Below are 55,836 nucleotides of genomic sequence, written 5' to 3'. Positions count from 1 at the left end.
AGAGCTGAGCAGCCTGGGACTGCTTGCCCTTGAAGGCACCCGCCAGCTTGGAGAGCAGAACCTCGCGGGACTCGAGGTCCGCAAGCTTCTTGATCTCGTCGGCGGACAGCGCCTTGCCGTCAAGGACACCGCCCTTGATGACGAGGTTCGGGTTGTCCTTGGCGAAGTCACGAAGACCCTTCGCCGACTCCACCGGGTCACCGGTGACGAAGGCAACTGCCGTCGGACCGTTGAACAGGTCGTCGAGCGTGTCGATCCCGGCCTCGTTGGCCGCAATCTTGGTCAGCGTGTTCTTCACCACGGCGTACTGGGCGTTCTCACCGAGCGAACGACGCAGCGTCTTGAGCTGCGCCACGGTGAGACCCCGGTACTCGGTCAGCACGGCGGCGTTCGAGCTGCGGAACTGCTCCGCGAGCTCGGCTACCGCGGCAGCCTTGTCGGGCCTTGCCATGAGCGTCGGCCTCCTTCCGGGTGTTGACGACCGCTCGGAAGGGGCTGGAACAGACGAAACGCCCCGGCGCAGGCGCACGGGGCGAGAACTCGACCGAACCACATCCGTGAAGAATCACGGTCCGGGAGTACTTCCACGGTCACCTACGCGGGTCGTCCGCATATCAGCGGATCCTTCGGCCACCGCACCCTCTACGAGCGCGCGGCAACGACCAGCGGTCTTTGGCTTCTTCAGGAGCGTACGGGAACGGGTCGCCGTCAGGCAAATCCGCCCGGAAGGGGGATCAGTGGCCCGCCTTCTTCATCTCCTCGGCCAGGTCGAAGGTGTCCGAGGCGGGCGGGGCCTTGACGGTGACCGGCTTGCCGAAGTCGAGGAAGGTGATGGTGAGGTCGAGCGGACCCTGCCGGCCGAAGCCCTGGAGCCGCACCTGCTTGGTGCGGCCGGCCTCGTCGATCCAGACGTCCATCTCCAGTTCGTCGACGCCGAGCTTCTCGTACTGCGCGAGGGACTGCTCGCGCCGCTGGCGGACGCTCTTGGCCTCGTCCCGGTAGGAGGCCCGGATCTCGTCGACGGTGGCCGTGCCCGCGTAGTGCGTCGTGGTGACGCCGTCGACGGTCTCGGCGCCGGTCGTCCGCAGGTCCTCGGCGGCGGTGAGGAAGGTGCTCTCGTGGGCCGGGTTGCGGCGGACCTTGTCGGCCATCGGGGCGGTGTCGACCTTGACGCCGCTCGGGGTGTCGGAGCTGCCGGGCGGCCCGAACCTCATCCAGTGCTTGCCGTCCTCGGTGGCCTCGTCGCTGCCGACGTACACCACTCCGTCGACGAGGCGGACCTCGCCCACGCCCTTGTCGGGTCCGCCGAGGATGGTCGTCCGCAGGCTCATGGCCGGTGGCTTCATGGCCATCGCGGCCTCGGCCCTGAGCCGGCCCTCCTCCGGCATCCGGCCGGTCATCCGGTAGCGCAGGGAGTCGATCCGCTCCGTCCTCGCCGCGGCCCGCGCGACGGCCGTGGCCGCGGCCTTCCGGCCGCCCCCGTCCGTCGTCCCCTCCGACGCCGCAGCACAGCCCGTGACGAGCAGGGCGGACAGCCCGAGGACACCCACGGAAAACCTCATGCACATTCCCCCACGCGGCACACAGTGAACACCTGGTCGATTCACAGCGAGGGTGTGAAGGTATCCCAGAGGTGCCGGCCGGGTCCTGTGATTTCCCGACGGCCCGCTCTCAGGACGTGGAACCGGTCCCCTGCCGCTGGAGCAGCTCGGAGATGTCGGCGGTGTCGGACGACGGGGGTGCCTCGGTGTCGGCCGGGGTGCCGTAATCGCTGTAGTAGGCGGTCTGGCTGTACTCGCCGTTCGTCGACTGACCCTTCTCCACCTTCTTGACCAGCAGGTCGTCGTCATCGACCCAGATGTCGACGGTCTCCGTGGTGACGCCGGCCTGCTCCAGCTGCTTCTTCAGGTCGGCGAGCTGGCTCTCGCCGAGACTGGAGTTGCGGGTGGCGAGGTCGGCGACGTCGACGGTGCCCGAGTAGTGCGTGGTCCGCTCGCCGCGCACCTTCTCCTCGCCGACCCGGCGCACGTCCCCGGAGGCCAGCAGGAGCTTCACCGACTGGTTCGGGGTGGAGTTCTCCATCTGGTCCTTGAGATACGCCCCGGAACCGCCGCCGAGGGTCTTCAGCGCCTCGTACGGGTACTTGATCCAGTGCTTGCCGCCGGCCTGCTCGGCGAAGGCGTCGCCCATGCGCGCGTAGTACGCGTCGGGCAGATAGCGGGCCTCCATCGAGGTGGTGCCCATCTGCCGCATGGTGTCGGCCATGGTGCCGCCGGTGTAGGTGATGGTGAGGGTCCCGGTGAGGCCGGAGCCCCAGCCGAGGGAGCCGTCGGCCGTCATCGCCATCAGCGAGCCCATGGTGGTCGTCGACTCGACCTTGGCGGAGTCGGCGCCGCCGGTGGACTTCTCGGCGGTGCGCAGGGCGGCTATCGGGCTGACGCGGGTGCCGCCGCCCCCGTCGACGGAGGAGGAGGACTCCTCGTCCCCACCGGCCCGCCCCGGGCCCTCGGAAGTACAGGCGGCCACCCCGGTCAACAGGGTCACCGCGACGATCGAGAGGCCCGCCCGGCGCGCGCTCATGCCCTTCATACCCACTCCCCCCAGCTGGTCCCCGTGTTCGCACGGTAACGCACGGCACCGACAGCCGTACGGGGAAAGGGACGAGCCCCGCACCTCGGAAGGTTGCGGGGCTCGTCGCCGACTGGGGCGAACCGTCAGGTTCAGACCGCGGCCGGGTCCTCCTCGACGAGGAGGTTCCGGGTGCGGTTCGGGTCGACCAGGATGCCGGGGCCGATCGTGGTGCTGATCGCGGCCTTCTTGATGTAACGACCCTTGGCGGCGGACGGCTTCAGACGGAGGATCTCCTCCAGGGCCGCGCCGTAGTTCTCCACCAGCTGCGTGTCGTCGAACGACGCCTTGCCGATGATGAAGTGCAGGTTCGAGTGCTTGTCGACGCGGAACTCGATCTTGCCGCCCTTGATCTCCGTGACGGCCTTGGCCACGTCGGGGGTGACGGTGCCGGTCTTCGGGTTCGGCATCAGACCACGCGGACCGAGCACGCGGCCGAGGCGGCCGACCTTGCCCATGAGGTCCGGGGTGGCGACGACGGCGTCGAAGTCCAGACGGCCCTTCGCGACCTCGTCGATCAGTTCGTCGGAGCCGACGATGTCGGCGCCCGCGGCCTCCGCGGCCGCAGCACGGTCACCGGTCGCGAAGACCAGGACCCGGGCGGTCTTGCCGGTGCCGTGCGGCAGGTTCACGGTGCCACGGACCATCTGGTCGGCCTTGCGCGGGTCGACACCCAGACGGAAGGCGACCTCGACGGTGCCGTCGAACTTGGACGTGGAGGTCTCCTTGGCGAGACGGACGGCCTCGAGCGGGGCGTACAGCTTCTCCCGGTCGATCTTGGCGTCCGCAGCGCGGAGAGACTTGCTGCGCTTGCTCACTACTGCTCCTGGGGGTTCTGAGGAGTCGTGGTACGGGCCGAGCAGGCCCTGCCACGTGCGGCCGGAGCCGCGACTACGAAGGTGCTACGGGGCTGGGGCTCAGCCCTCGACCGTGATGCCCATGGAACGGGCGGTGCCGGCGATGATCTTCGACGCGGCGTCCAGGTCGTTGGCGTTCAGGTCGGGAAGCTTGGTCGTGGCGATCTCACGGACCTGCGCCTGGGTGATCTTGGCGACCTTGGTCTTGTGCGGCTCGCCCGAGCCCTTCTCGACACCCGCGGCCTTGAGGATCATCTTCGCGGCCGGCGGCGTCTTGGTGATGAAGGTGAAGGAGCGGTCCTCGTAGACCGTGATCTCCACCGGGATCACCCAGCCACGCTGCGACTCGGTCGCGGCGTTGTAGGCCTTGCAGAACTCCATGATGTTGACGCCGTGCTGGCCGAGCGCGGGGCCGACCGGCGGCGCGGGGTTGGCCGCACCGGCGTTGATCTGGAGCTTGATGAGCCCCGTGACCTTCTTCTTCTTGGGAGGCATTGCTCTCTCCGGGTCCTAGTGAGAGTTTTCAGCCGTCCGGTCCGGATGATCCGGATGGAGGCATACCGCACAACGATAACGGGTATCCTTGCGCGGCCAAAAACCGAGCAGGTCAGGCACCGCGCGAGCGGCCGCCTGACCTGGTCGGAGGCATGTGTTCCAGAAGGTGTCAGTTCTTCTGGATCTGGTCGAAGCTCAGCTCGACCGGGGTCTCGCGACCGAAGATCTCGACGAGGCCCTTGACCTTCTTCGAGTCGGCGTTGATCTCGTTGATCGTGGCCTGGAGCGTGGCGAACGGGCCGTCGGTGACGGTGACCGAGTCGCCGACCTCGAAGTCCAGGACCTGGACCTCGACCTTGCGCTGCGGGACCGGCTTGCCCTCGGCCTCGGCGGCCTCGCGGGCGGCCTTCTCCTCGGCCTCGGGGGCGAGCATCTTGACGATCTCGTCCAGGGTCAGCGGGTACGGGTCGTAGGCGTTGCCCACGAAGCCGGTGACGCCGGGGGTGTTGCGGACGACGCCCCAGGACTCGTTCGTCAGGTCCATGCGCACCAGGACGTAGCCCGGGAGCTTGTTCTGGCGGATGGTCTTGCGCTCGCCGTTCTTGATCTGAGCGACCTCTTCCTGCGGCACCTCGGCCTGGAAGATGAAGTCCTCGACGTTCAGCGAGACGGCGCGCTGCTCCAGGTTGGTCTTCACGCGGTTCTCGTAGCCGGCGTACGTGTGGATGACGTACCACTCGCCGGGCAGGGTGCGCAGTTCCTCGCGCAGGGCGGTGACGGGGTCGACGGGCTCGGCCGGCTCCGCTTCCTCGGCCTCTTCCGCGACGGCTTCGCCGTCCTCGGAGTCCTCGTCGGCGACGGCGTCCTCATCGTCCTCGGCGGCGACGGAGTCGTCGGACTCCTCCTCGAGGGCGGGGTCCTCCACTGCGGTGTCGGAGTCTTCGGCGTTCTCGACGCCCTCGGCGTCCTCGGCCTCGACGTGCAGCGCGGCTTCCTCCGCGGGCTCGCCCGCCTCGGCATCGGCAGCCTCGAACTCGTCCAGGTCCTCGTCAGCGCCCTCGACGATGTCGAGCTCGTCGTCAGCCGACTCATCCGGCTCGATGGCGTCGTTCAGGTTCTGGTCAGACACGGTGGCTGCTTCTTCCTGGATACATAGGGGTGGAACACGCGAAAGGGGCGCCGATCACCCGGCGCCCTTCGCTCTCGGCTCAGCCGAATACGTACTTCGCGGCGTGGTCGAGTCCGTAGTCAATCACGGTCACCAGGCCAATCATGATGACCACGAAGACGATGACGACCATGGTGTACGTCGTCAGCTGGCCCCGCGTCGGCCAGACGACCTTGCGAAGCTCCGCGACGATCTGGCGGTAGAAGAGTGCGAGCCGCTTCAGCGGGCCCTTCTTGGCGCGCTTGCCGCCCTTGCGGGACTTCTTCTGCGCCTCAGGCACCTCGTCCTGGGCATCAGGCGTGTCGATGGAGCCCACGGCATCCGCCATTCGTCCTCACCTGTTCCCGGGTCGTGGCCGTGCCGCGCCCGGTCTGAGCCGCACGGCGGTGCATTTCTGTACGTACATGCGCACACTTCCTGGCGAAGGAGTGTGTAGCAGGGCCGGAGGGACTTGAACCCCCAACCGCTGGTTTTGGAGACCAGTGCTCTACCAATTGAGCTACGACCCTTTGTGTGTTCCCCAACGTACCGCATCCGGCCGGATGCTCGGTGTGCACCGGTTGTGGCACGGCTGTTGAAGGCCAACGACGTAGGAGTGTACGTGTTCCGCGGCGCCTCGTCGAACGGAAAGTGCCCGTGAGGGCCTCGCGGCGGAAGATAGACGGGAAAACGCCGGAAGATCACCAGGCCACCGGCGGAATCAGCACGCGCGTTCCCTGTGGGGCCCGTCCTTGTTCAGTCCGTGAAACCCGTGTGCCGGGCGGGTTTCCTGTCTGAAAACATGGGGCCATGAGCGCTGCAACCCCTCCCACCGAGCGCCGGGTCTCCGCCCGGGTCGGTGCGATCTCCGAGTCCGCCACCCTCGCCGTGGACGCCAAGGCCAAGGCCCTGAAGGCCGCCGGGCGGCCGGTGATCGGCTTCGGCGCCGGTGAACCGGACTTCCCGACCCCGGACTACATCGTCCAGGCCGCGATCGAGGCCTGTTCGAACCCGAAGTACCACCGCTACACGCCGGCCGGCGGTCTGCCCGAGCTGAAGGCCGCGATCGCCGCGAAGACCCTGCGCGACTCCGGCTACGAGGTCGACGCGTCGCAGATCCTCGTCACCAACGGCGGCAAGCAGGCCATCTACGAGGCCTTCGCCGCGATCCTCGACCCGGGCGACGAGGTCATCGTCCCGGCGCCCTACTGGACGACGTACCCCGAGTCGATCCGGCTGGCCGGCGGTGTCCCGGTGGAGGTCGTCGCGGACGAGACGACCGGCTACCGGGTCAGCGTCGAGCAGCTGGAGGCGGCGCGCACGGAGCGGACGAAGGTCGTCCTCTTCGTCTCGCCGTCCAACCCGACCGGCGCCGTCTACAGCGAGGCCGAGGCCGAGGCGATCGGCCACTGGGCCGTGGAGCACGGCCTGTGGGTGCTGACCGACGAGATCTACGAGCACCTCGTCTACGGGGACGCGAAGTTCGTCTCGCTGCCGGCGATCCTGCCCGAGCTGCGCGACAGGTGCATCGTGGTCAACGGCGTCGCCAAGACGTACGCGATGACCGGCTGGCGGGTGGGCTGGATCGTCGGTCCGAAGGACGTGGTGAAGGCGGCCACGAACCTCCAGTCGCACGCCACCTCGAACGTCTCGAACGTGGCCCAGGTGGCCGCGCTGGCCGCCGTCTCCGGTGATCTGGAGGCGGTCGCGAAGATGCGGGAGGCCTTCGACCGCCGCCGCAAGACGATCGTGCGCATGCTCAACGAGATCGACGGCGTGCTCTGCCCGGAGCCCGAGGGCGCCTTCTACGCCTATCCGTCGGTGAAGGCCCTGCTCGGCAAGGAGATCCGCGGGAAGCGCGCGCAGGACTCCGTCGAGCTGGCGGCGCTCATCCTGGAGGAGGCGGAGGTCGCGGTCGTCCCGGGCGAGGCCTTCGGCACGCCGGGCTACCTGCGGCTGTCGTACGCGCTCGGTGACGAGGACCTCGTCGAGGGCGTGAGCCGGATCCAGAAGCTGCTGGCGGAGGCCAGGGACTGATCCCCCACCTCCGTGCCCGCGGGCCGTCTCCTCCGGGAGGCGGCCCGTTGCTGTGTGCGAGCAAGACCACGTTCGGGGAAACGGCTACCCGGACGGCCTCGGCGTACGGCAGGATTTCGGGATGGAGCGTGTACGTGATGTCTCTGAGCTGCCGAAAGCCCATCTGCACCTGCACTTCACCGGGTCCATGCGGCCCGGCACCGTGCTGGAACTCGCCGACAAGTACGGCGTGCATCTGCCGGAGACGCTGAGCGAGGCCCTGACCAGTGGGGAGCCACCCCAGCTGCGGGCGACCGACGAGCGTGGCTGGTTCCGCTTCCAGCGGCTGTACGACGCGGCGCGCTCGTGCGTGAGAGAGCCCGAGGACATCCAGCGGCTGGTGCGGGAGGCCGCCGAGGAGGATGTGAGGGACGGGTCGGGCTGGCTGGAGATCCAGGTGGACCCGACGTCGTACGCGCCGCGGCTGGGTGGGCTGATCCCGACGCTGGAGATCATTCTGGACGCCGTGGAGTCGGCGTCGCGGGAGACCGGGCTCGGGATGCGGGTGCTGGTGGCGGCGAACCGGATGAGGCATCCGCTGGACGCCCGCACGCTGGCCAGGCTGGCCGTGCGCTACGCCGACCGGGGCGTGGTGGGCTTCGGGCTGTCGAACGACGAACGCCGCGGCATGGCGCGGGACTTCGACCGCGCCTTCGCCATCGCCCGGGAGGGCGGTCTGCTGTCGGCCCCGCACGGCGGCGAGCTGGCCGGGCCCTCGTCGGTCCGGGACTGCCTGGACGACCTGCACGCCACGCGGATCGGGCACGGGGTGCGGGCGGCGGACGACCCGCGGCTGCTGAAGCGGCTCGCCGAGCGGGGTGTCACCTGCGAGGTCTGCCCCGCCTCGAACGTCGCCCTCGGCGTGTACGAGAAGCCCGAGGACGTGCCACTGCGCACCTTCTACGAGGCCGGCGTGCCGATGGCTCTGGGCGCCGACGACCCTCTGCTGTTCGGCTCCCGACTCGCCGACCAGTACGAGCTGGCCCGCCGGTTCCACGCCTTCACCGACGAGGAACTGGCCGAGCTGGCCCGCCAGTCGATCCGGGCTTCGGCGGCCCCGAAGGACGTACAGGAGAAGCTGCTGACGGGGGTGGCCGACTGGCTGGCCTCGTGACCTGCGGCCGAGGCAGGGGGCGCCCGCGGTCGCCGGGGCCACGGATCGGGGGAGGCCCTTGGCCCGCGGCCGCCCCCTGCCCACGGGGGTACCGCGTCGGCGCCCGCCCCTACAGCCCGACGCCCACCATCACCGGCTCGTTCACCAACGTCACGCCGAACGCCTCCCGCACCCCGGCCACGACCTCGCGGGCCAGGGTCAGCAGGTCCTCCGTGGTGGCTCCGCCGCGGTTGGTGAGGGCGAGGGTGTGCTTGGTGGAGATGCGGGCGGGTCCGCTGCCGTACCCCTTGGTGAAACCGGCCTTGTCGATCAGCCAGGCCGCGGAGGTCTTGGTGCGCCCCTCCCCCGCCGGGTAGGCGGGCGGTACGGCGTCCTGGCCGAGCCGCTCCCTCACGCGCGCGTGGAACAGCGCGAAGTCGGCGTCGGTGAGGATCGGGTTGGTGAAGAAGGACCCGGCGGACCAGGTGTCGTGGTCCTCGGCGTCCAGGACCATCCCTTTGCCGGCGCGCAGCTCGAGCACGGTGTCGCGGGCCCGCGCCAGCGGCACGCGGTCGCCGGGTGACACGCCCAGCGCGCGTGCCGTCTCGGCGTACTTGACGGGCGCGGACAGCCCGTCGGCGTCCTCCAGGCCGAAGCGGACGCGCAGCACGACATAGCGCTCGGGGTCGGCCTTGAAGCGGCTGTGCCGGTAGGAGAAGGCACAGTCCTCGTTGCCGAGGGTGACCGTCTCGCCGGCGCGGCGGTCGTAGGCGATCACCTCGGTGATGGTGGCGGAGACCTCCTGGCCGTACGCCCCCACGTTCTGGATCGGGGTCGCGCCCGCCGAGCCGGGGATGCCGGCCAGGCATTCGACGCCGGCCAGTCCGGCCTCGACGGTGCGGGCGACGGCGTCGGTCCACACCTCACCGGCGGCCAGCTCCAGCGTCGTGCCGACGAGGTCGAAGCCGCTGGTGGCGATCCGCAGGGCAGTGCCCGCGAAGCCCTTGTCGCCGATGACGAGGTTGGAGCCGCCGCCGATGACCAGCAGCGGGGTGCCGTCGGCGTCGGCCTCGCGCACGGCGGCGACCACCTCGGCGTCGGTCGTCGCGGTCACCAACCGGGTGGCGGGGCCGCCCAGCCGGAAGGTGGTCAGCGGGGCGAGCGGGGCGTCGTGGAGTTCCAGCACGCGGCCAAGCCTACGAGACGGCACCGACAGCCCCGCCCGCGCACTCACCACGAGTAAGGGGCGCCCCACAAGGGAGGACGCCCCTTACCTCACCGCTTTCGACGAGCACACCGCCGGGCCGAGCCGGTACGCACCACGCGCCCGACCCCGACCCGGCGGAACCGTCCCCGGCGGACCCGTCTCAGGCCAGTCGTACGACCGCCCGCGACACGCCCAGGACCTTCTGCCCGCCGCTGGTCGCCGTCAGGTCGACGCGGACCCTGTTGTCGTCGAGCTTGGCGCCGATCTTGCCGCTGACCTCGATGGTCGCGCCCTGCTCGTCGTTCGGGACGACGACGGGCCTGGTGAAGCGGGTGCCGTACTCGAGGACGGCACCCGGGTCGCCGGTCCAGTCGGTGACGACGCGGACCGCCTCGGCCATGGTGAACATGCCGTGCGCGATGACGTCCGGCAGGCCCACCTCCTTGGCGAACTTCTCGTTCCAGTGGATCGGGTTGAAGTCCCCGGAGGCACCCGCGTACTGGACGAGGGTGGCGCGGGTCACGCCGAACGACTGGGCCGGCAGCTCGGTGCCGACCTCGACGTCGTCGTAGGAGATCTTCGCGGTCATGTCAGCCCTCCTCCGCCGCGCGGGCGACGAGCTTGGTCCAGGCGGTCACGACGTGCTCGCCGGTCTCGTCGTGGACCTCGCCCCGGACGTCCACGATGTCGTTGCCCGCCATGGACTTGATCGCCTCGATGGTGGAGGTCACGGTGAGCCGGTCACCGGCCCGCAGCGGGCGCCGGTAGGCGAACTTCTGGTCGCCGTGCACCACCCGGCTGTAGTCCAGGCCCAGCTGCGGGTCCCGGACGACCTGGCCCGCGGCCTTGAAAGTGATGGAGAACACGAAGGTCGGCGGGGCGATCACATCGGGATGCCCGAGCGCCTTGGCGGCCTCCGGGTCGATGTAGGCCGGGTTGGTGTCCCCCACGGCCTCCGCGAACTCGCGGATCTTCTCCCTGCCGACCTCGTAGGGATCGGTGGGCGGGTAGGTCCGCCCCACGAAGGACTGGTCGAGCGCCATCGGCTCGGCACCTCCTGGTTGCTCTGCGTCGCTCTACTGACCGGTACTGGGTCGCTCAACGACGCGAGGCCGCCCCCGATCACTCGGGGACGGCCTCGCGTACGAGCCTGTAACTATCCAACTATCGCGTTTCGCGATGCGCGGTGTGCGCATTGCAACGCGGGCAGTGCTTCTTCATCTCCATGCGATCCGGGTTGTTACGCCGGTTCTTCTTGGTGATGTAGTTCCGCTCCTTGCACTCCACGCAGGCCAGCGTGATCTTCGGGCGGACGTCGGTGGCAGCCACGTGAGTGCTCCTTGACGAACGGATGGGACATATACACAAACAAGAGTAGCCGATCGAAGGACCGACCCCACAATCGGCTACTGTCAGTAGCGGTGACCGGACTTGAACCGGTGACACAGCGATTATGAGCCGCTTGCTCTACCGACTGAGCTACACCGCTTTGATGGGATTGGCCCCGTCTCGCGACGGGACCTCACCCACCAGAGCCCCAATACGGAATCGAACCGTAGACCTTCTCCTTACCATGGAGACGCTCTACCGACTGAGCTATTGGGGCGAGCGATGAAGACATTACACGGTTCGCAGCCGTTCACCCAAATCCGTTTCCCCGGCCCCGCCGGACCCCTCTCCGCCCAGACGGCACACGGCTCCTGAGCCCCTCCGGCCCCCCGGACCACACCGGTACGACTATTGCGCTCCTCCCCGACAGCGCCGGACCGCCGCCCTAGGCTCGACTCACTCTGCGTGATCTTGCCCGAGCCCCCGGGCACCGAGCCCCCACTCACCGCCGAGCCCCTGGAGCACGATGCCCGACAGCCAGCCGCAACCGCCCCCGCCGTCGGGCGCGCCCGGTTCCCCGGACGGGCGGCCGGACCCCGGCGCCCTCCTGCTGTGCGGCGCGCGCCTCACGGACGGCCGGACCGTGGACGTACGGCTGGGCCGCGGGCGCATCGAGGCGGTCGGCACCGTCGGCAGCCTGACGGCCGTCCCCGGACACGGCGCCGGCGCCCGCGTCGACCTCGGTGGCTACCTCCTCCTCCCGGCCCCCGCCGAACCCCACTCCCACGCCGACACCGCCCTCTCCGCGGACACCGACGGCCCCGTCTCGTACGCCCCCGAGGACGTCCAGCGCCGGGCCACCGAGGCCGCCCTGCTCCAACTCGGGCACGGGTCGACCGCGTCCCGCGCGCACGTCCGCGTCGGCGACGTCCAGGGGCTCGCCTCGCTGGCCGCCGTCCTGCAGGCCCGCCGCTCGCTGCGCGGGCTGGCCGAACTGACGACGGTGGCGATGCCCCGGCTGCTGACCGGGGTGGCGGGCGCGGACGGCCTCGCCATGCTGCGGGACGCGCTGAAGATGGGCGCCTCGGTGGTGGGCGGCTGCCCGGACCTGGACCCCGACCCGACCGGCTATGTGGAGGCCGTCCTGGAGGTCGCCTCCGAACACGGCTGCCCCGTCGACCTGCACACCGACGCCGCCGACCCGGCCCGGCTGGCCCGGCTGGCCGCGATGGCGGGCGGCCTGCGCCCCGGGGTCGCCCTCGGCCCCTGCGCCGCCCTGGCCCACCTCCCCGCCGAGTCCGCGACCCGCACCGCCGACCAACTCGCCGCCGCCGGCGTGACGGTGGTGTGCCTGCCCCAGGGCGGCTGCGGCGCCAGCGACCGCCGCGACACGCCTCCGGTACGGCTGCTGCGCGCGGCCGGCGTCCGGGTCGCGGCCGGCAGCGGCACCCTGCGGGACGTCTCCAACCCGGTCGGCCGCGGCGACCCGCTGGAGGCGGCGTACCTCCTGGCCTCCCGCCACGGCCTGCGCCCCGAGGACGCCTACGACGCCGTCAGCACGTCCGCGCGGGCGGCCCTGGGGCTGCCCGAGGTCCGCGTGGAGGCCGGCTTCCCCGCCGACCTGCTGGCCGTACGCGGCGAGGGCCTGGCGGGCGCGCTGTCGCTGGCGTACAGCCGGATCGTCATCCACCGGGGGCGGGTGGTGGCGCGGACGAGCGCGGTACGCGAGTACTGCGACTCGGCGGCCGCCGAGTCGGGATTGCCGCGGCAGGGGCGCGGGACGTTGTCGTAGGCGCAGACCCGGCGTTCCGCGCGGTGGGCGGATAAGGGGCCATGGCGGCGGTCGCTCTGGGCTGCCGCGGCGGGGCGGGACAGGGGCAGGCGCAGGGGGCTTGGCAGGGGGCGGGGCAGGGGTCGGGGCAGGGGAGCGTGTCGGCGGCGCGCCGGACGGCCCGGCCGGGCGTACGGTCGAAGGCATGCGCATTGTCATCGCCGGAGGTCATGGTCAGATCGCGCTGCGGCTGGAGCGCCTGCTCGCCGCACGCGGAGTCGAGGTCGCGGGCATCGTCCGCAAGGCCGAACAGAGCGACGACCTGCGGGCCGTCGGCGCCGAACCGGTCGTGCTGGACCTGGAGTCGGCGTCGGAGGCGGCGGTCGCGGACGTCCTGCGGGGCGCGGACGCCGCGGTGTTCGCCGCGGGCGCGGGCCCGGGCAGCGGAACGGCCCGCAAGGAGTCCGTCGACAGGGGCGCGGCGGTCCTGTTCGCGGACGCGGCGGTACGCGCGGGCGTACGCCGCTTCGTCGTCGTGTCCTCGTACGGCGCCGACCCCGACCGCCGGGGCGACGAGGTCTTCGACGTCTACCTGCGCGCCAAGGGCGAGGCCGACGCGTACGTCCAGGGCGTGGACGGTCTCGACTGGACGATCCTGCGCCCCGGTTCACTCACGGACGACGCGGGCACGGGCCTCGTCCGGCTGGAGGCGCGGACGGGCCGCGGGTCGATCCCGCGCGACGACGTGGCCACCGTCCTCGCGGAGTTGCTGGACACCCCGGCGACGGCCGGCCTGACCCTGGAACTGGTCTCCGGGTCGACGCCGGTGCCCGTGGCGGTGAAGTCGGTCGCGGGGAACTGAGGACGCCGCCAGCGCGTTCAGAACAGGGGCAGTTGGCCGGGCATGTCGGACACCACGTACCCGTCCAAGGACGGCTGGGCGGCATCCAGTTGTGCCGTCCGCCGGGAGCCGGGGCAGGACGTCAGCCGGCCGTCCTCCCGCGCGCCGGGCGGGTCGTGCCGGGCGAACCGTCCGGCGACGACGGCGATCTCCCGACGGCACTCGGGGCAGGTTCTGCGGCGGCTGGACATGGGATCAGTCTGCCCCAACGCGCCCCGCGGGTACCGCGCGACCACACACGCCCCGCTCGCCGCGCGCGACGGCCGTCCTCTCCCTAGCATCGCTACTTGTGGCACATACCTTCGAGGAAATCGTGGCGAAACAGCGCGCGGCCGACGAGGCCCACGCCAGGGTCCTGCACCTGCGGGACACCTATGGCGCGCCCACGGCGGCCCCCTGGTCCCAGGCCCAGACCGACACCTACGAGACCGCCTGGCGCGCCTGGCGCGACCTCGCCCGCGACACCCAGGCCGCCCTCACCGAGTACGCCAAGGACGAGGGCAGGCCCCGCAACGCCGTCGAGGCGGACGTGAGGAGAGCCGCGAAGACCCCGGGGTAGGCGGCCGGGAACGGGGCATCGGGAACGGGGCATCGGGAGCGGCGGCGCATGGGCGAGGCGGAACGGCCTCGGGAGCGGTGCGCATGGGCGAGGCGGAAGAAATCCCAGAAACGAAGCAGACCCCCTCCACTCTGCGTTTCCGCAGTTCGGAGGGGGTCTGACTCAGCGTGGCGGCGCCAGGATTCGAACCTGGGAAGGCTGAGCCGGCAGATTTACAGTCTGCTCCCTTTGGCCGCTCGGGCACACCGCCGGGTTTGCCACCGTTCGAACCGCTTTTCGGCGGGCTCTCCGGCAACGACGTAAACGATACCCGATGGGGAGGGGTGCTTCGCCACCTGGATTCCTCACCGCCCTGGCGGGGCGGGGTGGCTAGGCTTGTCCGGATGCGGACGGCGTCTTGCGCCGGGCTCGGCGACAGCCCCACGGACGCCGACACGCATCCGATACGCACCCCGATATCAAGGAGCCACAGGACATGGCCGACTCCAGTTTCGACATCGTCTCGAAGGTCGAGCGGCAGGAGGTCGACAACGCCCTCAACCAGGCCGCCAAGGAGATCTCCCAGCGCTACGACTTCAAGGGCGTCGGCGCCTCGATCTCGTGGTCCGGAGAGAAGATCCTCATGGAGGCGAACTCGGAGGACCGGGTGAACGCCGTCCTCGACGTCTTCCAGTCGAAGCTCATCAAGCGCGGGATCTCGCTGAAGGCGCTGGACGCGGGCGAGCCGCAGCTCTCCGGCAAGGAGTACAAGCTCTTCGCGGAGATCAAGGAGGGCATCTCCCAGGACAACGCGAAGAAGGTCGCCAAGCTCATCCGCGACGAGGGACCCAAGGGCGTCAAGGCCCAGGTGCAGGGCGAGGAACTGCGCGTCAGCTCCAAGAGCCGTGACGACCTCCAGGCCGTCATCTCCCTTCTGAAGGGGCAGGACTTCGACTTCGCGTTGCAGTTCGTGAACTACCGGTAGGAACGACCGGCAGCAACGAGCGGTGGGACCTGCCCGGAGACTCCCCGGCTGTGGCAGGGCAGTGGGAACGGCGGTGCCGGGCAGGGACAGGGGGGACGGGAAGGACGGGACTCCGCGGCGGAGGGGTCGCCCTTCCCGTCCGCCCGGTCGGGTCAGTCCCGGGAATTGCCGAACAGGATGCGGTAGGCGACCAGGAGCACCAGCGATCCGCCGATGGCCGCGGCCCAGGTGGCGCCGTCGTAGAAGTCCTTGGTGATGGGGTGGTCCAGCCAGCGGGCCGATATCCAGCCGCCGATGAACGCGCCCGCGACGCCGATGACGGTCGTGCCGATGAAGCCGCCCGGGTCCCGGCCCGGCAGCAGTACCTTGGCGACGACTCCGGCCAACAGTCCCAGAATGATCCAGCTGATGATGCTCATGTGCTGACCCTGCCCTTCCGCACTGTGCCCGCACCGTCCCGGTGCTGTGATCTTGCTCCGGACAGGCTGTGCGTCCGCAGGTCGTCCACGGCCCGTTCGTGCTGTGTCGTCCCGGACGACGTCCTGGCAGCACCCAGTGGTTCCCCGGCTCAGTAGGGTGCGGCCCATGACACAGTCCGGACCGACCGGCGAGCTGCGGCGCACCCTCGGGGTAGGGGACGCCGTGGTGATCGGGCTGGGCTCGATGCTCGGCGCCGGCATCTTCGCCGCCCTCGCGCCCGCCGCCCGCGCCGCCGGCTCCGGGCTGCTGCCCGGACTCGCGCTCGCCGCTCTGATCGCCTACTGCAACGCCGTCTCGTCGGCCCGCCTGGCCGCGCTGTACCCGGCCTCGGGCGGAACCTATGTGTACGGACGCGAACGGCTCGGCCCGTTCTGGGGATATCTCGCGGGCTGGTCCTTCGTGGTCGGGAAGACGGCGTCCTGCGCGGCGATGGCGCTGACGGTCGGGGCGTACGTCCGGCCGGGGCAGGCGCACGCCGTGGCGGTCGCGGCCGTGGTGGCACTGACCGCGGTGAACTACCGCGGCGTCCACAAGTCGGCCTGGCTGACGCGGCTGATCGTGTCGGTGGTCCTGGCGGTCCTCGCTTCCGTGGTCGTCGTGTGCCTGGGTTCCGGGGAGTCCGACGCCGCGCGGCTCGACGTCGGGGCCTCGGGAGGGCTCGGCGGGATGCTGGAGGCCGCCGGCCTGTTGTTCTTCGCCTTCGCGGGGTACGCGCGCATCGCGACCCTCGGCGAGGAGGTGCGGGATCCGGCGCGGACCATCCCGCGCGCGATCCCGATCGCGCTCGGCATCGCGCTGGCCGTCTACGTGTGCGTGGCGGTCGCCGTCCTTGCCGTGCTCGGGTCGGGGGAACTCGGGCGCGCTGCCGCGCCGCTGGCGGACGCGGTGCGTGCCGCGGGTGTGCCGGGGCTGGTGCCGGTGGTCCGGGTCGGGGCCGCCGTGGCCGCGCTGGGTTCGCTGCTGGCCCTCATCCTGGGCGTCTCGCGGACCACGCTGGCCATGGCTCGGGACAGGCACCTGCCCGGCGTGCTGTCGGCCGTGCATCCGCGCTTCCAGGTGCCGCACCGGGCGGAGCTGGCGGTGGGCGCCGTGGTCGCGGTCCTGGCCGCCACGGTGGACGTGCGCGGCGCGATCGGTTTCTCCTCCTTCGGTGTGCTGGTGTACTACGCGGTCGCCAACGCGTCGGCCTGGACCCTGGACGCGGCCCCGCTGAAGCGGGCGCTGCCGGCGGTGGGCCTCCTCGGCTGCCTGGTCCTGGCGTTCGCGCTGCCGGGACGGTCGGTGGTCGTGGGGGTGGGTGTGCTGGCGGTGGGGGTGGTCGCGTACGGGGTGCGGGCGCGGGTGGGTGCGGGGCGGGGGTAGGCGGCGTGAGCCCGCTACGCGGCCGGTGCCTGTGCGGGTCCGGGTATCGCGGACACCGGGCGTGGGGCCGGGCCCCTGCCGGTGGTGCTGCCTTGGTCTTCGTCCGCTCGTTCTCCGTCATGCGTTCATGGTGCGGGCTGCCACCGACATCCGGGCCGGCCTGTGGACAACCGGCGGGCTGTGGAGAACTCGGGAGGCCCGCTGTGGTCAGCGTGCGGCGAACGGCTGGTCCGTGGGCACGATTTCGCGGCCCAGCGGGAGCAGCGAGACCGGGATCAGCTTGAAGTTGGCGATGCCGAACGGGATGCCGATGATCGTGATGCACAGGGCGATGCCGGTGACGATGTGCGCGAGGGCCAGCCACCAGCCGGCGAGGACCAGCCAGAGGACGTTGCCGAGGCAGGACGGGGCTCCCGCGTCGCGGCGCTCGACCGTCGTGTACCCGAAGGGCCACAGGGCGTAGACGCCGATACGGAAGGCGGCGAGGCCGAAGGGGATGCCGATGACCGTGAGGCACAGCAGCAGCCCTGCGAACACGTAGCCGAGGAACAGCCAGAAGCCGCTGAGGATGAGCCATATGACGTTCAGGATGGTCTTCACTGGTGGCCTGCCATCTTCTCGAGACGGGCGATGCGCTCCGCCATCGGCGGGTGCGTCGAGAACATCTTGGAAAGGCCCTGGCCCGGGCGGAACGGGTTCGCGATCATCATGTGGCTCGCGGTCTCGATCCGGGGCTCGGGCGGCAGCGGGAGCTGCTTGGTGCCGAGTTCGAGCTTGCGCAGGGCTCCGGCGAGGGCCAGGGGGTCTCCGGTGAGCTGGGCGCCGGAGGCGTCGGCCTCGTACTCGCGGGAGCGGCTGATGGCCAGTTGGATGAGGCTGGCGGCGAGCGGGCCGAGGATCATGATCAGCAGGATGCCGAGGATGCCGGGGCCGTCGTCGTCGTTGGACCGCCCGACGGGGATCAGCCAGGCGAAGTTGACCAGGAACATGATCACCGAGGCGAGGGCGCCGGCGACCGAGGAGATGAGGATGTCGCGGTTGTAGACGTGGCTCAGCTCGTGGCCGATGACGCCGCGCAGTTCGCGCTCGTCGAGGAGGCGCAGGATGCCCTCCGTGCAGCAGACGGCGGCGTTGCGCGGATTGCGGCCGGTGGCGAAGGCGTTGGGGGCCTCGGTCGGGGAGATGTACAGGCGGGGCATGGGCTGGCGGGCCTGGGTGGACAGCTCACGGACCATGCGGTAGAGGCCAGGCGCCTCGAACTCGCTCACGGGGCGGGCGCGCATGGCGCGCAGTGCCAGCTTGTCGCTGTTCCAGTACGCGTACGCGTTGGTGCCGAGCGCGATCAGGACCGCGACGACGAGTCCCAGGCGGCCGAAGAAGCTGCCGATGACGATGATGAGTGCGGACAGTCCCCCGAGGAGTACTGCGGTCCTGAGCCCGTTGTGCCGGCGGTGCACGGTACGCCCTCCAAGTCGTGCGGCAGGGGAACCCTTCGCTTGCGGATCTTGCCTTCTGATCTGTGGTTCCGCTGGTGTCGTGGTGTCACGTCCAGTGGAACCTCCCGTTTTGGTCAACGCCAGACGAGGGCCCCTGGTTCCCCGGTGCTCCCGGCGGCGGGCGTGGGCCGTCCGGGTGACGGCTCAGAACAGGGCGGTGTCGGCGAAGCGCAGCGCCAGTTGCGGGGCGCCGGAGAGGGCCACGCCGAGGACCGCGGTGAGGGTGAGGGCGGCGGTGAGGGGCGCGGGGACGGGGTGCTCGGCGGTTTCGCCCTCGGGGGCGCGGAACAGGAGGGCTGTCCACTGGAGGTAGTAGTACAGGGCGATCACGACGTTGGCGGCCATGACGACGGCGAGCCAGCCGAGGCCGGCGTCGACGGCGGCCGAGAAGACGGTGACCTTGGCGAAGAGTCCGATGATGCCGGGCGGCAGTCCGGCGAGGCAGAGCAGGAAGAAGGCCAGCGTCAGCGCGGAGAGCGGGTTCTTCGCGTACAGGCCCCGGTAGTCGGCGACGCGGTTCGTGGCGTGCGTGCGGCCGACCAGCGCGGCGACGGCGAAGGCGCCCAGGTTCACGGCGGCGTACATGAGGGCGTAGGCGACGGTGGAGCCGACGGCGTGCTCGGGGTCGTCGGAGTACGCGGCGGCGGCGATCGGGACGAGGAGGTAGCCGGCCTGTCCGACGGAGGACCAGGCGAGCAGGCGTACGGCGCTGTGCGCGCGCGTGGCCTGCTGGCGGAGGGCGCCGACGTTGCCGACGGTCATGGTGAGGGCGGCCAGTGCGGCCAGTGCGGGGCCCCACACGTCGGCGTACGAGGGGAAGGCGACGACCGTGACGAGGATGAGGCCGGAGAAGCCCACGGCCTTGCCGACGACCGACAGGTAGGCCGCGATGGGGAGGGGGGCGCCGACGTAGGTGTCGGGGACCCAGAAGTGGAAGGGGACGGCGGCCGTCTTGAAGGCGAAGCCGATGAGGGTGAGGACGACGCCGGTCTGGGCCAGGGTGTGGAACTGTCCGTCGACGTCCTGGATGCGGTCGGCCACCTGGGTGAGGTGGAGGGTGCCGGTGGTGGCGTAGACGAAGCTGATGCCCAGGAGGCTGACGGCGGTCGCGGTGACGGAGGACAGGAAGAACTTCAGGGCCGCCTCGGAGGAGCCGCGGTCGCCGTGCCGGATGCCGACGAGGGCGAAGGCGGGCAGGGAGGCGACCTCCAGGGCGACGACCAGGGTGGCGAGGTCGCGAGAGGCGGGCAGGAGGGCGGCGCCGGCGGCGGAGGACAGCAGCAGGAACCAGAACTCCCCCTCGGGGAGCCGTCCGCGCTCGTCCTTGAGGGCGGTGACCGACAGGAGGGCGGCCAGTAGTGCTCCGCCCAGCACCAGGAACTGGATGACGAGGGTGAAGTGGTCGGCCGTGTAGCTGCACACGCGTGTGTCGCCGGTCAGGCAGAAGGTGGAGCGGTCGCCGTCCAGGAGTGGCAGCAGGAGGGCCGCGGCGGCGGCGAGGCCGGCGACGGAGAACCAGCCGAGGAGCGGTTTGCGGCTCTCGGGGACGAACAGGTCGGCGACGAGGACGACGAGCCCGACGATCGCCGTGAGGGTGGGCGGGGCGATGGCGAGCCAGTCGACGGACTGGACGAGCGAGGGGGCGGCGAGGGGGGTCATCGGTTGCCTCCGGCGAGGAGCTGCTGCACGGCCGGGTCGGTCAGGCCGAGGAGTGCCTTGGGCCAGAGGCCGGCGACGACGGTGAGGACGACGAGGGGTGTCCAGGCCGCGAACTCGTACGTGCGGACGTCGGTGAGGCGTGCGGCGCCCTGCGGGACGGCGCCCATGCAGACGCGGCGGACCACGACGAGGAGGTAGGCCGCGGTCAGGAACGTCCCGAAGGCGGCGATCGCCGTGAAGGTGAGGAAGGCGGGGCGGTTGAGGCCGGCGGCGGGGTCGAAGGCGCCGAACAGGGCCAGCATCTCGCCCCAGAATCCGCCGAGGCCGGGCAGGCCGAGCGAGGCGACCGCGGCGAAGGCGAGGAGGCCGCCGAGACGGGGGGCCTTGCCGTAGAGGGCCGCCCCGGTCTTCTGCGCGAGGGTGTCGAGGTCGGTGGTGCCGGTGCGGTCCTTCAGGGCGCCGACGAGGAAGAACAGCAGGCCTGTGATGAGGCCGTGGGCGATGTTGGCGAACAGGGCGCCGTTGACGCCGGTCGGGGTCATGGAGGCGATGCCGAGCAGGACGAAGCCCATGTGGCCCACCGAGGAGTAGGCGATCAGGCGCTTGAGGTCGCCCTTGGCGCCCCGCCTGGCGAGGGCGAGGCAGGCCAGGGAGCCGTAGATGATGCCGACGACCGCGAGTGCGGCGAGGTAGGGCGCGAAGGTGCGGAAGCCGTCAGGGGCCACCGGCAGCAGAATGCGCACGAACCCGTACGTACCCATCTTCAGCAGGACGCCGGCGAGGAGCACGGAGCCGACGGTCGGGGCGGCGGTGTGGGCGTCGGGCAGCCAGCTGTGCAGGGGCCACATCGGGGTCTTCACCGCGAGTCCGATCCCGACCGCCAGAACGGCGGTGACCTGCACGGACGTGGTCAGGGACCGGCCGTTGTCAGTGGCGAGTGCCACCATGTCGAAGGTGCCCGCCTTGATTCCGATCAGGAGCAGGCCGAGCAGCATGACCACGGATCCGAGCAGCGTGTACAGGATGAACTTCCAGGCCGCCCGGGTGCGGCCGGCGCCGCCCCAGCGGGCGATGAGGAAGTACATCGGGATGAGGACCATCTCGAAGGCGAGGAAGAACAGCAGCAGGTCGAGGACGGCGAAGGTGGCGAGGGTGCCGGCCTCCAGGACGAGCACCAGCGCGACGAACGCCTTCGGGTTCGGGCCGGCGGGCAGGTTGAAGTACGAGTAGAGCGCGCACAGGAAGGTCAGCAGCGCGGTCAGGACCAGGAGGGGGAGGGAAATGCCGTCGACGCCGAGGTGGAGGCGCACGTCTAGCGCGGGGATCCAGCTGATGTCGGTCGTGGCCTGCATCTTCGACGGCTGGTCGTGGTCGAAGCCGAGCGCGAGGACGATCGCGGCGATGAGGATCGCGCCGGTCACGGTGACGCCGTGCCGCAGGACGGCCTGCTCGGGTGACTTCCCCTTCAGCCCGGGCGGGGCCGGCAGGAGGGCGGCGACCGCCCCGAGGAGCGGACCGGCCACGATCAATGCCAGAAGGAATTGCATCACGGACTCGCTGATATCGATCACGTCTGCTCACGCTCCCGTGGCGACGAGGAGGACGGCGACCACCAGGACGACGGTGCCGGCGAGCAGCGCGCTCACATAGGTCTGGACGTTGCCGGTCTGGGCTCGCCGTACGGCGGTGCCGAGCCAGCGGGGCAGGGCGCCCGCGCCGCGTACGTAGGTGTCGACGACCTCGCGGTCGAGGAACCGGACGAGGCTCGCTCCGGCCTGCACCGGGCGGACGAACAGGGTGGTGTGGACGGCGTCCAGGTGGAACCCGGTGGCCGCGTGGCGGTGCAGCGGGCCGAGCAGGAGCCGTCCGGGATCTGCCGGATCGGGCGCCGAGGCCACGGATCCGTAGGCAGGTGTGTGGGTCGCGATGGCCTCGGCCTCCACGAGTGCGGCGTCGCCCTCGGGATGGGCGGCGACCGCGCCGAGCGGGACACGGGCGGCGCGTGCGGTGGTGTGCCGCCAGGCGCTGTAGACGGCCAGGGCGCCCACGAGGGCCAGGCCGGTGCCGAGGACGGAGGTGGTGGGGGTCGGGGCGAGGTCGCGGCCGTCGAACCAGTCGGGCAACGAGCGGTAGGCGAATCCGCCGAGGGCGAGGGACGGCACCGCGAGCACCCACAGCACCACGGTCATCGTCAGGGGCTGACGGCCGTGGTCGGGGGCCTCGGCGCCGCGGCCGCGGAAGGCCAGCAGCCAGAGGCGGGTCGCGTAGGCGGCGGTGAGGACGGCGGCGAGCAGGCCGGCGACGAGGACGATCCAGCCGGCCGCGGCGGGGGCGTGCTCGGTGTGGCCGGTGGAGACGTGCTCGGCGGCGCCGAGGACGGACTCCTTGGAGAAGAACCCGCTGAACGGCGGGATCGCGGCGAGCGCGAGGAGGGCCACGGTCATCGTCCAGAAGGCGTCCGGAACGCGTTCGCGCAGGCCGGTCATGCGGGACATGGCGGCCAGCGAGTTGGTGCCGGACGCGTGGATGATCACGCCGGCCGCGAGGAACAGCAGCGCCTTGAAGGCTCCGTGGGAAATGAGGTGGAAGACGGCGGCACCGCGGTCGCCGACGGCGAGGGCGCCGGTCATGTAGGCGAGTTGGCCGATCGTCGAATAGGCGAGGACCCGCTTGATGTCGTCCTGGGCGAGCGCGGCGAGACCCGAGCCGACCATGGTGACCGCGGCCATGACGGCGAGGACGACCATCGCTGCCCGGGAGGCCTCGAACACCGGGAGGAGACGGGCGACGAAGTAGACACCGGCGGCGACCATCGTCGCGGCGTGGATCAGCGCGGAGACGGGTGTCGGGCCCGCCATCGCGTCCGGGAGCCAGGTGTGCAGCGGGAACTGCGCCGACTTTCCGGCCACGCCCGCCAGGAGCAGCAGGGCGATCGGCGTCGGGTGGTCGAGCCCGCCGTGCGCGACCGTGCCGAGGACCTTCGTGATCCGGAAGGAACCGGCGTCGGTGGCGAGGGCGAGGAGTCCGATGAGGAAGGGGACGTCGCCGAGCTTGGTGACGAGGAAGGCCTTGAGGGAGGCGGCGCGGGCCTCCGGGGTCTCCCAGTAGTGGCCGACCAGGAAGTAGGAGCAGATGCCCATCACCTCCCAGCCGACCAGCAGCACCATCAGGTCGCCCGAGTAGACGACGAGGAACATCGCGGAGGTGAACAGGGAGACGAGGGCGGCGTACGACGGGTAGCGCGGGTCGTCGCGCAGGTAGCCCGTGGAGTACACCTGCACGCAGGTGGCGACGAGGCCGACGAGGACGGCGACGAGGGCGGCGAAGCCGTCGATGTGCAGGGCCAGTTCGATCGGGACGGACCCGGTGGGCGTCAGCTCGGTGGCCGCGTCGACGGTCGCGTCCCCGCCCTGGCGTACGGCGACGATCGCGGCCAGTACGAGGGCGGCGAGGGTCGGCAGGACGGCGAGCGGGCGGACGAAGCCGGGGGCGGTGCGGCCGAGGAGCAGGCCGGTGGCGGCGCCGAGGAACGGAAGGAGGGGGACGAGGACGGCGAGGGTGGTCGTGGTCACGCGGTGGCCTCAGCCTTCTCGGCCGCGGGGGCGGTGCCGTCGTCGTCGGGCTCGTCGCCCCCGACGCTTCCGTGGCCCTCGGCGGTGTCGCGGAGCTTGTCGATGTCCGCGGTGCCGCGGTTGCGGTGGACGGCGAGGACGATCGCCAGGCCGATGCCGATCTCGGCGGCGGCGATGGCGATGGTGAACAGGGTCAGGGCCTGTCCGGAGTGCAGGGTGTCCTCGGCGGTCCGGCTGAGCCAGACGTCGAAGGCGACGAGGTTGAGGTTGACGGCGTTGAGCATCAGCTCGACGGACATCAGCACCAGGATCGCGTTGCGGCGGGCGAGGACGCCGTACAGGCCGGTGCAGAAGAGGAGGGCGGAGAGCACGGCGGGATAGGCGAGGTGCATCAGCGGGCCCCTTCCTGCTCGGCCGGATTTTTCCGGGCATCCGGGACGGATGGGGAACTCTCGCCGGTGGGTCGGGAGTTCAGAGGGGGAGAGCTTCGCTCCGCCTTCGCCTTGCGGGACAGGACGATCGCGCCGACCAGGGCCGCGAGGAGAAGGACGGACAGAGCCTCGAAGGGCAGGACCCAGTTCTGGAAGAGGCTCGCTCCGGTGGCCGAGGTGGAGCCGGCGGCCGGGCCGTCCAGGTCGATCCAGGTGGCGCGGAAGGCGTCGACGACCACCCAGACGAGGGAGGCCGCGGCGGCGACGGCGACCGTGAGGGCGGCCCACCGGTTGCCGGAGTCCGCGTCCGGGGAGCGGCCGATGGGCGCCCTGGTGAGCATCAGACCGAAGAGGAGGAGGACGACGACGGAGCCCACATAGATCAGCACCTGCACCCAGGCGATGAACTCCGCGGTGAGCAGCAGGTATTCGACGGCGAGTCCGCCGAGGGTCACCACCAGCCAGAGGGCGGCGTGCACCAGCTGCTTGGTGGTGACGGTGACGAGGGCGGCGCCGAAGGTCACCAGGCCGACGAGGAGGAAGGCGATCTCCACGCCGGTCGGGGACAGGAAGCCGTGGGGTGCCTGAGCGAGGGTCACGCCTCGCCTCCCTGGGGGTTGTCGTCCGGTCCGGGCGGGGTGGCCTGGCCCGCCCGAGTCGGCGGGGCGGCCGGCGTCGCCGGGGTGGCCTGCGTCGCGGGGGTGGCCTGCGTCGCGGGGGCCGTCTGAATCGACGGGGTGGCCTGCGTCGCCGGGGTGTTCTGGGCGGCAGCCAGCTTCTCGGCCGTCTTGCGGGCGGCGGCGATCTCCTTGGGTTCCTCCGCGCCGGGGTCGAGGGCGGGCGGGGCCGGCACGGTCCACATCCACTCGCGGAGCTTGTCCCGCTCGTGGGTGAGTTCGCGGATGTCGGTCTCGGCGTACTCGAACTCCGGTGACCAGAACAGGGCGTCGAAAGGACAGACCTCGATGCAGATACCGCAGTACATGCACAGGGCGAAGTCGATGGCGAAGCGGTCGAGGACGTTGCGGCTGCGTTCGCGGCCGCCGGGGGTCGCCGCCGGGACGGTTTCCTTGTGCGAGTCGATGTAGATGCACCAGTCCGGGCACTCGCGGGCGCACAGCATGCAGACCGTGCAGTTCTCCTCGAACAGGCCGATCACGCCGCGGCTGCGGGGCGGGAGGTCGGGCTGGGCGTCCGGGTACTGCTCGGTGACGGTCTTCCGCGTCATCGTGCGGAGGGTGACGGCCAGGCCCTTGGCGAGGCCGGAGCCGGGGATCGACAGGCGGGGCCGCCCGGAGGACGTCGTGGAGGCGCCGTGGTCGGGTGACGGACGGGACACTAGGAGATCACCACCTTGACGACGCCGGTGAGGGCGATCTGGGCGAGGGAGAGGGGGACGAGGAGGGTCCAGGACAGCTTCTGGAGCTGGTCCTCGCGCAGGCGGGGATAGGTGACGCGCAGCCAGATCACGACGAAGGCGAGGGCCGCTGTCTTCAGGAGGGTCCAGACCCAGCCGAGGCCGTCGGCACCCCAGGGGCCGTGCCAGCCGCCCAGGAAGAGGACGGTGGTCAGCCCGCACAGGACGACGATCCCGGCGTACTCGGCGAGGAGGAACAGGGCGAAGCGGAGGCCGGTGTACTCGGTGTAGGCGCCGAAGATGATCTCCGAGTCGGCGACGGGCATGTCGAACGGGGGGCGTTGGAGTTCGGCCAGGCCGGCGATGAAGAAGACGATCGCGCCGACGATCTGCCAGGGCAGCCACCACCACTCGAAGGCGTCGACGACGCCGGTGAGGGACACCGTGCCGGCCGCCATGGCGACGGAGGCGGCGGTGAGCAGCATCGGGAGTTCGTAGGCGAGGAGCTGGGCGGCGGTGCGCAGTCCGCCGAGGAGGGAGAACTTGTTGGCACTCGCCCAGCCGGCCATGAGGGAGCCGAGGACACCGACGCCCATCACGGCCAGGACGAAGAAGACACCCGCGTCGACGACCTCGCCGACGGCGCCCTCGCCTGGGCCGACGGGGATGACGAGGAGGACCAGGAGGTACGGGAGCAGGGCCACTGCGGGAGCCAGCTGGAAGATACGGCGGTCCGCGCCCGCGGGGACGATGTCCTCCTTCTGCGCGAACTTCACGCCGTCCGCGACGAGCTGGGCCCAGCCGTGGAAGCCGCCCGCGTACATCGGGCCGAGGCGGCCCTGCATGTGGGCCATCACCTTGTGCTCGGTCTGACCGACGATCAGGGGGAAGGTGAGGAAGACGACGAAGACGATCAGGAGTCGCAGCGCGACGTCGAGAGCGTCGTTCACTGCGGGCCTCCCTGGGGGTTCGTGGGCGTCTCGTTGGCGGGGCGGTCGTTCTCAGGGGCGGGAGTGGGCATGACGTCCGGGTCGTCCGCGTGGTTCGTGAGGTTCGGGTCGTCCGCGTGGCTCGGGTCGTCCGCGTGATCCGTGGCGTCCCCGGCGTCCGCGTGATCCGGCTCGCTCGCGCGGTCCGGGTCGGGAGGCGGGGTCTCCTCCGGTGCCGGCTGATCGGCGGACGACGGTTGCCCGGGCGCGGGCGGTTCGGTCGTCGCCGGTTGCTCCGGCTCGGCGTGCCTCGCGTCCCGTTCCGGGTCGGCGAAGGCGGGACGGGCGTGATGCCAGGGTGCGTCGGAGCTGCGCGGGGCAGGCGTGGGACGGGCCCCGCTGGGAGTGGTCCCGCCTGGGACCGGAGCCTCCGGGAAGGTCTTCTCCGGAGAGCCGCCTCCCTGGGACATGTCCTCCTCGGACGCGTGCTCCTCGGACGCGTGCTCCTCCGACCTGCCGCCCGAAGGCGTGTCCGGCCGGGAGGTGCTGTCCGGGGACGCGTCGCTCGAAGGCGTGTCCGGCCGGGAGGTGTCCTCCGGGGACGCGTCCTCCGTCCGCTGTGAGGCGGACCCTTGGCTCACGCTTCGGGAACGGCGGGGTCCGGCTCCGGCCGTGCTGCGGTGAGCGCTCGGAGCGGTCGGAGCCGTCGGAGCCGTCGGAGCCGTCGGAGCCGTCGGAGGGGACGTGCCCTCGGTCCCGGCCGTCGGCTCGGTCTCCGGCCGAGCGGTGGGCCGGCTCGACGACTGGCCGGCCGACTGGCTCGCCGAGCCGTCTGCGGCTGTCCGCGCGCGTCGTGCGGGGCGTTCGGGGCGATCGGCCACGGTCTGTGAGGACTCCGCGGCAACGGCCGGAGTGTCCGCCGTTTGGCTGGCCGGCACGCCGGCCGTCCCGCTCGTCGGCCCGCTCGTCGACTGGCTCGCCGAGCCCTCCGACGCCGTTCGCGCACGCCGGGCCGGGCGATCGCCGGTCGGGGCGACCGGACGGTCGCCGGTGGGACGGGACGGGCGGTCGCCGGGGGGTGTGCGGGGGGCTCGGGCAGGGCGGGCCGGGGCGGCGGGGAGTTGGCCCTTCAGGGGTCCCCACTCATTGGGGTCGGGGACGCCCGGGGGCAGCATCTGCCGGCGTTTGGGGCCGCCGTGTTCGGACTCGCCGGGTTCCTTCGCGCCGGGCCAGGCCTTGGCGACGCGGGCGGCGAGGACGAAGTCCTTGCGGAGGGGGTGACCCTCGAAGTTCTCGGGAAGGAGGAGGTGGTCCAGGGCCGGGTGGTTGTCGAAGACGACGCCGAACATTTCGTGGGTCTCGCGTTCGTGCCAGGCCGCGCCCGCGTAGACGTCGACGGCGGAGGCGAGCGTCGGGGCCTCGTGCGCGACCGTCGTGCGCACCAGGAGCCGGCGGACCGGTGCCAGGGCGACGACGTGGGCCGAGACGCGGAAGCCGGTGCCCGGTTCGTCGACCGCGCTGAGCCAGTCGAAGTAGGTGCAGCCCAGACGGTCGCGGGCCGCGAGCAGCGCGGTCGTCCAGGACTGGGGCGGAACGTCGACCGTCAGGACCTCGTACGACTCCTCGGCGGTGGCCTCCGGGCCGAAGAGTTCCCCGGCGGGGGCGGGCAGCCAGCCGACGGTGGTCATCGGGCGTCCTCCTGGGTGGCCGGCGGCCGTACGAGCCCGCTCTGGAGGGCCGCCGCCGAAGGACGGTCGGCGCCGGTGGCGTACCGCTCGCCCAGCGACTCGCGCGCGATCTTCTCCTGGAGTTTGAGGATCCCCTGGAGCAGCGCCTCGGGGCGGGGCGGGCAGCCGGGGACGTACACGTCGACGGGGATGATCTGGTCGACGCCCTTGGTGACGGAGTAGGAGTCCCAGTAGGGGCCGCCGCAGTTGCTGCACGCGCCGAAGGAGATGACGTACTTCGGCTCGGGCATCTGCTCGTAGAGGCGCTTGACGGCCGGGGCCATCTTGTCCGTGACGGTGCCGGAGACGACCATGAGGTCGGCCTGGCGCGGGCCGGGCGCGAAGGGGATGACGCCCAGCCGGATGAAGTCGTGGCGGGCCATCGACGCGGCGATGAACTCGATCGCGCAGCAGGCGAGGCCGAAGTTGAAGACCCAGAGCGAGTAGCGGCGTCCCCAGTTCAGGATGACCTTCATCGGCTCCGGGGCGAGGCGGGCCAGGGCGCCCAGCCTCTTCGGTTCCGGAAGGAGCACCGGTTCCGGCAGGGGTACCGGTTCGGGGTGGAGCACCGGCTCGGGGGCGGTCGGGTTCACGTCCATGTCAGGACGCCCTTCTTGTAGGCGTACAGCAGGCCCACGGCCAGGAAACCGAGGAAGACGAACATCTCCACGAGCGTGGCCGCGCCGTAGCCGGGGGCGGCGAAGATCGTCGCCCAGGGGAACAGGAAGATCGAGTCGACGGCGAAGATGACGTAGAGGAAGGCGTAGACGTAGTAGCGGACCTGGGTGTGGGCCCAGCCCTCGCCGACGGGGTCGACGCCGCACTCGTAGGTCAGGAGCTTCTCGGGGGTGGGGACGACGGGGCGCAGCAGGCGGCCCGCGCCGAACGCGACCGCGACGAACAGCACGCCGATGACGGCGAGGAGTCCGACGACCGCGTAGGAGTCGAAGTAGTCCGACGCCACGACGACCGTCGGCTCCCTCAGCGCTGCTTGCGACGACTGCGGCACGGTCCGTCCCTCGCTCCCCGACCCGACCTCGGCCTGTTCGACGATCTGTACGCACGGGAGTCTAGGGCCTGATAAAGGCACGGTAAGCAGGTCGTCACGGCTGGGGCAACGGGGGTGGGGTTTTCCCCAGGGACTCCTGGTGGCGAACTCCATGGCGCGGGGGCGCGCCGCGCGGCACGCTGACCCGTATGACCGTATCCAAACCCGCCCCCACGGCCGTGCGTCCGCGTGCCGTGCCCGTCGCGCCCGCCGCCGACCCGGACGTACCGGGGCGTGACGGGCCGTTGCCGCGCGCCCGGTTCGCCTACGACCCGCAGACGTGGAAGGAGATCGCCCACCTTCTGACGAACCTGCCGATGTCGGTCGTCGGCTTCGTGTACGTCATGACGGTGCTGTTCACCGGCGCCACGCTGACGCTCACGGTGGTCGGGCTGCCGCTGCTCGCGCTCGGCCTGCTCGGGGCGCGGCTGATCGGCCGGTTCGAACGGGGCCGGGCTCGGATGCTGCTCGCGGTGCGGGTGGAGGAGCCGAGCCCGCTGCCGTTGCGCCGGGCGGGAAATGTCCTGCAACGCATGTGGCTGGTGCTGAAGGACCCGGTGGCCTGGCGGACGGTGCTCTACGACTTCATCCGGCTGCCGTGGGGGATCGTCACCTTCGTGGTGACGCTGACGTCGCTGTTCGTGCTGTGGCCGGTGCTGCCGTTTCTGGCGCGGGGGCTGACCAACGCGGACCGGGCGATGGTGCGGGCCCTGCTGTGCCCGTCCGACGAGCTGGAGCGGCGGATCGCCGAGCTGGAGTCCGACCGGGGGATCGTGGTGGACACCGCCGCGGCCGATCTGCGGCGCATCGAGCGGGATCTGCACGACGGGGCCCAGGCACGGCTGGTCAATCTCGCGATGGGGCTCGGCCTGGCCAAGGAGAAGTTGCTGGAGGACCCGGACGCGGCCTCGGTGATGGTCGACGAGGCGCACGGCGAGGTGAAGCTCGCGCTCCAGGAGCTGCGCGATCTGGCGCGCGGCATCCATCCGGCCGTGCTGACCGACCGGGGGCTGGACGCGGCCCTGTCCTCGGTGGCCTCGCGGTGCACGGTTCCGGTGCACGTCACGGCCGATCTGCCGACACGGCCCGCGCAGGCCATCGAGGGCATCGCCTACTTCACGGTCTCCGAGCTGCTCCAGAACGTCAGCAAGCACAGTGGGGCGAGGTCGGCGTCCGTGGACGTGTGGCGGGTGGAGGACCGGCTGCTCATCCAGGTGTCGGACGACGGGCGGGGCGGGGCGCGGCTCGACGGCGGGACGGGGATGCGGGGGCTGGCCGACCGGCTGGGCGCCGTGGACGGGCTGTTCATCGTGGACTCCCCGGCCGGAGGGCCTACGACCGTGACGGCGGAGCTGCCCTGGCGGGACCGGACGGAGCCGGCCGCCTGAGGTACGGAGCCGACCGCCTGAGGTAGGGAAAACCCCCCTCCCAAGACGCCGACGGACGCCATGGTCCGCGGGTCCCCGGCCGAGGAGGGTGGAGATAGGGGACGACACCTGCGGACGAGACAAGGGAACGGACGACGCCGATGGCCACGCAGTACGGGCGGTACGAGGACTACCAGGACTACGGGGACCACGGGGACCACGGGAACCCGGCGGGCCGGTCGCCGGGCGGGGAGACGCCCGGGGCCGGGGCCGGGGGACGTCGGCGGCATCGGCTGCCGGCCGCGCTGCGGGCGCCGGTCGAGGGACGTGCCTGGCGGGAGTTCGCCTACGTGCTCCTGAGCCTGCCGATCAGCATCGTCCTGTTCGTCTTCGCGGTCACGATGCTGTCGGTGGGGGCGGGCCTGCTGGTGACGTTCCTCGGGGTTCCGGTGCTGGCGGCGGGGCTGGCGGCGTGCCGCGGCCTCGGCGGGGTGGAGCGGGCGCGGGCGCGGGGGCTGCTCGGACTGGACGTGGCCACGCCGGAGCCGTTGCGTCCACGGGGGCGGGGGGCGATGTCCTGGATGGGCGCGGTGCTCAGGAGCGGCACGTCCTGGCGGCACGTCCTGTACGCGGTGCTGCACCTGCCGTGGGCGGTGTTCTCCTTCTCCGTCGCGATCGTCTTCTGGGTGTACGGCTGGGCGACGCTGACGTATCCGCTGTGGTTCTGGCTGTTCCCGCTCTACGGCGGGCAGGACGGGCTCCAGCTGTACGGCGACGACGGGCACCGGGTGTACCTGGACAACCCGTTCGAGATCACCGTGACGGCGTTGGTGGGGCTGTTGTTCACGCTGGCCACGCCGTGGATCGTGCGGGCGCTGACGACGGTGGACCGGGTGATGGTGCACGGACTGCTCGGGCCGTCGCGGCTGGCGTCGCGGGTGGTGGAGCTGGAGTCCGACCGGGGCGTCGTGGTCGATACGGCGGCCGCCGACCTGCGGCGTATCGAGCGGGATCTGCACGACGGGGCGCAGGCGCGGCTGGTGGCGCTGGCGATGGATCTGGGGCTCGCGAAGGAGAAGCTGCGGGAGGATCCGCGGGAGGCGGCGCGGATGGTGGACGAGGCGCACGGTGAGGTGAAGACGGCGTTGCAGGAGCTGCGGGATCTGGCGCGGGGCATCCATCCGGCCGTGCTGACCGACCGGGGGCTGGACGCGGCCCTGTCCTCGGTGTCCTCGCGGTGCACGGTGCCGGTGCGGGTGGAGGTGGATCTGGCGGAGCGGCCGGCCGCGGCGATCGAGGGGATCGCGTACTTCACGGTGTCGGAGCTGCTCCAGAACGTCAGCAAGCACAGTGGGGCGAGGTCGGCTTCCGTGGACGTGTGGCGGGTGGAGGAGCGGTTGATGGTGCAGGTGAGTGATGACGGGGTGGGCGGGGCGGATGCCTCCGGCGGGTCGGGGCTGGCCGGGCTGGCCGGGCGGCTCGATGCGGTGGACGGGATCCTGGTGGTGGACTCGCCGGTCGGAGGGCCTACGCGGGTGACGGCGGAGCTGCCTTGGCGGGGTGGGATGTAGGGGTCGCCTCGCCCCCGCCGCCCCTGCCCGTCCCGTCCCGTCCCCAGGGGCTCCGCCCCTTCCACCCCGCCGGGGGATCCGACCGGCCCATCCGGGCGGGGGATCCGACCGGCCCATCCCGGCGGGGGTCCGGCCCTCCCGCCCCGCCCGGGGGATCCAAACCTCCCGCCCCCGCGGGGGCGCAGCCTGATCCACCCCGCGGGGGCGCAGCCCGATCCACCCCGCGGTGGTGCAGCCCGTTCCACCCCGCGGGGACTGCGTCCCCGGCACCCCAGCAGGGGCTCCGCCCCGCACACCCCCACACGAGCCCCACCCGAGCCTCATCCCTTCCCACCGCCCCACACCGCACCGCCCCCCCCGTGGCCGGCTGCGGTCGTGCGGGATGTGCCGGGACGGCAGGCCCCCGCCCGCATGTCGGCGGGGATTTTCCGTCGTCGCGGCCGGACGCCCCCGGCGAGGGGCGTTTGCTGGGATGCTGGGGCCGTTCTGTGGACGGACGGTTATGGCTGGGGGGCCGGAGAGCGTGGAGGTCAGGGTGCGGGTGGTCATCGCCGAGGACTCGGTGCTGTTGCGGGAGGGGCTCACGCGGTTGTTGACGGACCGGGGGCATGACGTGGTCGCCGGGGTGGGGGATGCCGAGGCGTTGGTGAAGACGATCACCGAGCTGGACGCGGAGGGGGCGCTGCCCGACGTGGTCGTGGCCGATGTGCGGATGCCTCCCACTCACACCGACGAGGGGGTGCGGGCCGCCGTACGGCTGCGTAAGGCGCATCCGGGGCTCGGGGTGCTGGTGCTGTCGCAGTACGTGGAGGAGCGGTACGCCACCGAACTGCTGGCCGGTTCCAGCCGTGGGGTGGGTTACCTGCTCAAGGACCGGGTCGCCGAGGTGCGGGAGTTCGTGGACGCGGTGGTGCGGGTGGCCCAGGGGGGTACGGCCCTCGACCCGGAGGTGGTCGCGCAGCTGCTCGGGCGCAGCCGTAAGCAGCATGTGCTGGCCGGGCTGACCCCGCGGGAGCGGGAGGTGCTGGGGTTGATGGCCGAGGGGCGGACGAACTCGGCGATCGCGAAGCAGCTGGTGGTGAGCGACGGCGCGGTGGAGAAGCACGTGAGCAACATCTTCCTCAAACTCGGGCTGTCCCCCAGCGACGGGGACCACCGCCGGGTGCTCGCCGTGCTCACCTACCTCAACTCCTGACGGTGCGGATGTGCCGACTCACGACGGTGCGGATGTCCCGACGCCCGACGGCGCGGATCAGGGTGGCGGTGACGAAATAGGGGGTGCGTCTTGGTCGTGCCTGCTCGGACACCCGCCGTCGTGGGAAATCATGGGGAGTCGGGGCGCCGGGCCGTCACAGGGGAGTGACCGTCGTACGAATGGCCAGGGAAGGCGACCCTTACGGACGTAGGGTTGATCCAGGGAGGGCCCTCGGGAGGGCCTCTCCCCCGGACAGCGCCTCGAGGGAGGTCCAGTTCAGTGACCAGTCAGGTCAGCAGCCCAGCGGAACAGGCCGACGGAAGCGACGGAGCGGACGAAGCCGTCGTGGGAGAGCAGCGCAAACCGGGCGGGACGAAGGACGTACGCCGTCTCGACCGGGTGATCATCAGGTTCGCGGGGGACTCGGGTGACGGTATGCAACTCACCGGTGACCGTTTCACCTCGGAGACGGCGTCGTTCGGCAACGACCTGTCGACCCTGCCGAACTTCCCCGCCGAGATTCGCGCGCCCGCCGGCACTCTTCCCGGCGTGTCCTCGTTCCAGCTGCACTTCGCCGACCACGACATCCTGACGCCGGGCGACGCGCCCAATGTGCTGGTCGCGATGAATCCGGCGGCTCTGAAGGCCAACATCGGCGACGTCCCGCGTGGCGCGGAGATCATCGTCAATACGGACGAGTTCAGCAAACGGGCGATGCAGAAGGTGGGGTACGCGGCCTCGCCGCTGGAGGACGGGTCCCTCGACGGTTATCAGATCCACCCGGTCCCGTTGACCACCCTGACCGTCGAGGCTCTCAAGGATTTCGACCTCACCCGCAAGGAGGCCGAGCGCAGCAAGAACATGTTCGCGCTCGGCCTCCTGTCGTGGATGTACCACCGCCCGACGGAGGGGACCGAGAAGTTCCTGAAGTCGAAGTTCGCGAAGAAGCCGGACATCGCGGCCGCCAACATCGCCGCGTTCCGGGCGGGCTGGAACTTCGGTGAGACGACCGAGGACTTCGCGGTCAGCTACGAGGTCGCTCCGGCGGCGAAGACGTTCCCCGTCGGCACCTACCGGAACATCTCCGGGAACCTGGCGCTGTCGTACGGGCTGATCGCCGCCTCCCGGCAGGCCGATCTTCCGCTGTTCCTCGGCTCGTACCCGATCACGCCGGCCTCGGACATCCTGCACGAGCTGAGCAGGCACAAGAACTTCGGCGTGCGCACCTTCCAGGCCGAGGACGAGATCGCGGGCATCGGCGCGGCGCTGGGGGCCGCCTTCGGCGGGTCGCTGGCGGTGACCACCACCTCCGGCCCCGGCGTGGCGCTGAAGTCGGAGACCATCGGTCTGGCCGTGTCGCTGGAACTGCCCCTGCTGGTCGTCGACATCCAGCGCGGCGGGCCGTCGACCGGTCTGCCGACCAAGACCGAGCAGGCGGACCTGCTCCAGGCGATGTTCGGGCGCAACGGCGAGGCCCCGGTCCCGATCGTCGCGCCCCGCACGCCCGCCGACTGCTTCGACGCGGCCCTGGAGGCGGCCCGGATCGCGCTGACGTACCGGACCCCGGTGATGCTGCTGTCCGACGGCTACCTCGCCAACGGTTCCGAGCCCTGGCGGATCCCCGAGCTGGAGGAACTGCCGGATCTGGCCGTCCGGTTCGCGCAGGGCCCCAACCACACCCTGGAGGACGGCTCCGAGGTGTTCTGGCCGTACAAGCGGGACCCGCAGACCCTCGCCCGGCCGTGGGCCGTGCCGGGCACGCCGGGTCTGGAGCACCGTATCGGCGGGATCGAGAAGCAGGACGGCACCGGCAACATCTCCTACGATCCGGCCAACCACGACTTCATGGTCCGCACCCGGCAGGCCAAGATCGACGGCATCGACGTGCCGGACGTCGAGGTGGACGACCCGCACGGGGCGAGAACCCTGGTCCTGGGCTGGGGGTCCACCTACGGACCCGTCACCGCGGCCGTACGCCGACTGCGGGCGGCCGGGGAGGCGATCGCGCAGGCCCATCTGCGGCATCTCAACCCGTTCCCGAAGAACCTGGGAGGGGTGCTGGGGGCGTACGACAAGGTGGTGATCCCGGAGATGAACCTCGGCCAGCTCGCGACCTTGGTCCGGGCGAGGTATCTGGTCGACGCTCACTCGTACAACCAGGTCAACGGCATGCCGTTCAAGGCGGAACAGCTCGCCTCGGCGCTCAAGGAGGCCATCGATGGCTGAGACGACCACGGAGGGCACGGGCACGGTCGAGGCGCTCTCGCTCGTCCCCAAGGCCGAGGGCCGCCAGTCGATGAAGGACTTCAAGTCCGATCAGGAAGTGCGCTGGTGCCCCGGCTGCGGTGACTACGCGATCCTGGCGGCCGTCCAGGGCTTCATGCCGGAGCTGGGGCTGGCCAAGGAGAACATCGTCTTCGTCTCGGGCATCGGCTGCTCCTCGCGCTTCCCCTACTACATGAACACCTACGGGATGCATTCGATCCACGGGCGGGCGCCCGCGATCGCCACCGGGCTGGCGGCCTCCCGGCGGGACCTGAGCGTGTGGGTGGTGACCGGCGACGGGGACGCCCTGTCCATCGGCGGCAACCACCTCATCCACGCCCTGCGGCGCAACGTGAACCTCAAGATCCTGCTGTTCAACAACCGGATCTACGGCCTGACCAAGGGGCAGTACTCGCCCACCTCCGAGGTCGGCAAGATCACCAAGTCGACGCCGATGGGTTCGCTGGACGCGCCCTTCAACCCGGTGTCGCTGGCGCTGGGCGCGGAGGCGTCGTTCGTGGCGCGCACGATCGACTCCGACCGCAAGCATCTGACGGAGGTGCTGCGTCAGGCCGCCGCCCATCCGGGCACGGCGCTGGTGGAGATCTACCAGAACTGCAACATCTTCAACGACGGCGCCTTCGACGCGCTGAAGGACCGCGAGTCGGCCGACGAGGCGGTGATCCGGCTGGAGCACGGCCGGCCGATCCGGTTCGGCGGCGACCGTTCCCGGGGGGTCGTGCGGGACCGTGCGACCGGCGATCTGAAGGTGGTGACGGTGACCGCGGAGAACGAGTCCGACATCCTGGTCCACGACGCGCACTCCGCGTCCCCGACCACCGCGTTCGCGCTGTCGCGGCTGGCCGACCCGGACACCCTGCACCACACGCCGATCGGCGTCCTGCGCTCCGTCGAGCGGCCGGTCTACGACACGCAGATGGCCGACCAACTGGACGCGGCGATCGAACGGCACGGCAAGGGCGACCTGGCGGCGCTGCTGGCGGGCGGGGACACCTGGACCGTCGTCGGCTGAGGCCGCCGACAGCTCCCCCACACGCACACCTGCACGCACAGGCACACGCACCGCACCGCACGCGTGAGTGCGTCACATGAGGCCCGGAACCGCCGTGGTTCCGGGCCTCTGTGCGTGGCCGGCGCCCGCCCTCCACTTACTTTGACATCAGTACCTTACTTCAAAGTGGGTACTTTCCCATGGTTAGCGCATCCCCTAGGGTTAGTTTCACACCGCACCCCCCAAGGAGTTCTGAACCATGAGCATCGTCGTCACCGGAGCCACCGGACACCTCGGCCGTCACGTCGTGGAGCAGCTGCTGGGCAAGGTCCCCGCGGAGGGGATCACGGCCGTCGTGCGCGACGAGGCCAAGGCCGCCGATCTCGCCGCGCGCGGTGTCAGGCTCGCCGTCGCCGACTACAACGCCCCCGAGACCTTCGACGGCGTGTTCGCCGCCGGCGACAAGGTCCTGCTGATCTCGGGCAGCGAGGTGGACAAGGGCCGCCCGGCCCAGCACCAGGTCGTCATCGACGCGGCGAAGGCGGCCGGTGTCGCCCTGCTGGCGTACACCAGCGCGCCCGCCCGCCTGAGCGCCGCGCTGGCCGACGACCACCGCGCCACCGAGGAGGCCCTGCTCGCCTCGGGTCTGCCCTACAGCCTGCTGCGCAACGGCTGGTACCACGAGAACTACACCGAGAACCTCGGCCCGGTGCTGGAGCACAACGCCGTCGTCGCCGCCGCCGGCGAGGGCCGCGTCTCCTCCGCCTCCCGCGCCGACTACGCGGCCGCCGCGGTCGCCGTACTGACCGGCGAGGGGCACGAGAACACGGCGTACGAGCTGGGCGGCGACGAGGCGTGGAGCTTCGCCGAGTACGCGGCCGAGCTGAGCCGGCAGACCGGCAAGGAGATCGCCTACCACTCCGTGTCCACCGAGGCCCTGGTCGGCGTCCTGACCGGCGCGGGGCTGCCGGAGGCGTTCGCCGCGATCCTGGCCGGCGTGGACGCGTCGATCGAGAAGGGCGAGCTGGTCGTCTCCACCGGTGACCTGTCCCGGCTGGCCGGCCGTCCGACCACCCCGATGTCCGAGGCGATCGCGGCCGCGCTCAAGGGCTGACCCGCCGCGCTCGACCGGAGCCGGCACTCCCCGCTCCGCATCCGGAATCGACGACCCCCGCCTGTCATGACCGTATGGCGATACGGGCATGACAGGCGGGGGCGTCCGGCGTTACCTTCGTCCACGCATACCGATGGTGAGGTCGTGAGAAGGAGGGGCCCGTGACCGGGACGTCCAAGGGTGGTGAGGGCCGGACAGGCCTGCTGAACGGCTTCGCCGCCTACGGGATGTGGGGCCTCGTCCCACTCTTCTGGCCGCTGCTGAAGCCCGCCGGCGCAGCGGAGATCCTCGCCCACCGCATGGTGTGGTCCCTCGCGTTCGTCGCCGCCGCGCTGCTCGTCGTACGACGCTGGAAGTGGGCCGGTGAGCTGGTGCGCCAGCCGCGCCGGCTCGCGCTCGTCACCGTGGCCGCCGCCGTCATCACCGTCAACTGGGGCGTCTACATCTGGGCGGTGAACAGCGGCCATGTCGTCGAGGCGTCCCTCGGTTACTTCATCAACCCGCTCGTCACCATCGCCATGGGCGTCCTGCTCCTCAAGGAGCGGCTGCGGCCCGTGCAGTGGGTCGCGGTCGGCATCGGCCTCGCCGCCGTCCTCGTGCTGACCATCGGATACGGCCATCCGCCGTGGATCTCGCTCTGTCTGGCCTTCTCCTTCGCCGTCTACGGGCTGGTGAAGAAGAAGGTCGACCTCGGTGGGGTCGAGTCGCTCGCCGCCGAGACCGCCATCCAGTTCCTGCCCGCGCTCGGCTATCTGCTGTGGCTGTCCACGCACGGCGGCTCCACCTTCACCAGCGAGGGTGCCGGACACTCCGCGCTTCTCGCCTCCACCGGCATCGTCACCGCGCTCCCGCTGGTCTGCTTCGGCGCGGCGGCGATCCGGGTGCCGCTGTCCACCCTGGGCCTGTTGCAGTACATGGCGCCGGTCTTCCAGTTCCTGCTCGGCGTCGTCTACTTCGGCGAGGCCATGCCGCCCGAGCGCTGGGCCGGTTTCGCGCTGGTCTGGCTGGCGCTCGTGCTGCTCACCGGGGACGCGTGGCGCTCCTCGCACCGGACGGCCCGGACGGCCCGCGCGGCCCGGTTGCTCGCCGCCGAGACCAGGGTGCCCGGCGCCACGGAGGCGGCGGTGCGGAAGGCGGAGAACGTGCCGTCCACGGCCGACGACGCTCCGCAGGCCTCCCCCGTCACCAAGCCGTAGACAGCGGCGGGGCGGTGGTGGTCGTCTTCGTCGTCGCGGAGTTCGCGGCGGCGGGGCGGGAGCGGGCGGGCGTACCGGGGGCGGCCGGGGTGAGGCGGTCCTGGTGAAGCCGGCCGCCGCGTGGGCGCGCCGACCACCGCGGCCGGTCGGCTCCCGCGTGGGCGCGACCGACCACCACGGGCACCCGGGCAGCCGACCCTCGCGTGCGCGCGACCGATCACCACGGCCCCGGGGACCAGCTCATCACCGCCCCGAGACCAGCTCATCACGGCCTCGCGGAGCATCGCCCGAGCCGGTGGCCGAGACGGCCCCGCAGACCGTCGCCCGAGCCGGTGGCCCAGAGGGTGACCGAGCCGGTGACCGAGCCGGTTGCGGTACTTTCGTCGGCCTGACCTGCCGCCCCTCCCCCGCGGGCGAGGGCCGCCGCCGCGCCGGCCGCGGCGCTCAGCTCGGCGTGCGCCGTCCTCGGGCCCGGTGTGCCCGCACCTTCTCGCGGTTGCCGCAGTGTTCCATCGCGCACCAGCGGCGGCGGCCGGGGCGGGAGGTGTCGACGAAGAGCAGCCGGCAGTCGTGTGCCCCGCATTCACGGACGCGGTGCGCGTACGGGCCGGTGAACAGGTCGATCGCGTCGCGGGCCACGGTCGAGAGCAGGTGGGTGCCGGTGGCTCCGGGTGCCCAGGCACGGGTGCCGTCCGGGGCGAGGCGGGAGACGAGCGGGGGCTCGGCCGCGGCCGCGTTGAGGGCGTCGAGGTGCTCGGGCCGCTGCGGGCGGCCGTGGGCCCGGTCCGCGGTGAGCAGGAAGAGGGCGTCGCGCACTTCCCTCGCTCGGGCCAACTCGCCTTCTGAGACAGCGAGTTCCAGCCCTTCGGGCAGTCGGCTGCGGGTGGTCCAGGCGATGAGGTCGGCGGGCCGGTGCAGCACCTCGTAGCGGGCGAGGGCGCCGGGGCCGCCGGTGGTCAGCAGTTCCAGACAGAGGGCGCCCGGATCGAACCGGTAGGGCTTGCCGTCGTGCGAGACCAGCGTGACACCGGGAGGACGACCGGCCGGTGGCGCCGGGGCGCTCGACACCGCCCTCTGCGCCGACGCCCCCGGATCCGCCGACGTCGCCAGACCTGCGGACGCCCCCGGACCCGCCGGCGCCGCCGGATGTGCTGAGGCCTCCGGATGCTCCGGCGTTTCCGTTGCGCGCTCGCTCATGTAACCAATATAACTGGTTACATGAGCGAGACACCCACAGCGGAACCCACGCCCGTCCACTGGAAGCTCGTCGTCGACGCCCTCGACCCCCACTCCCAGGCGGACTTCTGGGCCGCCGCACTGCACTACACGGTCGAGGACAACAGCGCTCTCATCGAGCGCCTGCTGGGACTCGGCGCCCTGCCCGGTGCCGCGACGGTGGAGCACCATGGCCGCCCGGCCTTCCGGGACCTGATCGCCGTACGGCATCCCGCGGACCCCTTCGACGCGGACTCCGGCACCGGACTGGGACGGCGACTGCTGTTCCAGCGGGTGCCGGAGGAGAAGACGGTCAAGAACCGGCTCCACCTCGACCTGCACCCCGGTGCGGGACTGCGGGACGAGGAGGTCGAGCGGCTCACCGCACTCGGGGCCGGCGTGCTGCGGGAGGTGAGGGAGCCGTCTGGGGCATGGGTGGTGATGACGGACCCGGAGGGGAACGAATTCTGCGTGCACTGAGCCCGGTCCGGGCCGTGACAAGGGGTTCCGAAGCGACCGGCCGACGAAGGCTCCGTTATGTGAACTCCCTGTCCTGATAGCGCTCTTGACGGAGAGTTGGCCAGAGCTTCACCATCCAGGCACCCCATTCACTGTGGGTTCCCTGTGGCCAACCCGCGGGGAACCCCTCTGGAACTCGGAGCCCCCCACCATGAAGCTCTCCGTTTCCGGGCGGGCGACGGCGACCGCCGTCGTCGCGGCCGCCACGCTCCTCGCCACCGGATCCATAGCCGGCGCCGCGCCCGCCCCCGAGCCCGTCGCGATCGCGGCCGCGCCCGACATCCCGGTGGCCGACGTCAAGGCTCACCTGACCCAGCTCCAGTCCATCGCCACCGCCAACGGCGGCAACCGAGCCCACGGCCGCACCGGCTACCGGGCCTCCCTCGACTACGCGAAGGCCAAGCTCGACGCCGCCGGCTTCACCACCACGATCCAGCAGTTCACCGCGTCCAGCCGGGTCGGCTACAACCTGATCGCCGACTGGCCCGGCGGCGACACCAACCAGGTCGTGATGGCAGGCTCGCACCTCGACAGCGTCACCTCCGGTGCCGGCATCAACGACAACGGGACCGGCTCCGCCGCCGTCCTGGAGACCGCCCTCACCGTCGCCCGCACCGGCTACCACCCCACCAAGCACCTGAGATTCGCCTGGTGGGGCGCGGAGGAACTCGGCCTGGTCGGCTCGCGTTACTACGTGAACAACCTGTCCTCCACGAACCGCGCCCGGATCAGCGGTTACCTCAACTTCGACATGATCGGCTCGCCGAACCCCGGCTACTTCGTCTACGACGACGACCCGACCATCGAGCAGACCTTCAAGACCTACTTCGCGGGCATCGGTGTCGCCACGGAGATCGAGACCGAGGGCGACGGCCGCTCCGACCACGCGCCGTTCAAGAGCGCGGGCGTCCCGGTCGGTGGCCTCTTCACCGGGGCGAGCCGCACCAAGACGGCGGCGCAGGTCACGAAGTGGGGCGGTACGGCCGGGCAGGCCTTCGACCGCTGCTACCACTCCTCCTGCGACACGACCGCCAACGTCAACGACACGGCCCTCAACCGCAACGCGGACGCACTCGCGTACGCGGTGTGGACGCTGTCGCAGTAAGACCGGCGGGGCAGGTCGGCGAGGGGGGCGGGACCGGCTCGGTCGGTGGATCCGATCGGGTCGGGTCGAGTCGGATCGGGTCGGATCGGGTCGGATCGGATCGGCGACATGCCTGTCCCCCCGGGGGTCGTGCCCTGATCCTGCGGGCGCGCCCCAACCCTGCGGGCGCGCGCCTAACTCTGCGGGCGCGCGCCCGAGTCGCGGGCCCGTCCGGCCAGCCGGGTCATCCGGGCGGTCGCCGACTCCCACTCCTCGGCGTCGTCGGCGGCCGGGCCGCCCTCGGTGACCAACTCGGCCCACAGGCCGAGCAGTTCGGTACCCAGGTTCAGCCCCTGGAAGGGGTCGCGCACGGCACGCCAGGCCGTCGCCGCGCTCTGCACGTTGCCGTACGCGGCCTCCGCGTCCCCGTTGCCGCGGTGGATGCCCGCCAGGTCGAGCGAGAGGTGGAAGGAGCGGACCGGGTCCCCGGCCAGGTAGGCGATGTACGCGGCGAGTTCGCGCAGCCGGAGCACCTCGGGGTGCTCCGGCCCCAGCGTCGCCGACGCCTCGGCCACGGTCCGCTCCGCGAGCGCCGCGGCCGTGTCCGTACGCCCCGCCCGCACGGCCTCGTTGATCCGCGAGATCGGCTCGCCCAGCAGCGCGGGCGCCCCGTCGGCGCCGGGAAGCGAGCGCGGGTCGTCCCCGAGCACGGCCTCCGCCACCGCGTCGAAGCCACGGGCGGGGGTCGGCCTGGGCTCGGGATCGGGCTCCAGCCCGAGCGCCACCTCCGGGGAGGCCAGGAGGGCGGGATCAGGGGTGCGGAGGGGAGCGGGGCGGGAAGTGGGCAGGGGCGCGTGCGGGGCGGGGAAGGGGTTGGGCCGGGAGTCGGGGTAACCGTCGGGTTCCGGGCTGAGGGCCGGGGCGGGGGACGGCTGCGCGGTGTTGGCCGGCTCCGCGGCCGGGTGCGGGCGGGCGTCCTCGGGGGTACGGTCCATCACCGGCGGGGGGCCGAACACGCCCGTCGGGGCGGCGGCCGCGCCCGGAATCCCGTCCCGCGGTTGCGCCGGCCCGGCCGCGCCCGGAAATCCGTCCCGCGGTTGCGCCGGCTCGCGGCGCAGGAAGTGTGTGGGCTTGTCCTGCCGGGTCGGGGCGTGCTCCTCGGACGGCGGCGAGGCCGACGAGGGCGGGGCGAGGGGGGAGGTGAGGTGTGTGCGCCCCTCGGTGGGCGGGGCGAGGGGAGTGAGCGGTGTGCGCCCCTCGGTGGGCGGGGCCGACTGCCGGTCACCCGGCTGCCCCCCGGGGGCCACCCTCAGGGGCTCGCCCGCGAAGTGGCTGGAACCGTCCGGCTCCACGCGCAGCGGGACGACGTAGCCGATGCGCTCGTCGTGGACCGTGGCGAGTACCGGGTGGCCGGTGGCGAGGGCGATGCGGTGGAGGTGGCCGAGGACCGCCTGCTGGAGTTCCTGCCCGTCGGCGGCGACGACGGGAACGCCGCCGATGCTCGCCGGCCCGCCCCCGGAGACCTGCACGTCGAGCGGCGCCACCGCGACGGCCTGCCGCCCGTCGTACTGCTGTGCCCGCTTCTTCTCGCGGCTGAGTCGAGACATCGGTTCCTCACCCTGACACGTCGCCGTGCGCGTACGTCGCGCTCATAACCCGTGCACCCACACGTACACGTACTGTTGAGTCTCTCCGGCCGCGCCCGGTCCGCACGTCACCGCGACGTCACAGCCTCGTTCCAAGGACCCGCGGCCACGGGGATCCGGCGGTGGGTCCGGCGGTGGGTCCGGCCGCGCGGGCGGGCGGTGGCGACGACGAGGAGTGCGGGGCATGCGGACGACGGACGGGCGGCTGCCGGGGCCGGAGATCTGGATCCGCGGTCCAGTGCCCGCGCCGGAGCCGCCACCGGGGCCGTACGCCGCGGTGACCGGCCCCCGGCGCTTCTCCTGGCTCGGCACCCACGGCGGGGCCGGTGTCTCCACGCTCGCCGCGGTCTACGGGGGCCACGACTGCGGACGTGACTGGCCGGGTCCGGGCGACCCGCCGTCCGTGCTGCTCGTGGCGCGCACCCATGCGGGCGGACTGGATGCGGTGCTCCGGACCCTGGAGATCTTCCGGCTCGGGCAGGCCCCGGCGGGCCTCGACCTGGACGCGGTCGTGCTGGTCGCGGACGCGCCCGGACGGCTGCCGCGCCCACTCGCGCAGCGGGCGCGGCTGATCGAGTCGGTCATCGACGTGTACCGGGTGCCGTGGGTGCAGGACTGGCGTCTGGGTGACCTGTCGGCCGCCCCGCCGCGCGAGACGGAACCCCTGGTGCGCCTCACCGACCCGGCCGCCCGGCGGACGCGCTGAGCGCGGCTCCCTCCGAGCCGCGGGAAGAACCTCCGCCGGCGCCCTCCGCCTCGGCCGTCGGGCTCGCCGCCGCGGTACGGGACGGGCGGCTGCGGGCCGTCGACGTGGTGGCCGCGGCGCTGGAGCGGATCCGGCGGGAGGACCGCGCGCTGGGGGCGTTCGCCGAGGTGTGGGAGGCCGCGGCGGTGCGGCGGGCGGCCGAGGTGGACGCGGGGGTGGCGGCCGGAGAGTGGCTGCCGCTGGCCGGGGTGCCGATCGGCGTCAAGGGCCGGCACGGGCTGCGTACGGCGGGGCCGCTGGTGGCCGCCGGGTGCGTCCCGGTGGGGGCGACGGCCGTGCCCGGGTCCGGGACCGCCTGGCAGACCTGGGGACTCGGCGCGCACGGCCGTACCGTCAATCCCTGGCGCGCCGACCGCACGCCGGGGGGCTCCTCGGCCGGTTCGGCGGCGGCGGTCGCGGCCGGCCTGGTGCCGCTGGCGACCGGCAGCGACGGCGCGGGCTCGGTGCGCGTCCCGGCGGCCTGGTGCGGTGTCCTCGGCCTGAAGGTCACCAACGGCCGCTTCCCGTCCCCGGACCGTACGGGGCTCGCGGCACCGGGCGTCCTCGCGCGGTACGCGGCGGACGCGGGGGCGTACTGGGCGGCGCTGTCCGGGGAGGCGCCCGGACCGGCCGGGCCGCTCACCGCCGTCTTCTCCCCCGACCTCGGATTCGCCGGCCCCGACCCGGAACCCCTGGCCCTCGCGCGGGCCGCCGTCGCCCGCCTCACCGAGACCGGTGCCGTACGGCTCCTGCGCTCCGAGGCGCCGTTGCGGCTGGAGGATCCCGCTCCCGCCTGGCTCGCGCTGCGCGGGTCGGGTGCCGTCCCGGCGGCACGGGGGGTACAAGGCGTGCGGGTGGCCAATGACCGTCGGTTGGCCGCCTTCTTCGACCGGGCGGACCTGTTGCTGACGCCTACGACTCCTAACGCGGCGCACGGCCACGACGGCCCCGGGGACCGCTACTCGACGGCGCTGACCTGGGCGTTCAACCTGAGCGGGCATCCGGCGATCAGCATTCCGGCGGGCGTCGGCGCGGACGGCTGCCCGGTGGGGCTCCAGGTGGTGGCGGCGCACGGGCGGGAAGCGGCACTGCTGGCCGTGGCAGCGGCGGGAGAGGCGCGGGCGGGGATTCTCGGCGTCACCTGGAATCCCTGATGACGCCCTGGCCGACTACCTCACTCCGGCGGCCCTGACTCCGGCCGCCTTGACTCCGGCCGCCGTGGCTCCGGCCGCCCTGGCTGCCGACGGCGCTGCGCTGGTTGCCGGACGGCGGGCCGCCGGACGGCGAGCTGCCGGACGGCGAGCTGCCGGGCTCACTGGCTCCCTCGCTCACTGACTCGTGGCTCCCTGGCTCCCTGGCTCCCCGGTTCGCCATGGCCCCTGGCGCCATGTACTTGCGTGCGCATATAATGCACGTGCGCTCTACAGTCGCACGCCGACCATTGGGGGAACCATGAGCAACCGCCGTTTCCTGTTCGTGCTGGGGAGCAGTCGCCCCGAGGGCAACACGGAGCAGCTGGCCCGCGCGGCCGCCGAACAGCTGCCCGCCGACGTCGAGCAGGAGTGGATCAGCCTCGCCGACCATCCGCTGCCCGACTTCGAGGACCTGCGCCACGACGTCGACCACGTCCGCCCCACCGAGGGCGACGTGGCCCTGCTGCTCGACGCCACGCTCGCGGCGACGGACATCGTGATCGCGTCGCCGCTGTACTGGTACACGCTGTCCGGCCAGGCCAAGCGCTACCTGGACTACTGGTCGGGATGGCTGCGCACCCCGGGCATCGACTTCCAGACCACCCTCGCCGGACGCACCCTGTGGGGTGTCACCGCCCTCGCCGAGGAGCGGCAGGAGGTGGCCGAGCCGCTGATCGGCGCGCTGAGGAACTCGGCCGCGTACATGGAGATGCGGTTCGGCGGCGTACTGCTCGGCAACGGCAGCAAGCCCGGTGACGTACGGAACGACACCCAGGCACTGACCCGGGCCAAGACCTTCTTCGCGCAGCCCGCGCCCCTCGCCCGCTACACGTTCGAGACCGACTGACAGCGCGTACGACCGCGAGCGACCGCAAGGACGGGCTACCGGCCGGCCTGCGGGGACGGGCCGTCAGGCCGTGACGTCCTTCGCCGTGAACCGCGCCCAGGCCGCCGAGCCGAACACGGCCACGTACACCGCCTGTAGGGCGAGGTTCTTCCGGAGTGCCTCCCAGTAGACCGGTTCGCGCATCAGGTCGGCGAAGGACAGCCAGTAGTGGGGGAAGAGGTAGGGCTGGATCGCGTGCAACTGCGGGATCTGGTCGAGGATCTGCACGGTGGTGAGCAGCCCCACGGTCGTGGCCATGGCCGCGATGCCGCTGTTGGTGAGGGTGGAGACGAACAGTCCGAGCGCTGCCACGCCGAGCAGCGAGGCGGTCACGGCCAGGGCGATCAGCAGGGCCCGCCACAGACCGTCGGCGAACGAGATACGGGTGCCGGAGATGGTCGTGAGGTCGCCGAGGGGGAACAGCAGCGCACCGATCGCCAGCGCCGACACCGCGACGACAAGGGTGGCCAGCAGGCAGAAGGTCACCGTGGTCGCGTACTTGGCGAGGAGCAGGCGGGTGCGGCCGGCGGGGGCGACGAGGAGGTACCGCAGGGTGCCGGAGTTCGCCTCGCCGGCGACCGCGTCGCCCGCGACGACACCGACGGCCATCGGCAGGAAGAACGGGAGTGTGGCGGCCAGCGCGGTGAACACCAGGAACAGGCCGTTGTTGGTGATCTGGGCCATGAACGCCGGCCCCTCGCCGCCGCCGCCCCGCCGACCGGCCGTCGAACCGTCGCCGGTCTCGATCCTCACGGCGATCCCGACGAGCACCGGCACGGCGGCCAGCACACCCAGCAGGGCGAGGGTCCGCCAGCGGCGCAGGGTGATGGTCAGTTCACTGCGGAAGAGACCGAGGGTCCACAACGGGCTCACCGGCCGGGCGGTGCCGCCGACGGCGGGTGCGACGCCCTTCGCCGTGCGATGGGCGTACTCGGCGTACTCGGCCTCTTCGGTCTGTTGGGCCTGTTGGGCCTGTTGGGCCTGTTGGGCCTGTTGGGCCTGTTCGACCTGCTCAGCGTGCTCGGCGTGCTCACCCTGCGACATCGAAGCCCTCCCCCGTGAGTGCGACGAACGCGTCCTCCAGGGAGGCCCGTTCCACGCCGAAGCCGCGCACGCGGACGCCCGCCGCCACCAACGCCGCGTTCAGCTCCGCGAGTTCACGGTCGGCGGGTTCGGCCGTCACCCGGTCCTCGGTGACGACGACGTCCGTCACGCCCTGTTCCTTCAGCACCCGGGCCGCGTCCGCCGGGTCCGGGGTGGTCACGGCGAGCCGGCCGCGCGCCCGGGCCGCCAGGTCGGACACCGGCCCCTGCGTGAGGAGCCGCCCGCGTGCCATGACGGCCACATGCGTGCAGACCTGCTCGATCTCGTCGAGGAGGTGGGAGGAGAGGAAGACGGTGGTGCCGTCCGCGGCCAGCTCCCGCACGAGCACCCGGATCTCGCGCATGCCCTGCGGGTCGAGACCGTTGGTCGGCTCGTCCAGGACCAGCAGCCGACGGGGCTGGAGGAGGGCGGCGGCCAGACCCAGCCGCTGCTTCATACCCAGCGAGTAGGCCTTCGCCTTCTTGGCGGCGGCGGCCGTCAGACCCACCCGGTCCAGCGCCTCGGCCACGCGGGTCCGCCGGGTGCGCGGGTCGGCGGTCGGGTCGGCGGCGTCGTAGCGCAGGAGGTTGTCGCGGCCGGAGAGGAAGCCGTAGAGGGCGGGGCCCTCGATGAGGGCCCCGACGTGCGGCAGCACGGCGCGGGCGGCGCGGGGCATGGGGTGCCCCAGCACCCGCGCCGTGCCGGAGGTGGGTTCGATGAGGCCCATCAGCATGCGGATGGTGGTGGTCTTGCCCGAGCCGTTCGGGCCGAGGAAGCCGAAGACGCTGCCCGCCGGGACGGCCAGGTCGAGGCCGTCGACGGCGAGCTGTCCACCGCGGTAGCGCTTGGTGAGGGCGCGGGTGTGGATGACGGCGTGCCCGTCGACCGCGCCCGGCGCCCCGAGGGCCGCCCCCGCCGCGTCGTCGTCCATCGGCTCCCCCGATCGTCGGTCCACGCCAGGGTACTTACCGCCCCGCGTTCGCCGCCTTCACGAGAGCGTCCTTGGTGACGGCGCCGACGTAGAGCTTGCCGTCGTCCGTGACCAGGGCGTTGACCAGGCGGGTGGAGAAGACGGTGCCCGAGCCGAACTTGCCGTCGACCTTGTCGCCGAAGGAGTCCAGGAACCCGCCGAGACCGCCCGCGTCGGGGAGGTCGCCGGAGGAGGGGACGCCCTCGCCGCCGGTGTCGAAGGTGGCGACGGAGGTCCAACCCTCGCCGAGGACGTCGAGCCCGGCGAGATCCTTGCCGAAGCCCCTCTCCGCGCCCTTGGGCGGCACGGGTGCGTCGGTCGCGGCGTCCGCACCGTCACCCTCGGTCACCTTCGCCCCCTTGGGAGGGGTGAAATCGAAGGTGGAGGCGCCCGGCTTGGCGAAGGTGACCTGGGTGAAGCCGGCGTCGACCACGGCGGCTCCGCCGCTCGCCGGGGTCAGCGTGAACTTGAGCGGCAGCCCCGTCTTCGCGTCCACGGCCACACTGATCGCGCCCACGGTCGAGCCGGACTGCTTCGGCTTGACCACCAGCTTGTAGGCGTCACGGCCGGCCACGTGGACGGTGCCGTCCACGGTCACGGACGTGGTGTCGTCGACGGCCTTGAGCGCTTCGTCGGTGAGGTCCTTGGGTGTGGTGGGAACGGGCTCGGCCGCGTCCTTCCCCTCCTCCGCGGTGGAGTGGTAGACCTCGTTGGACGCGCTGTCGTACCCCCACACGTCCTTGCCGTTGTGGATCAGGCTGTACTCGGCGGCGTTCTCCAGGAGCGACAGCTTCTGCTTGTCCGGGCCGTCGGCGGCGACGCGCAGGGTGTGCGTGCCGGAGGCGAGTTCGGTGAGCTTGGCGGAGGGGTCGGCGGAGGACCCGCCGTCCTCACCCCCGGTGTCCCCGGTGGCGCCCGAGAGGAGCCCGCTCTCCAGCCCGCCCAGGTCGGGCAGGCCGAGGTCCGTGGTGATCTTCACCGTGCCGGACAGCTGCTGTACGTCCGACGCGGCGATCCTCTCGATGAGCTGCTGCGCGGTGATCTTCGGCAGGTCGGGGTCGCCCGAGTCGGCGAGCGCCGGGACCAGCCCGATCGTCGCCGCCGCGACACCCACCACGGTGACCGGAACGATGTACCGCACGGCCTTGCGCCGCCCGACACGCAGATCGTCGGCCTCTTCGGCGTGCGTGCTGTCGTCGGATGCGTACGGTGCCATGTGTGCCTTACCTCCGTCGTCGGCGGCGGCCGGTCGTCGTGCGGGTCAACGTCCCCCGCCCGAGCCGCCATTCTCACCCGAATCGGTGAGGAGTGGTGATTTCCGTGGTTCCCATCTCACCAAACAAGCCACCTCCTGACGTCAACCCGAGGACTCAACTCGACGTACGCCTGGGGTATGACGTGGGGGTGGGGGGTGTCAGGGTGAGGAGGGGTGGCGGCCGGGGAAGGACCGGGGGGGACGGATGGGCCGGGAGGGCCGGGGTGGTCGGGGTGGACCGGCAGAGCCGGAGCGGACCGGGAGGGCCGGAGCGGCAGGACCGAGCGGACCCGAGTCGGGAGTCCCGGCCGGGGTCCGGGGCGGAGCCCCGAGGTGGTTCAACCCGTACGTGTGGACTGACCGAGTCGGGCGGGTGGGTGGGAGAGCTTTCGCGGGGGCGCAGTCCCCGCCCGGGTCCGGGGCGGAGCCCCGAGGCGGTTCGAGGCCCGCCTCTCGACGTACCGAGTCGGGCGGGTGGGTGGGCGGAAGGCGCCAGCCGACGCCCAACGCGTCACCCCGCCCGGTGGACCACCGCATCGCACAGCTCCATCAGAGCCACCTTCGCATCGCACTCCCGCAACGGCACCAGCGCCGCCCGAGCCTCCTTGGCGTACCGCACGGTGTCCCGCCGGGCCTGCTCCAGTGCCGGGTGCCCCCGCAGCGCGGCCAGTGCCTCCGCGAGCCGAGCGTCATCGCTCAGGTCGGAGTCGAGCAGCTCGCACAGCGCGACGTCCTCGGGCAGCGCCAGCCGGGCAGCGCGCTCGCGCAGCCGCAGCACCGGCAGCGTGGGGATGCCCTCCCGCAGATCCGTGCCCGGCGTCTTCCCCGACTCGTGCGAGTCCGACGCGATGTCGAGCACGTCGTCCGCGAGCTGGAAGGCGACGCCCAGCCTCTCGCCGTACTGGGTGAGCACGTCCACGACCGTCTCGTCGGCGCCGGACATCATCGCGCCGAAGCGGCACGCCACCGCCACCAGCGATCCGGTCTTGCCGCCGAGCACGTCGAGGTAGTGGTCGACGGGGTCCCGGCCGTCGGTCGGCCCGGCCGTCTCCAGGATCTGTCCGGTGACGAGTCGCTCGAACGCCTCCGCCTGCACCCGCACCGCCTCGGGTCCGAGGTCGGCGAGGATGTGGGAGGCGCGGGCGAACAGGAAGTCGCCGGTGAGGACGGCGACGGAGTTCCCCCAGCGGGTGTTCGCGCTGGACACCCCGCGCCGTACGTCGGCCTCGTCCATCACGTCGTCGTGGTACAGGGTGGCCAGGTGGGTCAGCTCCACCACCACGGCCGAGGGCACGATGCCGGGGGCGTACGGGTCGCCGAACTGCGCGGCGAGCATCACGAGCAGCGGCCGGAACCGCTTCCCGCCCGCCCGGACGAGGTGCTGCGCGGCTTCCGTGATGAACGGGACCTCGCTCTTGGTGGCCTCGAGCAAGCCTTCCTCGACAGCCGTCAATCCGGCCTGGACATCGGCTTCCAGAGCCTGGTCCCGCACGCTCAGCCCGAACGGCCCGACGACGGTCACGAGGGGTCTCCTGTCTGCTGGTGTCTTCTGGCGATTACGCGGATTGTCGATAGGTCGCTGCCCTCACTCAAGTCAGCGTATCCGGTCACGTTTCGATCACCGACAGGCCCCACGTCCCCCCGTATCGAACTTCGCCCGACCGGGAGGCGCGCCTCAGGCGGGCGGACGGCGTCCGATGATGACCGGTATGTTGCTGATCAGCCGATATGGGCGTTCGGGGCAGAGGGGAAGACGGGCCGGCGACTCGGCCCCGTCACCCACGTCACCCGCCCGGCGGTAGCTGTCCGACACACTCGCCCCGCCGCCCTCACGGGGGCCACACACATGCGCATCCGTTCGCCCTTCCCCTAGGGGGACAGCCCACGAGGACCTACGCACCCGTCTGCCCGACGGAACCCTCCCGCACGCCCGCGCGCGGCGGCCACCGGCCGCCGAGCCCGCGTCGGCACTCCCGGAGCACGCCCCGGCCGGACTCTCCTACCGGCCGACACCCCCGGACGCCACCGCCACCGCCACTGCCCACCGCCACCGCCACCGCCACCGCCCACTCCGACCGCGACCGCCCACTGCGACCGCGACCGCGGCTGACGCACGAGGCTGACGTACGAGTCGCAGCGCACCCAGGTGCGTAGACGGCGGCACAGGTCCGCGGCGTGGCACCGGGCCGCCCCGCCCACCACCCACGTGCACGCGGCGCCTCGAACGGCGGGAGCCTCAGCAACGACTCCCCGTCGAGAGGTGTACGCACGGAGGGCGGCGGGGGCGTGTTCCACCGGACCGGGCGGAAGCACCTTCCACGTACGCCCCTTTAAAAGGGACTTGAGGCTCAATGCCCGTTATACCCTTCTTATGGACGCTGGTGAGTTGGCTCACTCCACAGCCCTGCCGGTGACCAGACCCGGAAGCTGTGATTCCGCTTTGCCGTCGGCGAGTTGACGTCCGGCGAATACAAAGGATCAAGCAGGCATAGTCATCCGATCAAGGTCAATAGGGGCGATCTGTGAATCCGGCACTTGTTCCGGACATGCGCTCTCGCATACGTTCCCGGCCTGTCGGGCAGACGCCTAATCCTGCCGCCGCCCGACATCCCATTGACCAACACTCACGCACGGCAGGAGCGGGGGACCCAGGTAAGTCGCCGAGCCGTACGTCACGGACGTACCGGACCGGCTTGGGGTGAAGCCGTCCCGCCGTACCCCTACGGCGGCCGGCCGGGCACTTTCCAGCCCGAACCCGACAGCTCACCTCGCAGGCGCCGGAGAGGAACCTTTCGTCATGCCTGCTGCCGCCCAGCACCGCCGCACCCGCCTCGCCCGCACCCTCGCCGTCGCCGCCACCGGCGCCGCCGTGCTGGCCCTTCCGCTCATCGGCTCCACCAGCGCCTCCGCGGCCACCACGACGTCGGCCACCACGGCCACCACCACGGCCGGGTACACCGACAACCTCGACGGCTGGATCCGCGAGTCCCTCGCGATCATGGCCGAACAGGGCATTCCGGGCACCTACGACGGCATCTACCGCAACGTCATGCGCGAGTCCTCGGGCAACCCGAACGCCATCAACCTCTGGGACTCCAACGCGGCCGCGGGTATCCCGTCCAAGGGCCTGCTCCAGGTCATCGACCCCACCTTCGCCGCCTACCACGTGGCCGGCACGGCCTACGACCCGTACGACCCGGTCGCCAACATCACCGCCGCCTGCAACTACGCGGCCCACCGGTACGGCTCGATCGACAACGTCTTCGGCGCCTACTGACAGCCTCCCCAGGAGAGCCGGGGAGCCGGGACAGCCGGGGACCGGGCTGCCGGGGACCGGGAGAACCAGGGAACCGGGAACCTGTAGAACGAGGGAACCAGGTGGCCTGGGGCGCCAGGTGAACTACGGGAACAGTCTTTCGAGGACGACGGCCACGCCGTCGTCCTCGTTCGACGTCGTCACCTCGTCCGCCACCGCCCTGAGTTCGGGATGGGCGTTGGCCATCGCCACACCGCGCGCCGCCCAGTCGAACATCGGAAGGTCGTTGGGCATGTCACCGAAGGCGATCGTGTCCTCGGGCCGCAGCCCGAGGTGCTCGGCCGCCAGGGCCAGCCCGGTCGCCTTCGTCACTCCGCACGGCTGTAGTTCCACCGTGCCCGGCCCGGACATCGTGACGGTGGCCAGCGAGCCGACCACTGAACGGGCCGTCGCCGCCAACTCGTCGTCGGACAGGGTCGGATGACGCAGCAGCACCTTGCTGATCGGCTCGCACCACAGGTCGTCGCGCACTCCGACGCGCAGGGCCGGCAGCGTGGGATGCGGCATCAGATAGCCCGGTTCGATGAGCGTGAGCCCGTCGACGCCGTCCTGGTCGACGGCCGCGTACACCTCGCCCACCTCGGCCTCGATCTTGCCGAGCGCCGTCTCGGCCAGTTCACGGTCCAGGGTGACCGACCACAGCAGACGGTCCGCCCCGACGTCGTAGAGCTGCGCGCCCTGTCCGCACACCGCGAGCCCTCTGCCGCGCAGGATGTCGAGCAGCGGCCGTACGCGAGGCGCCGGCCGGCCGGTCACCACCAGGTGGTGGGCCCCTGCCGCCGCCACCCTCGCGAGCGCGTCGAGCGACCGGTCGGAGAAGGTGTCGTCGCCGCGGAGCAGCGTTCCGTCCAGGTCGGTGGCGACGAGGGAGTACGCGCAGCGCGCGGCATATGCGGTGGGTGCGGCCATGATCAGAGAATACGGACCCCAACGGGCTCCGACTCACCTCCAGTTCGGCGCCCGCTCCTTCCCCTTCCGTGCCGTTCGGGCGAGAAACGGCTTTCTGCCGCAACGCCGGGTACAGGGACGTTGAAGGCCTATGCACCGGTTGGCAACCAGATGGTCCGCTACCTACCGCCCGTAGTACCTGGAGCGGTACCGTCCAGACAGTCCAGGGGGACGGGGACTTGATCGGGGGGTCGGGTTGAGCGGTGGGCGTATTCGTGTGCTGAAGCCGGAGGATCTCGGCGAGGGGGAGAAGGAGCGGTGGCGCGCGCTGCGTGTCGCGTCGGCGGCTCCGCGCAACCCGTTCATGGAACCGGAGTTCACCGACGCCGTGGCGCGCGTGCGGCCCCGCACGCGCGTGGCGGTGGTGTACGAGGGGCGCGAGCCGGTCGGCTTCCTGCCCCACGAGCGGGGCCGGCTCGGTCAGGGCCACGCCCTCGCGTACGGCGTCTCGGACTCCCAGGGAGCCGTCCTCGGCCCGGGTCTCGGGCTGAACGCGGACGACGTCCTGCGGGCCTGCTCCCTGTCGAGCTTCGCCTTCGACAACCTGGAGGCGGGGCAGGAGTTGTTCGTCCCGCACGCGTCGGCCGAGTACGCCTCCTACGTCATCGACGTGGAGAAGGGGTACGGAACGTACGAGTCCGTCCTGCGCGCGCAGTCGCCGAAGTTCCTGAAGACGACGCTCGCCAAGGAGCGTCGGCTCGGCCGTCAGGTCGGTGACCTGCGGTTCGTGTTCGACGAGCGCGATCCGGCCGCCCTGCGCACGCTGATGGCCTGGAAATCCGCGCAGTACCGCAGGACCGGCCGCCGGGACCGCTTCGCGCAGGACTGGATCACCCGGCTCGTGGAACAGCTGGCCTCACGGACGCGCGGCCCGGACTGCTCCGGCACGCTGTCCGTCCTCTACGCCGGCGGGCAGCCGGTGGCCGCGCACTTCGGGCTGCGCTCGACGACCGTCCTGGCCTGCTGGTTCCCGGCCTACGACCCGGAGTACGCGAAGTACTCGCCCGGTCTGGTGCTGCATCTGCGGATGGCCGAGGCGGCCGCCGCCGAGGGCATCGGCCTGCTCGACCTCGGCCGGGGGGCCGCCGAGTACAAGGACTCGTTGAGGACGGGCGAACTGCCCGTCTACGAAGGAGCGTGGACGCGTCCGGGGGCGGGCGCCGCACTCCACTGGCTCAGCCGCGAACCCGCGCGCCGCGCGCACCACTTCGTGCGCAACCGGCCACGGCTCGCGGCGGCGGCCGCACAGGCGTTGAAGGGCGTCGGACGGCTCCGCCGGTCCTGAGGATCCCGGCGGTGCCGCGGACATCCCGGCGGTGCCATGGAAGGGGGGAGATCCGTGTCCCACGCGACACGTGTACGGCAGGAGATCCAGAGGTTCCTCGCGATCGGTCCGGTTCAGGTCGCCGAACTGGAACTGGTACCGGAAGCGGGCCCGGAACCCGGCCTGGGCGGCGGCGGTGTGCTGAGACCCGGCCCGGGCAGCCCGCCCATCACGCACGGCGAGGTGTTCTTGCTGGTCAGAAGGGGTGGTCGGCCGATCGCCACGCTGCTCGGGCGGGTGCCCGAGGGCGCCGACCCGAGGACGGTCCTCACCGCGCTGGCCCAGCGGCACACGGACGCCGCACCGGCACCAGCACCAACACCGGCACCGGCACCGGCGTCCACGGGGGTCGCCGCCCCGTTCACCAGCGTCGTCGTCGCCACCCGTGAACGCGCCGACCGGCTCGCCCAGGCGCTCGACTCGATGCTCGCCCAGGACCATCCCGACTTCGAGATCGTCGTCGTCGACAACGCCCCGGTGACGGACGCGACCCGCGCCCTGGTCGCGCACGACTACGCCGAGCGCGTGCGGTACGTCACCGAGCCCGTGCCCGGCCTCGCCCTCGCCCACAACACCGGTCTCGCCGCCGCGCGCGGCCAGGTCGTCGCCTTCACCGACGACGACGTGGTCGCCGACGCGCGCTGGCTGACCGAACTCACCGCGCCCTTCGCCGCCGACCCGGACCTCGGCTGCGCCACCGGGCTGATCCTTCCGGCCCGGCTGCGCACTCCCGCCCAGGTGCTCCTGGAGAGCCACGGCGGCTTCGCGAAGGGCTTCACACCACGGACGTACGACCCCGCCGACCCACCCGACGACGAACCGCTGTTCCCGTTCACGGCGGGGC

Annotated in this window: 54 protein-coding genes, 4 tRNA genes and 1 riboswitch (2 of these 59 running past the window's edge); of the genes, 22 read left to right on the top strand and 36 right to left on the bottom strand. The window is 71.8% G+C overall.

All coding sequences use genetic code 11. The features are described from left to right. The 8 genes from rplJ to ACFYO5_RS17375 form a co-directional block, all read right to left on the bottom strand. Positions 1-451, bottom strand: partial view of a 50S ribosomal protein L10 gene (gene rplJ / locus ACFYO5_RS17410; protein WP_356560336.1) — the 5' portion only. It extends 80 nt beyond the left edge of the window; only the first 451 of its 531 coding nucleotides appear in the window; its start codon is at positions 449-451; its stop codon lies beyond the left edge, outside the window. 283 nt (positions 452-734) lie between these two features. Then, entirely contained in the window at positions 735-1,562 is an 828-nt protein-coding gene (locus ACFYO5_RS17405; RefSeq protein WP_388709505.1) for a hypothetical protein, read from the bottom strand. A 109-nt stretch (positions 1,563-1,671) separates the two neighbouring features. Then, the gene (locus ACFYO5_RS17400; protein WP_388709503.1) at positions 1,672-2,589 is read right to left on the bottom strand and encodes a hypothetical protein; all 918 of its coding nucleotides are present in this window, start codon (positions 2,587-2,589) and stop codon (positions 1,672-1,674) included. Between the two features lie 131 nt (positions 2,590-2,720). Beyond that, a complete protein-coding gene (gene rplA / locus ACFYO5_RS17395) occupies positions 2,721-3,446 on the bottom strand; it encodes a 50S ribosomal protein L1 (protein WP_356560339.1) in 726 nt (241 codons plus the stop codon). 99 nt (positions 3,447-3,545) lie between these two features. Continuing rightward, entirely contained in the window at positions 3,546-3,980 is a 435-nt protein-coding gene (rplK, locus tag ACFYO5_RS17390; RefSeq protein WP_006383482.1) for a 50S ribosomal protein L11, read from the bottom strand. Between the two features lie 169 nt (positions 3,981-4,149). Beyond that, complete coding sequence (gene nusG / locus ACFYO5_RS17385) at positions 4,150-5,109, bottom strand: transcription termination/antitermination protein NusG (protein ID WP_388709500.1); 960 nt, start codon at positions 5,107-5,109, stop codon at positions 4,150-4,152. Positions 5,110-5,188: 79 nt separating this feature from the next. Further along, complete coding sequence (gene secE / locus ACFYO5_RS17380; protein WP_356560341.1) at positions 5,189-5,476, bottom strand: preprotein translocase subunit SecE; 288 nt, start codon at positions 5,474-5,476, stop codon at positions 5,189-5,191. 108 nt (positions 5,477-5,584) lie between these two features. Next, positions 5,585-5,657, bottom strand: a tRNA-Trp gene (locus tag ACFYO5_RS17375). A 280-nt stretch (positions 5,658-5,937) separates the two neighbouring features. Here ACFYO5_RS17375 and ACFYO5_RS17370 point away from each other — a divergent pair. Continuing rightward, complete coding sequence (locus ACFYO5_RS17370; RefSeq protein WP_388709498.1) at positions 5,938-7,164, top strand: pyridoxal phosphate-dependent aminotransferase; 1,227 nt, start codon at positions 5,938-5,940, stop codon at positions 7,162-7,164. 121 nt (positions 7,165-7,285) lie between these two features. Then, entirely contained in the window at positions 7,286-8,317 is a 1,032-nt protein-coding gene (locus ACFYO5_RS17365; RefSeq protein WP_388709496.1) for an adenosine deaminase, read from the top strand. Positions 8,318-8,426: 109 nt separating this feature from the next. Here ACFYO5_RS17365 and ACFYO5_RS17360 read toward each other — a convergent pair whose 3' ends face one another. The 6 genes from ACFYO5_RS17360 to ACFYO5_RS17335 all read right to left on the bottom strand — a co-directional run bounded on the left by ACFYO5_RS17360 (position 8,427) and on the right by ACFYO5_RS17335 (position 11,109). Beyond that, positions 8,427-9,482: a UDP-N-acetylmuramate dehydrogenase gene (locus tag ACFYO5_RS17360; RefSeq protein ID WP_388709494.1), complete on the bottom strand. Its 1,056-nt coding sequence runs from the start codon at positions 9,480-9,482 to the stop codon at positions 8,427-8,429. Positions 9,483-9,663: 181 nt separating this feature from the next. Then, positions 9,664-10,092 (bottom strand): MaoC family dehydratase, encoded by a 429-nt coding sequence (locus tag ACFYO5_RS17355; protein ID WP_356560357.1) that lies wholly within the window; start codon positions 10,090-10,092, stop codon positions 9,664-9,666. A 1-nt stretch (position 10,093) separates the two neighbouring features. Further along, positions 10,094-10,546, bottom strand: a complete 453-nt coding sequence (locus tag ACFYO5_RS17350) for a MaoC family dehydratase N-terminal domain-containing protein (protein WP_388709492.1) — start codon at positions 10,544-10,546, stop codon at positions 10,094-10,096. A 121-nt stretch (positions 10,547-10,667) separates the two neighbouring features. Continuing rightward, positions 10,668-10,832 carry a 50S ribosomal protein L33 gene (rpmG, locus tag ACFYO5_RS17345; RefSeq protein ID WP_018834916.1) on the bottom strand — a complete coding sequence of 55 codons (165 nt, stop codon included), beginning with the start codon at positions 10,830-10,832 and terminating at the stop codon, positions 10,668-10,670. An 87-nt stretch (positions 10,833-10,919) separates the two neighbouring features. Further along, positions 10,920-10,992: transfer RNA gene (locus ACFYO5_RS17340), tRNA-Met, on the bottom strand. A gap of 44 nt (positions 10,993-11,036) precedes the next feature. After that, positions 11,037-11,109: transfer RNA gene (locus ACFYO5_RS17335), tRNA-Thr, on the bottom strand. Between the two features lie 249 nt (positions 11,110-11,358). Here ACFYO5_RS17335 and ACFYO5_RS17330 point away from each other — a divergent pair. After that, positions 11,359-12,624, top strand: coding sequence for an amidohydrolase family protein (locus ACFYO5_RS17330; protein ID WP_388709490.1), 1,266 nt, complete (start codon positions 11,359-11,361; stop codon positions 12,622-12,624). Positions 12,625-12,808: 184 nt separating this feature from the next. Continuing rightward, a complete protein-coding gene (locus ACFYO5_RS17325; protein ID WP_388709488.1) occupies positions 12,809-13,465 on the top strand; it encodes an SDR family oxidoreductase in 657 nt (218 codons plus the stop codon). Between the two features lie 17 nt (positions 13,466-13,482). Here ACFYO5_RS17325 and ACFYO5_RS17320 read toward each other — a convergent pair whose 3' ends face one another. Then, a complete protein-coding gene (locus tag ACFYO5_RS17320) occupies positions 13,483-13,695 on the bottom strand; it encodes a hypothetical protein (RefSeq protein ID WP_388709486.1) in 213 nt (70 codons plus the stop codon). A 98-nt stretch (positions 13,696-13,793) separates the two neighbouring features. Between ACFYO5_RS17320 and ACFYO5_RS17315 the strand changes: the two genes are divergently transcribed. Continuing rightward, entirely contained in the window at positions 13,794-14,063 is a 270-nt protein-coding gene (locus ACFYO5_RS17315; protein ID WP_356560362.1) for a hypothetical protein, read from the top strand. Between the two features lie 168 nt (positions 14,064-14,231). Here ACFYO5_RS17315 and ACFYO5_RS17310 read toward each other — a convergent pair. After that, positions 14,232-14,313 (bottom strand) — tRNA-Tyr (locus ACFYO5_RS17310). Between the two features lie 225 nt (positions 14,314-14,538). Between ACFYO5_RS17310 and ACFYO5_RS17305 the strand changes: the two genes are divergently transcribed. Then, complete coding sequence (locus ACFYO5_RS17305; RefSeq protein ID WP_356560363.1) at positions 14,539-15,027, top strand: YajQ family cyclic di-GMP-binding protein; 489 nt, start codon at positions 14,539-14,541, stop codon at positions 15,025-15,027. 152 nt (positions 15,028-15,179) lie between these two features. Here ACFYO5_RS17305 and ACFYO5_RS17300 read toward each other — a convergent pair whose 3' ends face one another. After that, positions 15,180-15,446, bottom strand: coding sequence for a GlsB/YeaQ/YmgE family stress response membrane protein (locus ACFYO5_RS17300; protein WP_388709484.1), 267 nt, complete (start codon positions 15,444-15,446; stop codon positions 15,180-15,182). 166 nt (positions 15,447-15,612) lie between these two features. On the opposite strand from ACFYO5_RS17300, the gene ACFYO5_RS17295 reads away from it, so the two are divergent. Further along, complete coding sequence (locus tag ACFYO5_RS17295) at positions 15,613-16,869, top strand: APC family permease (RefSeq protein WP_388709482.1); 1,257 nt, start codon at positions 15,613-15,615, stop codon at positions 16,867-16,869. 207 nt (positions 16,870-17,076) lie between these two features. Here the strand turns inward: ACFYO5_RS17295 and ACFYO5_RS17290 are convergent, their stop codons facing one another. The 12 genes from ACFYO5_RS17290 to ACFYO5_RS17235 all read right to left on the bottom strand — a co-directional run bounded on the left by ACFYO5_RS17290 (position 17,077) and on the right by ACFYO5_RS17235 (position 29,025). Continuing rightward, complete coding sequence (locus tag ACFYO5_RS17290) at positions 17,077-17,469, bottom strand: YccF domain-containing protein (protein ID WP_388709480.1); 393 nt, start codon at positions 17,467-17,469, stop codon at positions 17,077-17,079. Beyond that, positions 17,466-18,326 carry a zinc metalloprotease HtpX gene (gene htpX / locus ACFYO5_RS17285; RefSeq protein WP_388709478.1) on the bottom strand — a complete coding sequence of 287 codons (861 nt, stop codon included), beginning with the start codon at positions 18,324-18,326 and terminating at the stop codon, positions 17,466-17,468. The genes ACFYO5_RS17290 and htpX overlap by 4 nt, the downstream gene beginning before the upstream one ends. A 183-nt stretch (positions 18,327-18,509) precedes the next feature. Next, positions 18,510-20,024: an NADH-quinone oxidoreductase subunit N gene (locus ACFYO5_RS17280; RefSeq protein WP_388709476.1), complete on the bottom strand. Its 1,515-nt coding sequence runs from the start codon at positions 20,022-20,024 to the stop codon at positions 18,510-18,512. After that, complete coding sequence (locus tag ACFYO5_RS17275) at positions 20,021-21,595, bottom strand: NADH-quinone oxidoreductase subunit M (protein WP_388709474.1); 1,575 nt, start codon at positions 21,593-21,595, stop codon at positions 20,021-20,023. Before ACFYO5_RS17275 ends, ACFYO5_RS17280 begins: the two co-directional genes overlap by 4 nt. 6 nt (positions 21,596-21,601) lie before the next feature. After that, positions 21,602-23,596 (bottom strand): NADH-quinone oxidoreductase subunit L, encoded by a 1,995-nt coding sequence (locus ACFYO5_RS17270; RefSeq protein ID WP_388709472.1) that lies wholly within the window; start codon positions 23,594-23,596, stop codon positions 21,602-21,604. Continuing rightward, positions 23,593-23,988 carry an NADH-quinone oxidoreductase subunit NuoK gene (gene nuoK, locus ACFYO5_RS17265; RefSeq protein WP_388709470.1) on the bottom strand — a complete coding sequence of 132 codons (396 nt, stop codon included), beginning with the start codon at positions 23,986-23,988 and terminating at the stop codon, positions 23,593-23,595. The genes ACFYO5_RS17270 and nuoK overlap by 4 nt, the downstream gene beginning before the upstream one ends. After that, positions 23,988-24,626, bottom strand: coding sequence for an NADH-quinone oxidoreductase subunit J (locus ACFYO5_RS17260; RefSeq protein WP_388709468.1), 639 nt, complete (start codon positions 24,624-24,626; stop codon positions 23,988-23,990). Before ACFYO5_RS17260 ends, nuoK begins: the two co-directional genes overlap by 1 nt. Then, the gene (locus ACFYO5_RS17255) at positions 24,623-25,255 is read right to left on the bottom strand and encodes a 4Fe-4S binding protein (RefSeq protein WP_388710382.1); all 633 of its coding nucleotides are present in this window, start codon (positions 25,253-25,255) and stop codon (positions 24,623-24,625) included. The genes ACFYO5_RS17260 and ACFYO5_RS17255 overlap by 4 nt, the downstream gene beginning before the upstream one ends. Positions 25,256-25,365: 110 nt before the next feature. After that, positions 25,366-26,334 carry a complex I subunit 1 family protein gene (locus tag ACFYO5_RS17250; RefSeq protein ID WP_356560373.1) on the bottom strand — a complete coding sequence of 323 codons (969 nt, stop codon included), beginning with the start codon at positions 26,332-26,334 and terminating at the stop codon, positions 25,366-25,368. After that, the gene (locus tag ACFYO5_RS17245; protein WP_388709466.1) at positions 26,331-28,001 is read right to left on the bottom strand and encodes an NADH-quinone oxidoreductase subunit C; all 1,671 of its coding nucleotides are present in this window, start codon (positions 27,999-28,001) and stop codon (positions 26,331-26,333) included. Before ACFYO5_RS17245 ends, ACFYO5_RS17250 begins: the two co-directional genes overlap by 4 nt. Beyond that, positions 27,998-28,639 (bottom strand): NADH-quinone oxidoreductase subunit B, encoded by a 642-nt coding sequence (locus ACFYO5_RS17240; RefSeq protein WP_388709464.1) that lies wholly within the window; start codon positions 28,637-28,639, stop codon positions 27,998-28,000. The genes ACFYO5_RS17245 and ACFYO5_RS17240 overlap by 4 nt, the downstream gene beginning before the upstream one ends. Beyond that, positions 28,630-29,025, bottom strand: a complete 396-nt coding sequence (locus tag ACFYO5_RS17235; protein WP_388710380.1) for an NADH-quinone oxidoreductase subunit A — start codon at positions 29,023-29,025, stop codon at positions 28,630-28,632. The genes ACFYO5_RS17240 and ACFYO5_RS17235 overlap by 10 nt, the downstream gene beginning before the upstream one ends. Before the next feature lie 212 nt (positions 29,026-29,237). Between ACFYO5_RS17235 and ACFYO5_RS17230 the strand changes: the two genes are divergently transcribed. From ACFYO5_RS17230 to rarD, 7 genes are all read left to right on the top strand, one after another. Then, positions 29,238-30,476, top strand: coding sequence for a sensor histidine kinase (locus tag ACFYO5_RS17230; protein WP_388709462.1), 1,239 nt, complete (start codon positions 29,238-29,240; stop codon positions 30,474-30,476). A 140-nt stretch (positions 30,477-30,616) separates the two neighbouring features. Further along, complete coding sequence (locus ACFYO5_RS17225; RefSeq protein ID WP_388709460.1) at positions 30,617-32,026, top strand: sensor histidine kinase; 1,410 nt, start codon at positions 30,617-30,619, stop codon at positions 32,024-32,026. Between the two features lie 502 nt (positions 32,027-32,528). Beyond that, a complete protein-coding gene (locus ACFYO5_RS17220; RefSeq protein ID WP_388709458.1) occupies positions 32,529-33,221 on the top strand; it encodes a LuxR C-terminal-related transcriptional regulator in 693 nt (230 codons plus the stop codon). Between the two features lie 279 nt (positions 33,222-33,500). Then, positions 33,501-35,447: a 2-oxoacid:acceptor oxidoreductase subunit alpha gene (locus tag ACFYO5_RS17215; protein ID WP_388709456.1), complete on the top strand. Its 1,947-nt coding sequence runs from the start codon at positions 33,501-33,503 to the stop codon at positions 35,445-35,447. Continuing rightward, positions 35,440-36,519: a 2-oxoacid:ferredoxin oxidoreductase subunit beta gene (locus ACFYO5_RS17210; protein WP_388709454.1), complete on the top strand. Its 1,080-nt coding sequence runs from the start codon at positions 35,440-35,442 to the stop codon at positions 36,517-36,519. Before ACFYO5_RS17215 ends, ACFYO5_RS17210 begins: the two co-directional genes overlap by 8 nt. Before the next feature lie 238 nt (positions 36,520-36,757). Continuing rightward, entirely contained in the window at positions 36,758-37,612 is an 855-nt protein-coding gene (locus tag ACFYO5_RS17205) for an SDR family oxidoreductase (protein WP_388709452.1), read from the top strand. Between the two features lie 161 nt (positions 37,613-37,773). Continuing rightward, entirely contained in the window at positions 37,774-38,808 is a 1,035-nt protein-coding gene (gene rarD / locus ACFYO5_RS17200; RefSeq protein WP_388709450.1) for an EamA family transporter RarD, read from the top strand. Between the two features lie 444 nt (positions 38,809-39,252). Here rarD and ACFYO5_RS17195 read toward each other — a convergent pair whose 3' ends face one another. Next, entirely contained in the window at positions 39,253-39,828 is a 576-nt protein-coding gene (locus ACFYO5_RS17195) for a CGNR zinc finger domain-containing protein (protein WP_356560481.1), read from the bottom strand. A gap of 198 nt (positions 39,829-40,026) precedes the next feature. On the opposite strand from ACFYO5_RS17195, the gene ACFYO5_RS17190 reads away from it, so the two are divergent. After that, the gene (locus ACFYO5_RS17190; RefSeq protein WP_356560384.1) at positions 40,027-40,503 is read left to right on the top strand and encodes a VOC family protein; all 477 of its coding nucleotides are present in this window, start codon (positions 40,027-40,029) and stop codon (positions 40,501-40,503) included. Between the two features lie 190 nt (positions 40,504-40,693). Then, the gene (locus tag ACFYO5_RS17185; RefSeq protein ID WP_388709448.1) at positions 40,694-41,647 is read left to right on the top strand and encodes a M28 family metallopeptidase; all 954 of its coding nucleotides are present in this window, start codon (positions 40,694-40,696) and stop codon (positions 41,645-41,647) included. 173 nt (positions 41,648-41,820) lie between these two features. Here the strand turns inward: ACFYO5_RS17185 and ACFYO5_RS17180 are convergent, their stop codons facing one another. Then, entirely contained in the window at positions 41,821-43,233 is a 1,413-nt protein-coding gene (locus ACFYO5_RS17180; RefSeq protein ID WP_388709446.1) for a tetratricopeptide repeat protein, read from the bottom strand. A 223-nt stretch (positions 43,234-43,456) separates the two neighbouring features. Here ACFYO5_RS17180 and ACFYO5_RS17175 point away from each other — a divergent pair, with 223 nt between their 5' ends. The 3 genes from ACFYO5_RS17175 (at position 43,457) to ACFYO5_RS17165 (ending at position 46,057) form a co-directional block, all read left to right on the top strand. Beyond that, positions 43,457-43,978 (top strand): hypothetical protein, encoded by a 522-nt coding sequence (locus ACFYO5_RS17175; protein ID WP_388709444.1) that lies wholly within the window; start codon positions 43,457-43,459, stop codon positions 43,976-43,978. A gap of 104 nt (positions 43,979-44,082) precedes the next feature. Then, positions 44,083-45,171: an amidase family protein gene (locus tag ACFYO5_RS17170; RefSeq protein ID WP_388709442.1), complete on the top strand. Its 1,089-nt coding sequence runs from the start codon at positions 44,083-44,085 to the stop codon at positions 45,169-45,171. Positions 45,172-45,469: 298 nt separating this feature from the next. Beyond that, positions 45,470-46,057: a flavodoxin family protein gene (locus ACFYO5_RS17165; RefSeq protein ID WP_388709440.1), complete on the top strand. Its 588-nt coding sequence runs from the start codon at positions 45,470-45,472 to the stop codon at positions 46,055-46,057. 63 nt (positions 46,058-46,120) lie between these two features. Here ACFYO5_RS17165 and ACFYO5_RS17160 read toward each other — a convergent pair whose 3' ends face one another. From ACFYO5_RS17160 to ACFYO5_RS17145, 4 genes are all read right to left on the bottom strand, one after another. Continuing rightward, a complete protein-coding gene (locus ACFYO5_RS17160) occupies positions 46,121-47,140 on the bottom strand; it encodes an ABC transporter permease (RefSeq protein ID WP_388709438.1) in 1,020 nt (339 codons plus the stop codon). Next, the gene (locus tag ACFYO5_RS17155; RefSeq protein WP_388709436.1) at positions 47,127-48,110 is read right to left on the bottom strand and encodes an ABC transporter ATP-binding protein; all 984 of its coding nucleotides are present in this window, start codon (positions 48,108-48,110) and stop codon (positions 47,127-47,129) included. The genes ACFYO5_RS17160 and ACFYO5_RS17155 overlap by 14 nt, the downstream gene beginning before the upstream one ends. A 34-nt stretch (positions 48,111-48,144) precedes the next feature. Then, entirely contained in the window at positions 48,145-49,365 is a 1,221-nt protein-coding gene (locus tag ACFYO5_RS17150; RefSeq protein ID WP_388709434.1) for an outer membrane lipoprotein carrier protein LolA, read from the bottom strand. 550 nt (positions 49,366-49,915) lie between these two features. Continuing rightward, a complete protein-coding gene (locus tag ACFYO5_RS17145; protein WP_356560391.1) occupies positions 49,916-50,926 on the bottom strand; it encodes a polyprenyl synthetase family protein in 1,011 nt (336 codons plus the stop codon). 1,089 nt (positions 50,927-52,015) lie between these two features. Next, positions 52,016-52,196: riboswitch (cyclic di-AMP (ydaO/yuaA leader) on the top strand. 5 nt (positions 52,197-52,201) lie between these two features. On the opposite strand from ACFYO5_RS17145, the gene ACFYO5_RS17140 reads away from it, so the two are divergent. Next, positions 52,202-52,681 carry a transglycosylase SLT domain-containing protein gene (locus tag ACFYO5_RS17140; RefSeq protein ID WP_388709432.1) on the top strand — a complete coding sequence of 160 codons (480 nt, stop codon included), beginning with the start codon at positions 52,202-52,204 and terminating at the stop codon, positions 52,679-52,681. Positions 52,682-52,804: 123 nt separating this feature from the next. Here ACFYO5_RS17140 and ACFYO5_RS17135 read toward each other — a convergent pair whose 3' ends face one another. After that, positions 52,805-53,629: an HAD family hydrolase gene (locus tag ACFYO5_RS17135; protein WP_356560393.1), complete on the bottom strand. Its 825-nt coding sequence runs from the start codon at positions 53,627-53,629 to the stop codon at positions 52,805-52,807. A 250-nt stretch (positions 53,630-53,879) separates the two neighbouring features. Here ACFYO5_RS17135 and ACFYO5_RS17130 point away from each other — a divergent pair, with 250 nt between their 5' ends. Further along, entirely contained in the window at positions 53,880-54,953 is a 1,074-nt protein-coding gene (locus ACFYO5_RS17130) for a GNAT family N-acetyltransferase (RefSeq protein ID WP_388710378.1), read from the top strand. Between the two features lie 36 nt (positions 54,954-54,989). Then, positions 54,990-55,836, top strand: the 5' portion of a protein-coding gene (locus ACFYO5_RS17125) for a glycosyltransferase (RefSeq protein ID WP_388709429.1). The gene runs 584 nt beyond the window's last position; the window shows 847 of its 1,431 coding nt (coding positions 1-847); the start codon lies at positions 54,990-54,992; its stop codon lies beyond the right edge, outside the window.

It is taken from the genome of Streptomyces sp. NPDC006259, assembly GCF_042870975.1.
GTDB lineage: Bacteria > Actinomycetota > Actinomycetes > Streptomycetales > Streptomycetaceae > Streptomyces.
The sequence above is the reverse complement of the archived record's forward strand: the minus strand, read 5'-3'. Positions and strand labels throughout refer to the sequence as shown.

Coding starts and splice junctions, on each gene's coding strand:
- ACFYO5_RS17190 (WP_356560384.1), top strand. CDS start 40,027: ATGAGCGAGACACCCACAGCGGAACCCACGCCCGTCCACTGGAAGCTC.
- ACFYO5_RS17355 (WP_356560357.1), bottom strand. CDS start 10,092: ATGACCGCGAAGATCTCCTACGACGACGTCGAGGTCGGCACCGAGCTG.
- ACFYO5_RS17240 (WP_388709464.1), bottom strand. CDS start 28,639: ATGGACGTGAACCCGACCGCCCCCGAGCCGGTGCTCCACCCCGAACCG.
- nuoK (WP_388709470.1), bottom strand. CDS start 23,988: ATGCACCTCGCCTATCCCGCCGTGCTCTCCGCCCTCCTCTTCTGCACC.
- ACFYO5_RS17135 (WP_356560393.1), bottom strand. CDS start 53,629: ATGGCCGCACCCACCGCATATGCCGCGCGCTGCGCGTACTCCCTCGTC.
- ACFYO5_RS17155 (WP_388709436.1), bottom strand. CDS start 48,110: ATGGACGACGACGCGGCGGGGGCGGCCCTCGGGGCGCCGGGCGCGGTC.
- ACFYO5_RS17370 (WP_388709498.1), top strand. CDS start 5,938: ATGAGCGCTGCAACCCCTCCCACCGAGCGCCGGGTCTCCGCCCGGGTC.
- ACFYO5_RS17210 (WP_388709454.1), top strand. CDS start 35,440: ATGGCTGAGACGACCACGGAGGGCACGGGCACGGTCGAGGCGCTCTCG.
- ACFYO5_RS17140 (WP_388709432.1), top strand. CDS start 52,202: ATGCCTGCTGCCGCCCAGCACCGCCGCACCCGCCTCGCCCGCACCCTC.
- ACFYO5_RS17330 (WP_388709490.1), top strand. CDS start 11,359: ATGCCCGACAGCCAGCCGCAACCGCCCCCGCCGTCGGGCGCGCCCGGT.
- ACFYO5_RS17175 (WP_388709444.1), top strand. CDS start 43,457: ATGCGGACGACGGACGGGCGGCTGCCGGGGCCGGAGATCTGGATCCGC.
- ACFYO5_RS17165 (WP_388709440.1), top strand. CDS start 45,470: ATGAGCAACCGCCGTTTCCTGTTCGTGCTGGGGAGCAGTCGCCCCGAG.
- ACFYO5_RS17180 (WP_388709446.1), bottom strand. CDS start 43,233: ATGTCTCGACTCAGCCGCGAGAAGAAGCGGGCACAGCAGTACGACGGG.
- ACFYO5_RS17400 (WP_388709503.1), bottom strand. CDS start 2,589: ATGAAGGGCATGAGCGCGCGCCGGGCGGGCCTCTCGATCGTCGCGGTG.
- ACFYO5_RS17295 (WP_388709482.1), top strand. CDS start 15,613: ATGACACAGTCCGGACCGACCGGCGAGCTGCGGCGCACCCTCGGGGTA.
- ACFYO5_RS17185 (WP_388709448.1), top strand. CDS start 40,694: ATGAAGCTCTCCGTTTCCGGGCGGGCGACGGCGACCGCCGTCGTCGCG.
- ACFYO5_RS17160 (WP_388709438.1), bottom strand. CDS start 47,140: ATGTCGCAGGGTGAGCACGCCGAGCACGCTGAGCAGGTCGAACAGGCC.
- ACFYO5_RS17405 (WP_388709505.1), bottom strand. CDS start 1,562: ATGAGGTTTTCCGTGGGTGTCCTCGGGCTGTCCGCCCTGCTCGTCACG.
- ACFYO5_RS17150 (WP_388709434.1), bottom strand. CDS start 49,365: ATGGCACCGTACGCATCCGACGACAGCACGCACGCCGAAGAGGCCGAC.
- ACFYO5_RS17220 (WP_388709458.1), top strand. CDS start 32,529: ATGGCTGGGGGGCCGGAGAGCGTGGAGGTCAGGGTGCGGGTGGTCATC.
- ACFYO5_RS17255 (WP_388710382.1), bottom strand. CDS start 25,255: ATGACGCGGAAGACCGTCACCGAGCAGTACCCGGACGCCCAGCCCGAC.
- ACFYO5_RS17230 (WP_388709462.1), top strand. CDS start 29,238: ATGACCGTATCCAAACCCGCCCCCACGGCCGTGCGTCCGCGTGCCGTG.
- ACFYO5_RS17325 (WP_388709488.1), top strand. CDS start 12,809: ATGCGCATTGTCATCGCCGGAGGTCATGGTCAGATCGCGCTGCGGCTG.
- ACFYO5_RS17305 (WP_356560363.1), top strand. CDS start 14,539: ATGGCCGACTCCAGTTTCGACATCGTCTCGAAGGTCGAGCGGCAGGAG.
- ACFYO5_RS17320 (WP_388709486.1), bottom strand. CDS start 13,695: ATGTCCAGCCGCCGCAGAACCTGCCCCGAGTGCCGTCGGGAGATCGCC.
- rplK (WP_006383482.1), bottom strand. CDS start 3,980: ATGCCTCCCAAGAAGAAGAAGGTCACGGGGCTCATCAAGCTCCAGATC.
- ACFYO5_RS17280 (WP_388709476.1), bottom strand. CDS start 20,024: ATGACCCCCCTCGCCGCCCCCTCGCTCGTCCAGTCCGTCGACTGGCTC.
- ACFYO5_RS17365 (WP_388709496.1), top strand. CDS start 7,286: ATGGAGCGTGTACGTGATGTCTCTGAGCTGCCGAAAGCCCATCTGCAC.
- secE (WP_356560341.1), bottom strand. CDS start 5,476: ATGGCGGATGCCGTGGGCTCCATCGACACGCCTGATGCCCAGGACGAG.
- ACFYO5_RS17300 (WP_388709484.1), bottom strand. CDS start 15,446: ATGAGCATCATCAGCTGGATCATTCTGGGACTGTTGGCCGGAGTCGTC.
- ACFYO5_RS17350 (WP_388709492.1), bottom strand. CDS start 10,546: ATGGCGCTCGACCAGTCCTTCGTGGGGCGGACCTACCCGCCCACCGAT.
- ACFYO5_RS17245 (WP_388709466.1), bottom strand. CDS start 28,001: ATGACCACCGTCGGCTGGCTGCCCGCCCCCGCCGGGGAACTCTTCGGC.
- ACFYO5_RS17225 (WP_388709460.1), top strand. CDS start 30,617: ATGGCCACGCAGTACGGGCGGTACGAGGACTACCAGGACTACGGGGAC.
- ACFYO5_RS17205 (WP_388709452.1), top strand. CDS start 36,758: ATGAGCATCGTCGTCACCGGAGCCACCGGACACCTCGGCCGTCACGTC.